Here is a 57,671-nt window from a genome sequence, read left to right on the forward strand (position 1 = left end):
CCATCATTGTTCGTGAACGTATATGTTCCATCTGGATTTGCTGTGATATCCGATTTGGATATGGTAACACTTGCCCCGGCCTCGTTGACCAAAGTAACGTTACCGTCATTGTTATCCACTATCGAAGTTATCGTCTCTTGGATGGATACCGTGGTACCGTCCTCTTTTTCATAAACCCCTATTTCATTTCCAGTGGTCGATGTGCCCGTAATATCGGTAATCGTTTCATTGATATCTGAAATTGTGCCATCGGCCTCGGTCAAGGTCGCGATCCTATTACCTGCAACAAGGTTGCTGATCACCAAGCCATTAGTATCAATAGTTACATCGCTACCATCATTGTTGGTAAATGTATAGGTTCCATCTGGATTCGCTGTGATATCCGATTTGGATATGGTAACACTTGCCCCGGCCTCATTGACCAAAGTGACATTACCGTCATTGTTATCCACTATCGAAGTAATGGTCTCATTAATCGTTACCAAGTCTCCATTTTCATTTTCATAAACACCAATAGCGTTTCCTGTGGGCGAAACCCCAGATAGCGTAGTTTGGGTTTCTATTGGTAGGGTTACACTTGATGTTCCTCCATTTTCCAATGTTAAGACTAACTCGCCAGTAGCAACATCAAAGGTAAAACCCTGTAATTGCTGACTATCTGTAGATGTCAACTCCCAAGTTGTTCCATCCCAGAAATATATTGTTCCTGTATCTGTATTTACATATAGATCTCCCAAATCGGCGCCTGCCGGAGTTGCAACACCTGGTGCAGTAACATCTGTTCCTTGTAGAACTTCACAATTACATTGATCTTCCAATGTTACTGTGGTTTGTGCTATAGAAATGCCTGACAACAGTAAAGCAAATAATACCATCAAGCATTTAATGGATTTACCTAGGGTTGTAGTAGTTTGACTCTTCATACTTTTAATATTCAATTCCACCTTCAAAAATTCGTTGGTCATATAGGTTTTTCTAATTGTGGTTTCCAGATAGTTCCAGTTATTTTTCAACAACACGGATCACTGGTAAACACAATACACAAATATTGATTATAAGTAGTGCTCCTTAAAATAAATGTTGTGTAGAGAGATATTTACACAGTATACGTAGATAAACATGAGGTTAAGGTTTCTTAAAATGAGAGAGAATTATATTTACGCTTTATCGAACAGACATTGATTTTAATGCACTTGTAAGAGTCCATTCATAAAAAACATAATTAAAAAAACACTAAAAATAGAGCTAGAAAAAGCATAAATAAAAATTCAAAAAAGGAAGTCTTATTTGCTCATTTTTAAACCAATTCTGAAAAATTTGTAAGGCTTGTTAATCGTTAAAACACGAAATGTAAATCTATATAATAGAATAAAAAATTAGTAACCTTACTTATTCTTTACACGATAAGTTATTCTTTTATTGGTAATCACAGTGCCTACCAAGGTTGTCAAAATAACTTCATTTGATACTACTGGAGTACATGATACACCCCCAGAATTAGACACTATCACTCTAAAAATATAGCCATTTTTATCTACATTTGGCTTAATAGCTCTCAATACTGTTGACTGGGTTCCAGAATATTCAGAACCATCTGTTAAATTATTGAAACTGACACCACCATTAGTGCTCAACTGCCATTGATAGGTATCTGTGTTATTGGCGGTGACAGAAAAAATACCATCATTTCCCACTATAACACTTTGATCAGTTGGTTGCCCTGTAATATCAACCGTATTAACGTTTATTGTTTGGGTTACATCAGTACTGTTACCACTATCATCTGTAATTCTATATGTTCTTGTAATTATTTCAGGATTAGTACCACCATCGCTTACATCACTTATAAAAGTTACCGTTGGATTTACTGTACAATTATCAGCCTCATCAGTTACAACCGTTATATCTGTAGCTGGTATATCACTCGTACAGTAAACTGTAATTGGGCTTGGATTGCTAGCTGTGGGCGCTACATTATCTATAGTAATAGTAGTTACATCTGTAATGTTTAGTGAAGGGTCACCTGATGTACCCCCATATTCTATTACATAGCCTTGTGGTTGATAGTAACCACCTCCGCCTGCATTTGGTAAATCGTTCCATGATCCATTCGGATTGATATTAGGATGAGTAATATGTGCATAATCTTCACCACCAGAATCATTAGGTTCTCCGGCATTCCAAAAAGCATAGGTAATCTCTGTTCCTGCAGCTGCTCCATTCCAAAAAAGGGTACCTGCCTCTGGTCCTGTCACCCATCTCCACTCACCCTCTAAGGCTGTATCAGTTGCTCCGATCCAACCAGTACCAATTGCTTGTGTTCCAGAAAAATCTGCCTCGTCTTGTGAGGTCAAAGTTGCTAAGTAACCTTGAAGACCATAATATGTGCTTGCATTGGCAGCTGCATTGGCAGCCGTCCATGTAATTCCCAAATTCGAAACATATTCATAATAGTGGCCTGTACTAGGCAAATAATTTGGTACACCAACAGTAATGGAAAATTGCCTTGTACCGGTAGGCACCCCAGAACTTGAGTATTCTACGGCCAAAACTGCAGTTTCAAATTCTGTATAAGTTGCGGGTCCAGAGAGTGTTATTTTACCTTGTGTAGCATCCCATGTAGAAGTAATATTAGGGTGTGTACCAGTAAGCGTCAAAAGATCTTCTCCATTGGCATAACCATTGGAAATTTGTATATAAACAGCATTGGCCGTTGTGTCGTCTGAATCGCTAATACTGATAGTCTCTGCGACAGAAATTGAGTCACCAGAGCAAAATATTTGATCTCCCGTCGCTGTTAAGACTGGAGGTTCATCTCCAACCGGTGCACTTGTACATGTACCATGCAATATAGAAAAGGGTATATTCTGTTTTGCTATTGATGGACCTTGATATTGAACTGATAGGTTCGAACCTCCTCCATTTTCAAAAAATAGAATCTCTATATTATGAAAACCAGTTGTTAAGGTGACGGTTCCTTGTCTTTGCCGTGATCCATGGTTACCATCATTATCCACTATCTCTACTCCATCTATAAATAATTTTGACCCATCATCGGAGGTTGTATAAAAAGTATATGATCCAGCTGTTGTAATATCTATTTTACCCGTATACCGAATTGAAAAACTATCTGTATCACCTGGATCTTCTTGGTTTTGTAATGCATTAACATCAAAGCTAGAAAATTGACCTGTATTTAATGCTCCTGTGGTTGGTATATTATCTACTGATGCACCAGTCGGTACCAAATCATAAAATTCAAAATCTAATTTACCGGGACATTCAGATAGGGTTCCCTCAACCAATACATCGTCTATATAGTAATATTCATTATTTGCCGTATTATAAAACCTTACCCTAATTTCCAGTGTTGAACCGGTTGCAGGCAATGTAATATTATAATTAGGTTGAAGAGGGTCTGAAGGATTGGAATCACCTGAAGCATTTTCAAATTCGGTCCATGCAGCTGCACCATCAATTCTATACTCTCCTATGAAATAGTCCGTTCCTTGTTCAAATTGGCTAGTATCTCCTTGGGTAGCTACATTTAGTCTAAAAGTAACTCCTGTATAATTACTAATATCAATTGTATTTGTACTCCAAATACCTTGTGTTCCTAAATTTGTTGCCTCAATTCTATTGCCTTGAACCCAAACCTTACCCGTAATTGTGGTTGTCCAGTTTGCAGGAGATGCACCAGTACCCGCTCCGTTTTCGGTGCCATTAACATACGTAAAATCTTCAGACCAAATAGTTGTTTGGGCGAATGATCCAATACTATAAATAAAAAAAACAATTAGAATTGCATTACCTATTAAACCATTGCTCATCAATGACCTGCCTACATGACTTAAATATCTATCATTCTGATTCACAACTTCTTAAAAAATATTTATTTTACAATTATAATGATGAATCATCAAAAATTTGTGATTATCGTTGTATAAGCTAACATTCTTGCGGTCAACAACCTTTTAACTGAATAATCAATAAAATTATAGCGCATTTTTATTCTTTTCACCAATGGCTTTACGTAAACCTCCATTGTAGTCTAAATTAAACTAGAATTATAGCTAATTTGTTTTAACTCTATAGGTAATTCGCCTATTTGTAATTACGGTATAAGTAGTTATTACAACTTTTGGTGAAAATTCTGAGGTGGAATTAGCCCTTGTACCGGTTGTAGTCACTAAATCGCCTAAAGCCGTACCTGGCGGTAAAGGAAAGGTGAATTTGTATTTATTGGTAGTATCAGTATTACCATCATCATCTAAATATGAAGAAGTAGAGCCATCTTGATCACTAGCACTACCTTCTACAGCAGTTCCTATATACACCTGCCCTTCACCATAATCTTGTGTTAGGCCTAACTGGTTGTCTCCCACAGATGCAGTACCTTCATTAATATCGGTAAAAAACACTTCTACAGTTGTACCGGGTGCTGTCCAACCTGTGACAACCATAGTATTACCTACTATATATACTCCTCCAATAACAGGAAAATTCTCTAACCCATTAGGACCCGAATCTCCATCTGCCGTGTCATTCAAAGTAACACCATCATTATTCAAATCAATACCCAAAGCATCACCATCTGTTCCATTTGCATAAATTGAATTCTGACTGATTCTATTTGCCGTACCACCAACAATACTTATACCTGAACCACCATTCAAATAAATTTTATTACCAGTGATCTCAGAACCATCTCCTGCCAGCTTAATAGCCATTTGTTGTGGACTACCCGTACAATTCCCTCCATCCTGACCTGATGTGGTCAATGAGTTCTCTGAAATGATAATATTACCCGTACTTGCTTCACCATCAATTGCAGTAGAAGCTGAAGTTTCTATTAAATTTTGTGAAATTTGAATTCCTGAACCTCCAGTAATCAAAATTGCGTCATCACAGGCCGCATTACCATTATTAGCGAAGTGATTGTTTTGAATTATATTCGAGGTGCCAGAGTCTATTAATATGGCATAATCACCTGTATTTGCAATAAAATTACTATCGGCTTCGACTGACCCGCCTAAATTTTCGATACCAATATCCAAAGCATTGGACGTAACGCCTTTAGCATCTACACCAATTAAATTTTGGAAAATTGAAAGTGACCCATTATCTACCCTAATACCCGCATTGGAGTTCGCATATATTGAAAGGTTACGAATAGCTACATTGTTACCTGCTGTTTTAAATACATCACCAGTGTTTTTATATACCTGAATTTCTGGCCTATTGTAGTCTGGTAAAGTAAATACAGAAACCCCTACATTGGCACCACCAGCACCCACAGTTCCAGAATTTGTATCCCCCGAATATGCAGTCTGGGTAAGACCATCTATTACCGTATTATCATCTGTGATTACTGACATAGTATTGGCATTTGAATATGAAATATCAAAGTAACCATTTACAAAATTTGCATCTGCTGTTCTACCGTACGTATCACTTGTAGGTGGTATCATGAAGATCGATATATCCTCACCTGGATTTGGGTCGAAAAGGCCATTGGCCTCAACATCCAGACCAACTTCATCTAAATTGTTAGAATTTAGAACAAACTGCTCCAAAGAACCTTGGCCATTCTCGTTGGTATTTACTATTGTATTAAAATTAAATCCAAAATTAATACCGGTTACACCATTACTAGCTACCGATACTTCAGATATTGACTGTGCATTTGTTAAAATTCCTAATGCAGCATCTAAATTTGCTGCAGGGTTTGCACCACCAACCTCGGTCGTAACTTCATTAATTGTAGTTGCGTCACCAAAACTTCTGAATGTTTGCACAGGAAAACAACTACTGCAATTCAATCCACCTCCTCTGTTTGAACTAACAGTTGAATTCACAACTTTTATCAAGTAATCGCCATCCTCCATACCGGCAAATGAATATTTACCATTTATATCAGTGTTTTTCCTCTCTCGGAATGTACCGTTGCTATCAAATAACTCTACAATCGCGCCAAATATTCCAACCCCATTAGATGTAACTTCATTTCTTCCTACGCCACCTGGATAATTAATATCTTCAAATACAGTACCCGTTATCAAATTAGATGGTACTTTCATTACTACTGCCATATTAATCACATAATCTTGGCCAACATTCACTGTCGCAGTAATTTGAGAATCTCCAGGGGAAATAAATGTTGATATATCATAGGTGTCCAAATCTACTCCAAAAACATTTGTTTGATTATAGTTCGTTGGAGTTGTTGTATTGTCAAAAATGGTTCCGTTATATGCATTATTTCCTGTTTGCCCACCATCACCGGCTAATGTAAAAATTGTATTGGCTTGGTTGGTAATCGTTAAACTTTCTGGATTTGCGCCACTTGACCCTAATGTATCATCACCTTCCCATGACAGAAATGTTGCCTTTGCACCTGACCCTGCAATTGCAAAAAATGCGTCAAGTGTAAATGGAGTACCCGGTGAATTATTCTGGAGACCATCAAAACCTTGGTAAATATTTATATTCACAGCAGGTAAAGAAGGCTCTTCATAATAAATAATTAGTGACCAACCACCCAGAACAGTTGCAGTGCTACAGAAGTTATTCGAGGTATCAATACTTAAGCCGGAAAAATCAAAGTTATTTGTATTAATATTGGGAATACCACTCACTAAACCAGTTACATCACTTACATAACCATAAAAATTTAAATTTGTTCCACTTGCATTAAACGTTGTTTGATATACCGCATTAGCATTTATTGTTTGACCCTCAAATGTCACTTGCTCATCTGTAACATAACTTGAATGTGCCCAATATAAATAAGCTGCACTTATTGTACCCGTAGCAGGAATATCTGAAACCAGCTGATTCGTAGAGGTCGCTTGAATGGCACATGGATTTCCACCATTGCTTTGAGTGCGCAAACTACCACCCGTAGACACGTAGTCATATTTACCATCAAATTGTTTGATTAATGTTAAAGGTACGTTTGCCAAAATTTGCGAATTGATCGTAGCTGTTCCTGTATCCTCAATGTTTACCTGTGCATTTGGGGCATTAACACTAGTAAACTCCACAAAGAAATTCTCGTCTAATTCTGGTATTCCATCGTTTGTTATAGGTACAGAAATTGTTCTTTGATTACCTATAGCTCCATTAAAAGTCAATGTACCCGAAGTTGTGGTATAATCACTACCTGATAAAGCAGTTCCATTAGTTGTAGTGTAATTTACAGTAAATTGAGTATTTACAAATCCTAATAAAAATACATTTGTACCATGTCTTGCACGTGTAGAGGTTACAGTAAATACTGCCGTACCAGCATCTTCATCAACTGAAATATCATCGATAACAAGCCGTGGTCCTTCTTGAGAACATTTAATATCTGCTTGAAAACCAGAGCCATTTACACTACCATCTGAAGTAAATCTAAACGTTAAACAACCCGTACCACCAGCAGATGCTGCAATAGTGGTCGGTATATTATTATTATCATATTGACCGATTAAGGTCGATCCTGTAGAACTACCATCATAGATGTACAAAAAATCGAAACCCGCCTCAATGTCGAAACTTGTAAAATCTACCGTCACATAATCAGTACCGGGTTCTGGGCACAAAGTATGTACTATACTCTCATTGTTCCCGTAATTACCTAATCCACCCGAGTCTAAAAATACTTTACCACATTCATTGGTTGTTGCCCCATCTGTAATACTAATGGAATCATTATCTGTAATAGTTCCTAAAGCGGTATCTGAAATACTCGTACTACTATTTGAAGAGCTTATCATTACAATTCTAAATGTTTCAGGATTTTCAAGATCTATATCATCAAGAATTGGAACCGTAATGGTTTCTGTATCCCCAATAGCACCATTAAAGGTCATTGTTCCGGTAGTGGCACCGTAGTCTGACCCTGAGGATGCTGTTAAATCTTGTGTCTCATAGTTTACTGTATATGATCCAGCAGTGGCAGTCCCACCTGCTGTAGCAGTAAATGTTGCCGTCCCAGCTCCTTCATTTACAGTAACATCACCAATACTTATATTAGGACCAAAATTGGCCGTAAATTGTACATTATCAATCTCAATCCTATCACTATTTCCCCATCTGTTGTCTGTTCCTTCAAATCTAATTTCGGAGGATGTCGAAATTTGATTTGCTGTCAGGTTATATGAAATACTATTATTTGTGTCACTATTTATAGTTGCAATGGTCTGAAATGAATTTGAGCCAGTATCATATAACTGTACCCGTAAACTTTCACCCCCTCTAGAAATTGCATAATAATCCAAAGTAAGGGTTACCGATGAGGCTCCATTCAGGTTTAATGTTCTTCTTATATTTTGACCATCCAAATTTTCAAAAACAAGTCTACCTCCTGAAATACTAATTCTTCCATTACTTGGGTTATTGTCTTCACTATCATCCCAAATCGCAGAAAAGTTTTGAGTTCCGTTATTGTTGGAATATGAGGTATTATTGAAATTATCAAAATAGGTCTGTTGTCCATTAATAAAGGATGAACAAACGACGATAAACAAAAAACTAAATATGTATTTTAAATTCATAAGTTTTAAACCAAAGATTTTTGCGTTAGATCATAATGATGCAAATAGCATAAATCATTAGCTAAAATAATCATAGAGTCGAGTTAGCCCTAAAAATTGTTGTGAAGTAGAGTTATTACTAAGTGAATTCGTATAAAATTGCTGTTTACCGCAAATATATTTACAAATAAATAGGCCCTTTACAATGGTGTTTCATCGATAAAGGTCTAAAAAACATAAGGGTTTCAGCGCGTTAAAAATGTAATTTCAAGGTAAAGAATAAGTGATATAACATCATATAAAACGAAAAAAAGCAACCAATTATATAGTTGCTTTTTTAAATTTCAATTATCAGATTATTCTAGTATAATAAACTCTGATCTTCTATTTACATCGTGTTTTTCAGCACTACATTTTACAATGTCTGAACATTCATTCAAAAGTTTAGTTTCACCGAAACCTTCACTTACAAGTCTATCTGCTGAAATACCTTTTTTAATCATATAATTAATAGTAGACTCTGCCCTTTTTTGTGACAACGAAAGATTGTAAGCAGCAGGTCCTCTGCTATCTGTATGTGAATTGACCTTTAATTTAAGACTAGGATATTTCTCCATAGCAGCTATTACTTTTTCAATTTCGACCTCTGAATCTTTTCTAATATTATACTTATTGAAATCAAAATAAATTGTACTTAATTGTAACAATTTTGCCAAATCATCGCCAAAACCTGCTGTTATTTGGTCTCTCTCAAGGTAAAAATCAATAATTTTCGGTTTACCATCAGAAACCCCTATGTATTCTTCAAACGGGATATAACCCTCCATTAAAGCCCTAACAAAATTACCTTTATTGCAATCTAATTCTAAACTATAGTTACCGTCAGAATCTGTAATTGTTGAGAAAAGTTCATCGTTATTTTCATTAATAACCTTTATTGTTGCCCCTACCAAAACTTCATTTGTAATTTTATCCCTAACTGTACCCGTTACTTTTTGAATACAATCAAATTCTAGAGATCTGGTCTCGGTGAAGCTATAAATATCATCGTACCCTAAACCTCCTTCTCTATTTGAGGCTACATAACCTGTTCTTGATTCTTCATTAAAAATGAACGTAAAATCATCGCTATTACTATTGACCGGTTGGCCAACATTTAATATTTTACCTGTAAAATCTTGCCTCTTGATTTTGGTTGCAAAGACATCTAAGCCACCTAAGCCGGGATGACCATCTGAAGAAAAATACAAAATCTCCTCATTTGTTATATAAGGGAATGTTTCACGTGCTTCTGTATTAATATTAGGTCCTAAGTTTTCTGGTTGCCCAAATGTACCATCGTCGTTTATAGATACCATAAACAAATCTGAGGCACCAACCGTACCAGGCATATCTGAAACAAAGTACAATGTCTTCTCATCTGGACTCAATGCTGGATTCGCAACAGAATAAGAATCGTTATTGAAAGGAAGTTCTTCAACTTCACCCCATACACCCTCATCATTTAATTTTGCCCGTAATATTTTTAACCTAACAATTCCTTTTTCGTCTTTTACCGTTCTCTTCTTTTCAGAATTATTTCGCGTAAAATATAAAGTTTGACCATCTTTGGTAACTACTGATGTTGACTCATGAAATCGAGTATTTACATTTTCACCTAATTTCTTAACGCTATTTAAAGAAGAGCTATCTGCATTTACCTCATATAGATCTAAAAAATCTTTGGCATTCCAAGTATGTCGATATTTTGCAAAATTACCAGTATCCCGATCCGAAGAAAATATTAATCCTTCTTTAAAGAATGAAGGTGCAAAATCTGAGTATGGTGAGTTATATTCGAAAGTTCCAAAATTATATCTATCTGAATTTTCCTTAATTTCTTTCATAAAATCACGCTCCTCAGTGAAGGCGTTTGCACGTCCATCGCCTTTCGTAATTTCTTTGAATTTCGTCATTATTGAACTCGAAGTATCATAATCTCCCAAAGTTTTCAATGTCTGGGCATATTTAAAATAATCTTCAGCAGAAACTTCTTCTGTATATTCCGCTACCAATTTCTTATATGTATCAGCAGCATCTTTATAATCTGCATTATAATAATAAGAATTTCCTAATTTTCTTAGTAAGTCTGCAGACACATAACCCTTATCTAATACTTTTTTATAAATATCAATTGCTGGACTAAATGAATATGCTTCAAATTTCTCATTTCCCTTCTCAATTAACCGTTCTTGAGCATAGGTTAAACCATGAATTAAAAATAAGATTACTAAAATAAACTTTACGCTATGTTTCATATATACGTTTGCCAATTAGAAAAAACGAGGTGATACCAATCTTTGAAAAGATTTAACCAATTCATATCTCAAGAGTACCTCAAATGACCCATCGTTAAATTGTGTTCCTCCTAAATCTGTAGTTTCTCTATCATAAGCTAGACCTATCATGAACTGATCCGAAATTTGAAAACCTGCCATTGCACTAACTGCAGCATCCCATCGGTAAGCAGCGCCGAATGTAAATCTATCATTAAACATAAAATTTGCTGACATATCTACCTGTAAAGGTGCGCCACCAACTACTTTAGTTAGCAATGCTGGTTTAAATTTCAAATTACCATTTAAATCAAATACATAACCAGTTATTAAATAAAAGTTGATTCGTTCTTTTGATAAGAATTGAACGCTCCCAGCTTGCTGCTGAGAATTGTCAAAATGTTCTGTTTGTAAAAGATTTGGAGCAGAAAGACCGGCATAAAACCGTTCTGCATGATAATATAAACCAACTCCCACATTTGGTGAGAATCTATTTTCAATATTATCTGAACTTACTGGTTCAGCATCAAAATTACGCAACTTTGTAAAATCTAGATTTAATAAATTACCCCCAGCCTTTAAACCAAATGATAATTTACCTTCAGCAGATACATCAATGGTATAAGAAATAATTGCATCAAAATAAGTTTCTTGCACAACTCCATCACCAATTTGGTCATTCACTATAGAAACACCATAACCTAATTTGCTATTTCTTATTGGAGATTGAATGTTCAACGTTTGTGTTTTGGGGGCACCTTCTAAACCAACCCATTGTGATCTATACAACGCCGCAATACTTAATTGACCTCTGGACCCTGCATAAGCTGGGTTAACAGTCATTGTATTAAACATGTACTGGGTATATTGCGCATCTTGCTGTGCAACTACGGTTCCACAAATAAGCAATAAAACGCCTAATAGAATTAAAACCTTATTTCTAATATTCATATTTTATAAACTATTATCTACTAATATAAAGGTATTCACTATCTACTATTTTCTCACCTTCTATAGTGGTGTAGTCAAATATATAGAAATATATTCCAGCGGGTAGATAATCATCAACTCCCAAAGTCGACCTACCTCTTGACCTACCGTCAAATACATTGTTTTGATTATTATAATTTTCGCCTTCATAAACAGCAACTCCCCATCTGTTGAAGATTTTTAAAGTACTCCTTTGAATTTTGTCTACGCCTCTTATAAATAAGAATTCATTTCTACCATCACCATTTGGTGTAACCATCTGATTGACTTCAATAACAAATTCATCTGGAGGCGTTATAGGATTATCATTAGTTACAGTTATATCAACTGTTGCCGTATCGCAGTTGCCCAAGGTATCACAGACCGTGTAATCGAAACTATCGTTTCCTTCGAAGCCGTCGTTCGGAGTGTACGTAACCGTATCATCGAAAATATCGTCGGGTGTCCCACCGTCATTAATCGCTACAGTTCCGCTCGATGGTTCTGTCAGTGTCAACGTACCATCGCTCGGGATGCCAAAATCATTATCCAAAATAGCGATATCGATCGGTGTATCTATCGGTGTGGTTACAACATCATCTACAACATCCAAGGCAACTGGCTCACCTACCGTAATGGTAATGGTTGCCGTATCGCAATTGCCCATTGTATCACAGACCGTGTAATCGAAACTTTCTGTTCCTTCGAAGCCGTCGTTCGGAGTGTACGTAACCGTATCATCGGAAATATCGTCGGGTGTTCCACCATCATTAATCGTTACAATTCCGTTAGATGGTTCTGTCAATGTCAACGTACCATCGCTCGGGATTCCAAAATCATTATCCAAAATAGCTACATCTATTGGTGTATCTATCTGTGTGGTGACAACATCATCTATAACATCCAACGCAACTGGCTCCCCTACCGTAATGGTAATGGTTGCCGTATCGCAATTATCCATTGAATCGCATACCGTATAATCGATACTATCGATTCCTTCAAAGACGTCATTCGGAGTATAGGTAACCGTATCGTCGGAAATATCGTCCGGTGTTCCACCATCATTAATCGCTGCAGTTCCGTTCGATGGTTCGGTCAATATCAACGTACCATCGCTCGGGATGCCAAAATCATTATCCAAAATAGCGATATCGATCGGTGTATCTATCGGTGTGGTAACAACATCATTTATAACATCCAAAGCAACTGGCTCACCTACCGTAATGGTAATGGTTGCCGTATCGCAATTATCCATTGAATCACATACCGTGTAATCGATACTGTCGCTTCCTTCGAAGCCGTCATTCGGAGTATAGGTAACCGAATCGTCGGAAATATCGTCAGGTGTTCCACTATCATTAATCGTTACAATTCCGTTAGATGGTTCTGTCAATGTCAACGTACCATCGCTCGGGATTCCAAAATCATTATCTAAAATAGCTACATCTATTGGTGTATCTATCTGTGTGGTGACAACATCATCTATAACATCCAACGCAACTGGCTCCCCTACCGTAATGGTAATGGTTGCCGTATCACAATTACCTAGTGAATCGCAAACCGTATAATCGATACTATCGATTCCTTCAAAGACGTCATTCGGAGTATAGGTAACCGTATCGTCGGAAATATCGTCAGGTGTTCCACCATCATTAATCGCTATAATTCCGTTAGATGGTTCTGTCAATGTCAACGTCCCATCGCTCGGGATGCCAAAATCATTATCCAAAATAGCGATATCGATCGGTGTATCTACCGGTGTGGTAACAACATCATCTACAACATCCAAGGCAACTGGCTCCCCTACCGTAATGGTAATGGTTGCCGTATCGCAATTGCCCATTGTATCACAGACCGTGTAATCGAAACTTTCTGTTCCTTCGAAGCCGTCGTTCGGAGTATAGGTAACCGTGTCGTCGGAAATATCGTCGGGTGTTCCACCGTTATTAATCGCTATAGTTCCGTTCGATGGTTCTGTCAATATCAACGTACCATCGCTCGGGATGCCAAAATCATTATCCAAAATAGCGATATCGATTGGTGTATTTATAAGTGTCGTTACTACATCGTCTATAACATCTAAATCTTCCATATTACCATTGTCTGGATCAAGATAGTCTGGGGTTCCATCATTATCCGTGTCGTCATTGGTAGGGTCGCCATCATTGTTGGCATCCTCGTCAGGAGTATCGATTCCGTCGCCGTCATCGTCAAGATCCCTATAGTTAACATCCTCCGTACCATCGGTATCAGGTAGGTCGTTCGCTGGGTCGTCGATCTCATCGTTTACATCGAAGCCGTCGTTAACATTTGAACCTTCGTAACCATCGTCCAGGCCATCGCCGTCAGAATCGATACCGGTATATGTTTGGTCCGGAATACCGTCGAAATTAAAATCGTTGCCTTCGTTATTATCAGGAACCGAATCGTTGTCACTGTCATCATCAAGGTTATCGACATTGTCGGTGCCATCGGTGTTCACAGGTACAAGTCCTGTTGGGTATGCACTGTTGACACCATCATTGGAAGCATACGTCGCCGCATCATCTACGTTCGGAGCAATATAACCCGAAGTGGTCTGTGCCTCTACGTTATCCGGAATTCCATCGTTGTCGCTGTCGATATCAAGATGGTTCGGTTTACCGTCATTGTCCGAATCCAATGGATCGGTCAATGGGTCATTATCACCATCAATATTCGGATCTTCTACTGTGTCCAAAATACCATCATTATCATCATCAAGGTCGGTACTGTCAGGTACTCCATCTCCATCCGTATCGGGACCTAGAGTATTATCTACATCAAGATAGTCAGGAGTACTATCATTATCCGTGTCGTCATTGGTAGGGTCGCCATCATTGTTGGCATCCTCGTCAGGAGTATCGATTCCGTCACCGTCATCATCAAGGTCACGGTAATTTACATCTCCTGTACCATCGGTGTCGGGTAGATCGTTCGCAGGGTCGTCGATCTCGTCGTTTACGTCGAATCCATCATTAACATCGGAACCTTCGTAACCATCGTCCAGGCCATCGCCGTCAGAATCGATACCGGTATATGTTTGGTCCGGAATACCGTCATAGTTAAAATCGTTGCCCTCGTTACTATCAAGCACAAGATCATCATCGCTATCAAAATCTTGATAATCCGGCTTATTAGGTGGTGGCGTGCCATCAGTATTAACAGGAGTTAACCCTCCGATATAGGCACTATTTACACCATGGTTTGTGATATATGTTGCAGAACTATCTTGATTAGGTGGCACATAGCCCGCAGTAGTCTGGGCTTCAACATTGTCAGGTATACCATCATTATCCGTATCAATATCAAGATGATTAGGTTTTCCGTCACCATCCCTATCGTTTACTGCTACACCTTCACCACTTCCAGGAGAACTTTCATAAATATCATCTAAACCATTACCATCAGAATCTATTCCTGATTTTGGTTTATAGGTATGGAAATTTTGTCCTTCCAAATTATCTAAAATACCATCATTATCCGAATCTAAATCTAAGTAATCTGGTACGCCATCACAATCTGTATCTGTAGGATTAGTTGTATGGTTATGATCGCCATCTAAATTCCTATCCTCTTTAGAATCTAGTATTCCATCACCATCATCATCAATATCAACTGAATCCCAAACCCCATCGCCATCTGTATCAATAGTATACAAACTCGACAAATCAGATTCTAAATTGTTAATACTAGAAAAGGAAAACGTTAATAAAAGTGTTGCCAAAAGAACATAGCCCTTCAACGAAAAAAAATAACGTAAAGTAAAAGTAATTTTACCCATAAGTGTTTAGTGTTTTACTAATCACCATGGCACGGTAGTATAAGGTTCCTTTAAGAAAGTGGGGCTGTCTTAATAAAATCTATGCTAAGATATATTATAAACTATTCAACTCAAATTGTTTTTCGTTCAACCATCAAATTCATAAGATGATTAACTTAAATATTGGTTCAATTACCAAAAAAATGGCGAAATTCATGTTATATGTACGTTCATATTGAATTAAAAGACTATTCAAAAAAATATATTTATTAGTAAAATTTTAAAACCAATCTAAAAAAGCAATGTGTCATTCTGATAAAATAAAACGATGTATTTTGGATTTTCATTAATTAAACTTAAAGGCTAAGAATCCAATTTATCTTACTTTTGCACAAATATTCTACATGACTTTTAAGCAAGAAATAGCGCGAAGAAGAACCTTTGGCATAATATCTCACCCTGATGCCGGAAAGACTACATTAACTGAAAAATTATTACTTTTTGGAGGTGCAATTCAGGAAGCTGGAGCCGTAAAAAACAATAAAATAAAAAAATCGGCTACAAGTGATTTTATGGAGATTGAGAGACAGAGAGGAATATCTGTGGCAACTTCTGTACTTGCCTTTATTTATAAGAATAAAAAAATCAATATACTAGATACCCCTGGCCACAAAGATTTTGCAGAAGATACTTTTAGAACTTTAACAGCTGTTGATAGTGTCATTGTGGTAATTGATGTTGCTAAAGGTGTGGAGGAACAGACCGTTAAATTAGTAGAGGTCTGTAGAATGCGAAAAATTCCTATGTTGGTTTTCATCAATAAAATGGATAGAGAGGGTCAAGACGCCTTTGATCTATTAGATGAATTGGAACAAAAATTAGGCCTTTCGGTTACGCCTTTGAGCTTCCCTATCGGAATGGGATATGATTTTAAGGGCATTTATAACATTTTTGAAAAAAATATCAATCTTTTTAGCGGTGACAGTAAGAAGAACATAGAACAAACCATTGCATTTGATGATGTAACTAACCCTGAATTAGATAAAATAATAGGAAACAAGGCAGCAACTGAATTGAGAGACAATCTAGAATTGGTTTGGGGTGTCTATCCAGAATTTGATAAAGAACTATATTTAAAAGGTGATCAACAACCTGTATTTTTTGGGTCTGCATTGAACAATTTTGGTGTCAGAGAACTTTTAGATTGTTTTATACAAATTGCACCTCCCCCACGCTCTAAACATGCAGAAGAACGTTTGGTAGAAGCAAATGAAAAAGAGATGACCGGTTTTGTATTTAAGATTCATGCTAACATGGATCCAAAACATCGTGATCGTTTAGCATTTATAAAAATTGTATCAGGAACATTTGAGCGAAATAAACCTTATTTGCATGTACGTCAAGGTAAAAATTTAAAATTCTCTAGTCCGAATGCATTTTTCGCCGAAAAGAAAGAAATAGTTGATATTTCATATCCTGGTGATATTGTAGGCCTACATGATACAGGCAATTTTAAAATTGGTGACACCCTTACGGAAGGAGAAATATTACATTATAAAGGCATACCAAGTTTCTCTCCTGAGCATTTTAGATATATCAATAATGCTGATCCGATGAAATCAAAACAATTGAACAAAGGGATTGATCAACTAATGGATGAAGGGGTTGCTCAATTGTTTACTTTAGAATTAAACGGCAGGAAAGTTATTGGAACGGTAGGAGCCTTACAATTTGAGGTTATACAGTACAGACTTGAACATGAATATGGGGCAAAGTGTAGCTATGAAAATTTCAACGTTTACAAAGCTTGCTGGGTAGGTAACGAAAATAGAAAAACTGAAGAATTCAAAGAATTTGAACGTGTAAAACAAAAATTCTTGGCAAAAGACAAAAGAGGACAATTGGTGTTTTTAGCAGATTCTCAATTTTCACTACAAATGACTCAACAAAAATACCCATTAGTAAAACTTCATTTTACTTCTGAGTTTGAATAAAAAAAAGCCCAACTTTTAATAGTTGGGCTTTTTTTAAGCTTCTCCTGTCGGACCAAAATTCATTGGTATCGAAGGTTGTTCATAATCTTTAATTGCACCATGTGCTTTCTCAAACCGTTGAACATTATCATTCAAGGCTTTTAAAAACTTCTTAGCATGTTGAGGAGTCAAAATTATTCTACTCTTCACTTTTGCCTTTGGAGCGCCTGGCATCATACTTATAAAATCCACCACAAACTCTGAAACTGAATGATTAATTATAGCTAGATTAGAATAAATTCCCTCAGCCATTTTTTCATCCAATTCTATATTAATTTGTTTTTGATTCGGATTTTTATTGTCACTCATATTATATCAATTAAAAAAAAACCCTCAAATAAAATTTGAGGGTTATCATCATATTAAAATCTTAAGGCCTCTTTTCTAGCCATTATCTCATCATATTCTTCTTTGGAACCAACGATAATGCTATCGTAGTCTCTCATTCCCGTACCAGCCGGAATCTTATGACCAACAATTACATTCTCTTTAAGACCTTCTAACGTATCAATTTTACCACTTACAGCAGCTTCGTTCAATACCTTAGTCGTTTCTTGGAACGATGCAGCAGAAATAAATGACTTCGTCTGTAAAGATGCTCTTGTGATACCCTGTAAAATTGGGGTTGCAGTAGCAGATACCGCATCACGTGCTTCTACTAAAGTTTTATCACCACGTCTTAACAAAGAATTTTCATCTCTAAGTTCACGAGGAGTAACAATTTGTCCTGGTTTAAGATTCTCAGAATCTCCAGCTTCCATTACCACTTTCTTTCCGAAGATATCATCATTCTCTTTAATGAAATCATCTTTATGAATAAGTTGGTTTTCTAAGAAAATAGTATCACCTGGATCCTGAATTCTCACTTTTCTCATCATTTGTCTTACAACAACTTCAAAGTGCTTATCATTAATCTTAACTCCTTGTAATCTATAAACCTCTTGAACTTCATTAACTAAGTACTGTTGTACAGCTGATGGGCCTTTGATAGATAAGATGTCTTCTGGAGTAATTGAACCATCAGATAAAGGCATTCCTGCTCTAACATAATCGTTCTCTTGAACTAGAATCTGGTTAGAAAGTTTTACAAGATATTTCTTCACTTCACCTAACTTAGATTCAATGATAATTTCTCTATTACCTCTCTTTATTTTACCAAAAGAAACTACACCATCAATCTCAGACACAACCGCTGGATTAGAAGGATTTCTAGCTTCGAATAACTCGGTAACTCTTGGAAGACCACCAGTAATATCACCCGCTTTCGCAGATTTACGTGGTATTTTAACCAAAATTTTACCTTCCTTAATCTTATCACCATCATCTACCATGATGTGTGAACCAACAGGTAAGTTATAAGAACGCAATGTTTCACCTTTTGAATCTTGAATCAATAAAGTTGGAATCAACTTCTTGTTTCTAGATTCTGAAATTACTTTTTCTTGGAAACCTGTTTGCTCATCAATTTCAACTTGGTAAGTTACACCTTGTTCAATATTTTCGTAAGCAATTTTACCTGGGAATTCAGAAACAATAACGCCGTTATATGGATCCCAAGAACAGATTACATCTCCTTTCGTAACCTTAGCTCCGTTCTCCACAAATAACTGTGAACCATAAGGAATATTATTTGTACTTAAGGTAATTCCTGTTTTAGCATCTACTACCTTAATTTCACTTGTTCTTGATATAACAATCTCAGCAGGTTTGCCATCTAATCCTTCACCTGTAACAGTTCTCAAATCTTCAATTTCAGCAACTCCTGAGAATTTAACCTCTAATTTGTTATCTTCTGAAATGTTACCTGCAATACCACCTACGTGGAATGTTCTCAATGTAAGTTGCGTACCTGGCTCTCCAATTGACTGAGCAGCAACAACACCAACAGCTTCACCCCTTTGTACCATTTTATTGGTAGAAAGGTTTCTTCCGTAACATTTAGCACAGATTCCTTTTTCAGCCTCACATGTAAGAGCAGAACGAACTTCTACTTTTTCAATTGGAGAAGCTTCAATCTTCTTCACATCAGCTTCCATTATCTGTTGACCTGAAGTAAGAACTAATTCTTCTGTCATTGGGTTATATACATCATGTAATGATACACGACCTAATATTCTTTCCCCAAGACTTTCAACAATCTCTTCATTTTTCTTAAGCGCCTGTACTTCTACACCTCTTAGTGTTTCACAATCTTCTGTATTTATTATTACATCTTGAGAAACATCTACCAATCTTCTAGTCAAGTAACCTGCATCTGCCGTTTTCAAAGCTGTATCCGCAAGTCCTTTACGAGCACCGTGTGTTGATATAAAGTACTCCAAAATGGATAAACCTTCCTTAAAGTTAGAAAGGATAGGGTTTTCAATAATTTCCCCACCACCTGCAGTAGATTTTTTAGGCTTGGCCATTAAACCACGCATACCTGTTAACTGACGAATTTGCTCTTTAGAACCCCTTGCACCAGAATCAAGCATCATATATACCGAGTTGAATCCTTGTTGGTCTTCACGTATACGCTTCATTGCCAATTCAGTCAATTGTGCGTTTGTAGAAGTCCAAACATCAATTACCTGATTATAACGCTCATTGTTAGTAATTAGACCCATGTTATAATTGGCCTTAATTCCATCAACTTGTACGTTAGCTTCAGCAATCATTTCATGCTTTTCCTTTGGAATAATAATATCTCCTAAACTAAAGGATAATCCGCCTTTAAATGCGAAATCATACCCCATAGTTTTAATCTTATCCAAGAAGTCAGCAGTTGTTGGTACATCAGTTACACTTAAAATACCACCAATAATATCACGAAGTGATTTCTTGTTCAATACATCATTAATGTAACCAGCAGCTTCAGGCACTTCCATGTTAAACAATACCCTTCCAACTGTAGTTGGAATAATCTTGTAAACTAATTCTCCTTCTTCATTAAAATCTTTTGCCCTTACTTTAATACCAGCATTCAAATCAACCATTCCTTCATTGAAAGCTATCTCTACCTCTTCATATGAATAAAATGTAATCCCTTCACCTTTAACAATTAGTTCTGGAGTTGATTTTCTTTCTTTTGTCATGTAATACAGACCCAAAACCATATCCTGAGAAGGTACCGTAATCGGAGAACCGTTAGCAGGGTTCAAAATATTATGTGAAGCCAACATTAATAATTGGCATTCTAGAATTGCTTCTGGTCCTAAAGGAAGGTGAACCGCCATCTGGTCACCATCAAAATCCGCGTTAAACGCAGTACACACTAACGGGTGCAAACGTATAGCTTTACCTTCAATAAGTTTTGGCTGAAACGCTTGAATACCTAAACGGTGTAATGTAGGAGCCCTGTTCAACATTACAGGATGTCCTTTCAAAACATTCTCTAAAATATCCCAAACTACAGGCTCTTTTTTATCTATTATTTTTTTAGCTGATTTTACTGTCTTAACAATTCCTCTTTCAATCAATTTCCTGATTACAAAAGGCTTGTACAATTCAGCTGCCATATCTTTTGGAAGTCCACATTCGAACAACCTCATTTCTGGTCCCACAACAATTACCGAACGTGCTGAATAATCTACACGCTTACCTAATAAGTTTTGACGAAAACGACCTTGCTTACCTTTCAATGAATCAGAAAGAGATTTCAATGGTCTGTTCGATTCTGTCTTAACAGCAGATGCTTTTCTCGTATTATCAAATAAAGAATCTACAGCTTCTTGAAGCATACGTTTTTCATTACGCAAAATTACTTCTGGAGCTTTTATTTCTACTAACCTTTTAAGACGGTTATTTCTTATAATTACCCTTCTATATAGATCATTTAAATCTGAAGTTGCAAAACGACCACCATCTAATGGAACTAATGGACGTAATTCTGGTGGAATAACCGGAATTACTTTCATTATCATCCACTCTGGTTCGTTTTCTCTATTCTCTTGAGATTCTCTAAGAGCTTCAACTACCTGTAAACGCTTTAAAGCTTCAGTTTTACGTTGCTTTGAAGTTTCAGTATTTGCTTTATGTCTTAGTTCAAAAGAAAGTTCTTTTAGATTAATTCTTCCCAATAAATCAATTAAGCATTCTGCTCCCATCTTAGCGATGAATTTATTAGGATCAGAATCCTCCAAATATTGATTCTCTTGAGGAATGTTTTCTAAAATATTCAAGTATTCTTCTTCCGTTAAGAAATCCATTTTTTGAATTTCCTCTCCTTCCGAACCTTTAGCTATACCTGGTTGTATTACTACATAACGTTCGTAGTAAATAATCATATCCAATTTCTTGGATGGTAAACCTAAAAGGTATCCAATCTTATTAGGTAAAGAACGGAAATACCAGATATGAGCTACCGGCACTACCAAATTAATATGCCCTACGCGGTCTCTTCTTACTTTTTTCTCAGTAACCTCTACACCACAACGATCACATACTATACCACGGTAACGAATACGTTTATATTTACCACAAGCACATTCGTAATCCTTTACAGGGCCGAAGATACGCTCACAGAATAAACCATCACGTTCTGGCTTATGAGTTCTATAATTTATTGTTTCAGGCTTTAAAACTTCTCCTCTAGATTCTGCCAAAATTGATTCTGGCGAAGCTAATCCTATTGAAATTTTATCGAACCTTTTTACTGGGTTATTATCTTTTATTCTTGCCATAATAGCGTGCTGATAATGTTTTAATTTGTTTTACTTAATAGTCTTCAATAGTAACTATTGAACTATTCCTCAAGTCTAATATCCAAACCTAATCCCTTAAGTTCGTGCATTAAAACGTTGAAAGATTCTGGTAAACCAGGCTCTGGCATAGTTTCACCTTTAACGATAGATTCATAGGTTTTAGCTCTTCCGATTACATCATCAGATTTAACCGTTAAAATCTCACGTAAAGTTGCAGATGCACCATAGGCCTCAAGTGCCCATACTTCCATCTCCCCAAAACGTTGACCACCAAATTGAGCTTTACCACCCAATGGTTGTTGTGTAATCAATGAATATGGTCCTATAGAACGTGCATGCATCTTATCATCTACCATGTGACCAAGTTTCAACATATAAATCACACCAACTGTCGCTGGTTGATCAAAACGTTGTCCTGTTCCACCATCGAATAAGTATGTATGTCCAAATCTTGGAATACCTGCTTCATCGGTATAGGCATTAATTTGATCCAAAGTCGCACCATCAAAAATTGGTGTTGCAAACTTCTTACCTAATTTTAGACCAGCCCAACCTAACACAGTTTCGTAAATCTGCCCAATGTTCATACGAGATGGAACACCTAATGGGTTTAACACGATATCAACAGGAGTTCCATCTTCTAAGAACGGCATATCTTCATGACGCACTATTCTAGAAACAATACCTTTATTACCGTGTCTACCGGCCATTTTATCACCAACTTTAAGTTTACGCTTTTTAGCTACATAAACTTTAGCAAGCTTCATTATACCAGCAGGCAATTCGTCTCCTACTGAGATTGTAAACTTATCTCTTCTCAAGTTACCTTGTAAATCGTTAAGCTTAATTTTATAATTATGAAGTAAATCAGCAACAAATGTATTTGTGTCGTTATCCGTTGTCCAACTTCCGCCCACTAAATGTGCGAAATCATCAACAGAATTTAACATTTTCATTGTATACTTTTTACCCTTAGGTAAAACTTCTTCTCCTAAATCATTAAGTACACCCTGAGAAGTTTTACCGTTAACAATGGTAAATAATTTTTCAACAAGTACATCTTTTAATTCTTGGAATTTAACTTCATATTCCAATTCAAGTTTAGAAAGCTCTTCTTTATCTTCAGAACGTTTTCTCTTATCCTTAACAGATCTAGAGAACAATTTCTTCTCGATAACAACACCTCTTAAAGAAGGTGAAGCTTTTAAAGATGCATCTTTTACATCACCAGCTTTATCACCAAAAATGGCACGTAATAACTTTTCTTCTGGTGTAGGATCAGATTCACCTTTTGGTGTAATCTTACCTATAAGAATATCGCCAGGCTTAACTTCAGCTCCTATTCTAATCATACCATTTTCATCAAGGTCTTTAGTTGCCTCTTCAGAAACGTTTGGTATATCATGAGTAAGCTCTTCTGCTCCTAATTTTGTATCTCTTACTTCTAAAGAATATTCATCAACGTGAATAGATGTAAAAATATCTTCACGAACAACTTTTTCAGAAATTACGATGGCATCCTCAAAGTTATACCCTTTCCATGGCATAAATGCCACTGTTAAGTTTCTACCTAATGCTAATTCACCTTTCTCAGTTGCATAACCTTCACATAAAACCTGTCCTTTTTTAACTCTATCACCTTTTTGAACAATTGGTTTTAGATTAATATTGGTTCCTTGGTTCGTTTTTCTAAATTTCACCAAGAAATAAGTTTTCTCATCCTCTTCAAAACTGATTAATCTTTCCTCATCAGTTCTATCATACTTGATGGTAACTTTCTGAGCATCTACATACTCAATAACTCCATCTCCTTCGGCATTTATCAATACTCTAGAGTCTGAAGCAACTTGACGTTCCAATCCAGTACCAACAATCGGTGACTGTGGTTTCAATAAAGGTACAGCCTGACGCATCATGTTAGACCCCATCAATGCTCTGTTCGCATCATCGTGTTCCAAGAATGGAATCAAAGATGCAGAAATTGAAGCAATCTGATTTGGTGCTACATCAGTATACTGAATATCTGATGGATTAACCACCGGGAAATCTCCTTCTTCCCTTGCAATAACTTTTTCAGCAGTTATCTTACCTTCTTCATTCATTGGAATGTTTGCTTGCGCAATTTTCATTCCTTCTTCCTCTTCAGCACTTAGATAAGTAAAGCTATTAATATCAACAACAGAATCAGTAACTTTTCTATACGGTGTTTCCAAAAAGCCCATTGGGTTCACCTTCGCAAAAACAGAAAGTGAAGAAATAAGTCCAATATTCGGACCCTCTGGAGTTTCAATCGGACATAAACGGCCGTAGTGAGTATAGTGAACATCACGTACTTCGAAACCAGCACGCTCTCTAGAAAGACCACCTGGCCCTAGTGCCGATAATCTTCTTTTGTGCGTTATCTCTGCCAATGGATTCGTTTGGTCCATAAACTGAGATAATTGATTTGTACCAAAGAAAGAATTAATTACGGAAGACAATGTCTTAGCATTAATTAAATCTATAGGTGTAAACACCTCATTATCACGAACATTCATACGCTCACGTATTGTTCTAGCCATACGAGCTAAACCAACACCGAACTGTGATGACAATTGCTCACCTACAGTTCTAACACGACGATTAGAAAGGTGATCAATATCATCAATCTCTGCTTTTGAGTTTATTAACTCAATTAAGTATTTAATAATAGTTATGATATCTTCTTTGGTCAAGACTTGCTTGTCCATACCAATATCTAACTGCAATTTTTTGTTCATTCTGTATCGACCAACTTCACCTAAATTGTAACGTTGATCAGAAAAGAATAATTTATCGATTATTCCACGAGCCGTTTCCTCATCTGGCGGCTCAGCATTACGTAATTGACGGTAGATATGCTCAACTGCTTCCTTTTCAGAATTGGTTGGATCCTTTTGCAAAGTATTATGAATAATTGCATAATCAGATTGTGCATTATTCTCTTTATGTAAAAGAATTGTTTTTACATCTGCATCAATTATCTCTGCAATATGATCTTTATCAAGAATAGTATCACGGTCAAGAACTATTTCATTACGCTCAATAGAAACAACTTCACCAGTATCCTCATCCACAAAATCTTCATGCCACGTATTCAAAACTCTAGCGGCCAATTTGCGACCAAGTACTTTCTTAAGTCCGGCATTAGAAACCTTAACCTCTTCAGAAAGGTCAAATATCTCTAATATGTCTTTATCACGTTCAAAACCAATAGCCCTGAACAAAGTAGTAACCGGTAATTTTTTCTTTCTATCGATATAAGCATACATTACGCCATTAATATCGGTAGCAAATTCTATCCAAGAACCTTTAAAAGGAATTACCCTAGCAGAATATAATTTTGTTCCGTTTGCATGAAAAGACTGACCAAAGAAAACCCCTGGAGATCTATGCAACTGAGAAACCACAACTCTCTCTGCACCATTGATTACAAAAGTACCACTTGGAGTCATGTAAGGTATCGTACCTAAATACACATCCTGTACTATAGTCTCAAAATCCTCATGTTCCGGATCTGTACAATACAACTTTAAACGTGCTTTTAACGGTACGCTATATGTAAGACCACGCTCGATACATTCTTGAATAGAATATCTCGGTGGATCTATAAAATAATCTAAGAATTCCAATACGAACTGATTTCTTGTATCAGTTATTGGGAAATTTTCCATGAAGGTATTATAAAGACCTTCATTACCTCTTTCATCTGATTTAGTCTCTAGTTGAAAAAAGTCTTGAAAAGATTTAATCTGAATATCCAAGAAATCCGGATAATCCGGTGTATTTCTTGCGGAAGCAAAGCTTATTCTTTCAGTCTGATTTGTGAACATCTACGGACAGTGTTTTGATCGTGAGTACTAAATGGGTGATATACCTCTAAATATACCTAATTCTATAAAAAGGCTTAGGTCTAACCGCAAAAAGCGAAAAGACCTAAACCAAAAATGATATGGTTGTTGCTATTATTTAAGCTCAACTTCTGCTCCAGCTTCTTCCAATGATTTTTTGATACCTTCTGCTTCATCTTTAGAAACAGCTTCTTTAACAGCTTTAGGTGCGCTATCAACAATATCCTTTGCATCTTTCAAACCTAAACCAGTTAATTCTTTAACCAATTTAACTACTGCTAATTTAGAAGCACCTGCTGCTTTCAAAATTACGTCAAATTCAGTTTTTTCTTCAGCCGCTTCACCAGCTTCAGCACCACCACCGGCAGCTACTGCTACTGCTGCTGCTGCAGGCTCAATACCGTATTCATCTTTCAATATACCAGCTAACTCATTTACTTCTTTTACCGTAAGGTTAACTAATTGTTCTGCGAAATCTTTTAAATCTGCCATTTTCTATCGTTTAATAAAATTTTTAAAATATACTTAGTTTATAGTGCGTACTTATCTTTCAGATAATGTCTTAAGGATTCCGGCAAGTTTACCACCGCCAGATTTAAGTCCAGAAATAACATTTTTAGCAGGCGATTGTAATAATCCAATAACCTCACCAATCATTTCTTCTTTAGACTTAATGCTTACCAAAGCATCCAAGTTTTCATCACCTATGTAAATTGCTTCTTGTACAAAAGCTCCCTTCAATAAAGGTTTTTTAGATTTTTTTCTAAAATTCTTTATCAATTTCGCAGGAGCATTGGCAACTTCCGAAAACATTAAAGAGGTATTCCCCTTCAATACTTCAGGTAATTCGCCAAAATCTTTTTCAGAAGCATCCATTGCTTTTGAAAGCAATGTATTCTTAACTACAGCTAATTTAATATTTGCCTTAAAGCAAGCTCTTCTTAAATCAGAAGTTGTACCAGCATCTAAGCCAGAGATATCTGCCAAATAGATTGTTGTGCTATCTGCCAACTGCGTAGTCAAATCTTTTATAACCGTTGCTTTTTCTTCTCTTGTCATACTTATAATTTTTAACTAGCAGTTTGTTAAATTGACTTTGGATCTAATTGCAAACTAGGGCTCATTGTGCTCGACATGAAAATACTTTTCATATAAACACCTTTTGCCGCAGTTGGCTTCATCTTATTCAAAGTATCCAACAACTCCTTCGCATTTTCCGCTATTTTATCTGCAGAGAAAGAAGCTTTACCTATCGCAGCATGTACGATACCAGTTTTATCAACTTTAAAATCTATTTTACCTGCCTTAACTTCAGATACAGCTTTAGCTACATCCATAGTTACAGTACCTGTTTTTGGATTGGGCATTAAACCTCTTGGCCCTAATACACGACCTAAAGGACCTAATTTCCCCATAACGCTTGGCATTGTGATGATAACATCAACATCTGTCCAACCATTTTTAATTTTTTCCAAATACTCATCTAACCCAACATAATCAGCACCCGCTTCTAGAGCCTCTGCTTCTTTGTCTGGGGTTACCAAAGCCAAAACCTTAACATCTTTACCTGTTCCGTGAGGTAGTGTAACTACACCACGAACCATTTGATTCGCCTTTCTTGGATCTACACCCAAACGAACTGCCAAATCAACCGATGCGTCAAATTTTGTATTGGTTATCTCTTTTATTAAAGCTGAAGCTTCCGTAACAGAGTATAATTTATCTTTCTCTATTTTGGAGTGCGCTTCCTTTTGCTTCTTTGTTAACTTTGCCATTTAATTACTTTTAAGATTTTAAAAAGGTTTCTTTCCTGCTACCTTCATACCCATAGAACGAGCAGTACCCGCTATCATACTCATAGCCGATTCTACTGTAAATGCATTAAGGTCAACCATTTTATCTTCGGCTATTGCCTTGATTTGGTCCCAGGTAACACTACCTAATTTTACTCTGTTAGGTTCGCCAGATCCTTTTTTAATCTTAGCCGCTTCCAATAGCTGAATTGCAGCCGGTGGAGTTTTTACAACGAAGTCGAATGACTTATCCTTGTAAACGGTGATAACAACTGGTAATATTTTACCTGGTTTATCCTGTGTACGCGCATTAAACTGCTTACAGAACTCCATTATGTTAACACCAGCAGCACCTAAGGCAGGTCCAACCGGTGGCGATGGATTCGCTGCACCTCCCTTAACTTGTAGCTTAACTACTTTACCTATTTCTTTTGCCATTGTTTAAAATTAAATTGAAAGTGTGTTTACGGAAGCAACACTACTTTAATATATGTATGTAACACTTATTCTTATACTTTCTCAACTTGCATGTAACTAAGCTCTAAAGGTGTCTTTCTACCGAATATCTTCACCATTACCTCAAGCTTACGTTTTTCTTCGTTAATCTTCTCAACAGTACCATTAAAACCGTTAAATGGACCATCAATTACCTTAACAGTTTCTCCAAATACAAATGGAATCGCTACACTATCTGTATTTACAGCAAGCTCATCTACTTTACCTAGCATTCTATTCACTTCATTCTTTCGCAAAGGAACTGGATCACCGCCTTTTGTCTCTCCTAAAAAGCCTATAACATTAGTAATTGAGCGGATAATGTGAACCATTTCACCTCCCAAGTTCGCTTTAATCATAATGTAGCCAGGAAAATAAACTCTTTCTTTGTTTATTTTCTTACCATTTCTGATTTGAACTACCTTTTCAGTAGGTACAAGAACATCTTCTAGATAGTCAGAAAAACCATGACGCTCTACTTCACTTTCAATGTATCCTTTGATTTTATTCTCTTGACCACTGACAGCCCTAACAACGTACCATTTTTTCTCTAATACTTCTGACATAGGACCTACTAGTTTAAAACAGTGTTGAAATATAATTTTATCACTTTACTAAAGACCGTATCTACACCCCAAGTTGCTAAAGCAAAAAGGATAGAAAACACAGCTACAATAACCATCAAATTTGATGATTCTGCACGTGATGGAAGAGTAACATTATTCCTTAACTCTTCAACGGATTCTTTTATATATGTGAACATTTAGATTCTGTTTTACAATTTAAACTAAAAGATATTTCTTCCAAATTATAATGCGCACGGGAGGAGAGACTCGAACTCCCGACACCTGGTTTTGGAGACCAGTGCTCTACCAACTGAGCTACACCCGTATGAATAGTGATATAAACCACCTATTCTTTTATTTGCATGTAAAGGTGTCCCGCTTGAGCAAGACACCCTTAAACACAATTCTCTTTAGATTAAATTAATCTATGATCTTAGTTACCTGACCAGCACCTACCGTTCTACCACCTTCACGGATAGCGAAACGTAGACCTACGCTCAATGCGATTGGCTGAATCAACTCAACTGTAATTGTAAGGTTATCACCTGGCATTACCATTTCAACTCCAGCAGGAAGTGCAATGTTACCAGTAACATCAGTAGTTCTTACGTAGAACTGTGGACGGTAGTTATTGTGAAATGGCGTGTGACGACCACCTTCTTCTTTTTTCAATACATAAACTTCAGCTTCAAATTTAGCATGTGGCTTAACAGAACCTGGCTTACAGATTACCATTCCACGGCTAATTTGCGATTTTTCAATACCTCTTAACAAGATACCTACGTTATCACCAGCCTCACCTCTATCTAATATTTTGCGGAACATTTCAACCCCTGTGATAGTAGAGTTTAATTTTTCAGCACCCATACCAATAATCTCGACAGGATCACCAGTGTTTGCAATACCAGTTTCTATACGACCAGTAGCAACAGTACCACGACCGGTAATAGTAAATACATCTTCAACAGGCATTAAGAAAGGCTTCTCAACATCTCTTACAGGCAATTCGATCCAGCTATCAACAGCTTCCATCAATTCCATTACCGTATCAACCCATTTTTGCTCACCGTTCAATGCACCTAATGCAGAACCAGCGATTACAGGTCCATTATCACCATCATACTCATAAAAAGAAAGCAATTCTCTTACTTCCATTTCAACAAGCTCGATCAATTCCTCATCATCAACCATATCCACTTTATTCATGAATACAACCATTCTAGGAATACCAACCTGGCGACCTAAAAGGATATGCTCACGAGTTTGAGGCATAGGACCATCTGTAGCGGCAACAACTAATATAGCACCATCCATCTGAGCAGCACCCGTAACCATGTTTTTTACGTAATCCGCGTGACCAGGACAGTCAACGTGAGCGTAATGACGGTTAGCTGTAGAGTACTCTACGTGAGAAGTGTTAATAGTAATACCTCTTTCTTTTTCTTCAGGAGCGTTATCGATAGAATCGAAACTTCTCATTTCAGAAAGACCTGCATTTGCCAAAACAGTTGTAATAGCAGCAGTTAATGTAGTTTTACCGTGATCCACGTGTCCAATAGTACCTATATTTAAGTGCGGTTTGGAACGATCGAAAGTTTCCTTTGCCATGTTTAATGAATTTTAATCTTAGTTTATATTAGTGTACAAATTTATACCTTAATTGAGCCAATGACGAGAATTGAACTCGTGACCTCTTCCTTACCAAGGAAACGCTCTACCCCTGAGCTACACCGGCGTAAAGTGTCGAATCTGTCTTTCTTAAAACAGATTCCTGCCTTCGCAGGGATGACATTACTGTCAAATTATAGAGCGGGAGACCGGGTTCGAACCGGCGACATTCAGCTTGGAAGGCTGACGCTCTACCAACTGAGCTACTCCCGCTTATAAAAATTACAATATTTCAATTTAAAGTCCCTAGTTAAAAGTTTTGTGGGGAGAGCAGGATTCGAACCTGCGAAGACGTAGTCAGCAGATTTACAGTCTGCCCTCGTTGGCCGCTTGAGTATCTCCCCTCAAACTAATATTTTCAAGAACTTTAGAGCCGATGGAGGGACTCGAACCCACGACCTGCTGATTACAAATCAGCTGCTCTAGCCAGCTGAGCTACATCGGCTTATTTCACCACATTTCTGTCATAAAAAAGCCCGCTATTTCTAACGGACTGCAAATGTATAGTATTTTTTGTTTATTCAAAACAAATTTTAAAAAATTTTCATCAAGCTTGTACTCTTAATTTCTCCTTTTGTTTTATCAGCCTTCTTTCCAGTGAATTACATGCCGAATCGACCGCCTCTTCAAATGACTTACACTGTTTTTTAACAATAAATTTATCTTTAGGTACATTAATTTTTATCTCAACTATCTTATTCGCCTTAGAACTAGTGTTTTCAACCTTCATATATACATCAGAGCTAATGACCTTAGAATAAAAGGTTTCAATTTTATCAAGCCTGTTTTGTAGAAAATTAATTAATTCACTATCTGCGTTAAAATTTACCGATTGCGTATTTACTTTCATAGTCAGAAAATTAATGGCTAAAGGATTTAGCCTGATTATAATTATAATTTATTACCCCTCGGGTGTGCTTTTGAATGAACTTTTTTCAATTCAGAAATACTATTATGCGTATAAACTTGTGTTGAAGCCAAACTTGAATGTCCTAATAGCTCCTTTACAGCATTTAAATCAGCCCCCTTATTCAAGAGATGCGTAGCAAAGGTATGCCTAAGAATATGTGGACTTGTCTTCACCTTTGAGGAAACTACTCTAAAATACTTGTTTATTAACCTATAAACAAGAGTTTCATACATTTTATTGCCCGATTTCGTAAGGAACACGTAGTTAGCTTCTTTAATTTCATTAAGCCCCAATCTTTTTACAAAATAAGACTTAAACTTGCTCTTTGTTTCTGACAACAGCGGTATAAAGCGTTCTTTATTTCGCTTACCTAAAACTTTGATAGTCATGGTCTCAAAATCTACGTCAGACAACCTTAGTTCTAACAGCTCTGCCCTACGCATACCTGTCGCATACAGCACATGGATTAACAACTCATCTCTAACACCTTCAAAATCATTAGTATACTCTATAATTGAAAGCACATTCTGCATTTCTATTTCCGAAAACGGTATCTCTAGTTTTTTTGATGTTTTTAAGGCTTTATGCTTTATAAGTGGATTTAAATCTAATACTTCTATTTTTTGAAGAAACTTAAAATAAGACTTTAGTGAGGAAATTTTTCTGTTAATAGAACGATTGTTTATTTCTCTTTCAGACAAATTAACAATCCATAAACGAATTAAGCTATAATCTACTTTATCGATATCTGCAATATCATATTGCATTTCACAAAAATGACTGAATTCAATAATATCATTTTCATATGCCTTTACAGTATGCTTAGAATAGTTTTTCTCTAAGGATAGATACGAAATGAATTGTGACAATAACATATTCTAAAGGTATTAAATGACTTGAGGTTAAAGCAAAAAAAATCCCGCAAATTGCGGGATTTTTTATTCTCTATTAAAAAGACTAAATTTCTTCTTGATCTCTAAGACCTTGAATATATTCTGCTTTTTGTATTTGTGCTCTTCGAACAACCGACGGCTTATTAAACTGTTGACGCTTACGTAACTGTCTCATTGTACCTGTCTTATCGAACTTACGTTTGAAACGTTTTAAAGCTCTATCGATGTTTTCTCCTTCTTTTACTGGTATTATTAACATGGGCTAAACCTCCTCTCTTTATGATTAAGGGTGCAAATATAACAACTATATTCATTTAGGCAACCAATAATCGAATTTTTAAATACTAATTTTATTTCTATTAAACCTTAGCAGTTTTATACTCTTTTTTATCTATGACCATCTTAGCGATTATCTCCCTAAGAATTTCCGATGTTCCACCACCTATAGGCCCTAGTCTACTATCTCTAAAGTTACGCGCCATTGGGTAATCTTCTATATAACCATAACCCCCCAAGAACTGCAAACATTCATAAGCAACCTCATCGGCAACTTTAGTAGATTTCAATTTAGAAATCGTAGCCTCTTTAACTACATACTCACCTTTATCTAAACGATATGCGACTGAATAATTATATTCTTTACACATATCAATATCACCATACAAATCTGCCACCCTATGTCGCAGGGCCTGAAATTTATTTATAGATTTACCAAAGGCTTCTCTTTCTGACATATACTTTAATGCGTACTCCAAAACATGCTCTGACCTAGCATGAGCATTTACACCCATTATCAATCGCTCTAAAGAGAAATGCTCCATAATGTAAGAAAAACCCATATGCTCTTCGCCCATAAGGTTTTCAACAGGAATTTTTACATTATCGAAAGCTAGTTCTGCAGTATCAGATGCGCGCCAACCTAATTTATTCAATTTATTAGCGGTAACACCTTCACTTTGTCTATCGACGACGAAAATGCTAATTCCCTTATTTCCTAATTCCGGTGCAGTCTTAGCAGCTACAATCATATAGTCAGCGTAAACACCATTTGTTATAAAAGTTTTAGAACCATTTAAAATATAAAAACCACCTTCTCTAACCGCAGTTGTGCGCATTGCAGCAACATCACTCCCACCAAAAGGTTCTGAGACGCAAAGACATCCTATTTTATCACCATCAACACTTGGTCTTAAATATTTTTCCTTAACAAAAGAATCTGCCTCTTTATTAAGATGTGTCATTGCCAAATAAACATGTGCCCAAATTGCGGCAGCAAAACCACCCGAATTAACTTTTTGTAATTCTTCCAACAGAACTACGGTATAAAAGAGATCAAGACCTAAGCCTCCATCTTCTTCTGGAGTAGCTAGACCGAAATAACCCATATCTCCGAATTTCTTCCATATGAACCTTTCAATAGTACCTGTCTCCTCCCATTTTTCAATATGTGGAACAACTTCTTTTTGTAAAAAATCTTTTAGACTCTCCCTAAATAATTGATGTTCTTCACTGAAGTACATACTTTGCATAGCATTTTTTTTATAGTGACAAATATAAATTAATTCTATCAATTCGCTCTGCGGGAAATTCTTCTATTTTTAATAATTCGTTCAATGATTTGATACTTCCGTTGAGATTACGATAATTTACTATTCGCTCAGCTACCTCTTTTTGAATATATATCAATTTAGACAATTCATAAGCGGTTGCAGTATTAATATTAATCTTGACAATATTAGGCTTACTAATTACCTTAAACTGTTTTAATATACGCTTAGCGACTTCTTCATCTAAATAATAAACTTCGAATAATTGGTCGTCTACCAAAAAACCACCTAATCTCTTTCTGAATTTTATAATTCTCGCTGATAGTTTCTCTCCCACTCCATTAACAACCCTTAATTCCTCAGCCGTGGTTGTATTCAAATCTTTAAAAATAACATTCTCAGTAGTAGGATTTACGTTTTTTTTACTACTCACCTTACTTGGTTTATATTCCTGCTTTGTTGTCCATTCTGGAAATTTAAAAAAAGGAGAAATAACTTGCAATAATGAATCTGAAATGTTGGTTACATCTTGGAATTCTTCAGCCGAATTAACGAATTTATTAGTCTTTCTAAAATGATGTAATTTATCAATCTCATCAGTTGACATACCTAATGTATATCCTTTAAAGTCTGAAATATAATTTGGATTAAAAGGATACACTTTAACTGTATCATTCTTCAACGCAACATTTTTTAACGAATCAATTCTAACCTGAAAGTTACTATCAATATTTAATGGGTATTTCTCATTTATTTGATATGAATCATATACAACATATCCTACTTGAATTATGATGAGGAAAAGTATTAAAAAGAAAATCCCACTTCGTTCTTGTTTGTTGAACTTGAAGTGGGATTTTAAATTTTTCAAAAGATCAGCTATTAATAAACCTCTTTAATAGCTTTTAAATAACGTTCAAAACTCTTCTTAACTTTTGGAAAGAGTATTAGGAGTCCAATCATATTTGGAAAAACTAATGCTAAAATCATGGCATCAGAGAATTTTATCACGGCATCTAAAGTAGCGGCCGCACCAATTACAACAAACATTAAAAACATTACTTTATAAATGATATCAGCAGTTTTACCTCTACCAAATAAATATTTCCAAGATTGTAGTCCGTAATAAGACCAAGATATCATGGTTGAAAAAGCAAATAGAATAATAGCAATAGTCAGAACATATCTAAACCCTGGTATTACCGAATCGTAAGCCATAGACGTTAAATCAACACCACCAACATAAGCTCCTGTTTCATTCAACAAAACAGTACTACCGATTCCATTTCCATAATCAAATGCCCCCGCATCCATATTAAAGAATATAATTACCAAAGCTGTCATAGTACAAATTACCACCGTATCAATAAACGGCTCTAATAATGCAACAATACCTTCACTCGCAGGGTATCTTGTTTTAACAGCTGAATGTGCTATTGCAGCAGAACCAGCACCTGCTTCATTAGAGAAGGCAGCTCTTTGAAAACCTACGATAATCACACCTACAATACCACCTATTGCAGCATCGGGAGCAAAGGCACCAGCGAATATCATACCAAAGGCATCACCTATATATTTGATGTTTGCAAAAATAATGATCAAAGAAGCCAAAACATATATCCCAGCCATGAATGGTACTATCTTTTCAGTAACACTGGCTATTTTTTTAATTCCACCAATAATTACAATTCCAACCAAAACCGCAAGAACTACACCGATGATAACGCCGTTAGCACCACCTTCTAAATTAAACATGGTTGTTAATTGAACAGCTGCTTGATTTGATTGAAACGCATTTCCACCACCAAAAGAAGCTCCTACACACAATACAGCAAAGATTCCAGCAAGAATTTTACCCAAAACCTTCATGTTGTTTTCGCTAAGTCCCTTTGACAAATAGTACATTGGTCCACCATATACTGTACCGTCTGGTCCAACATCTCTATACTTAACTCCTAAAGTACATTCCACAAATTTTGTAGACATTCCTATAATACCACAAACAACCATCCAAAATGTAGCACCAGGACCACCTAATGCGATAGCAACAGCCACACCTGCAATATTACCAAGCCCGACAGTACCAGAAACCGCAGTAGCCAATGCTTGAAAATGACTAACCTCGCCCTCTTCGCTTTCATCTCTTATCGTATCAGGTATATCACCATCTTCGGTCATATGCAACTGAACTTTTTCTAAGCCATATTTTTCTATCTCCTCATATTTTCCACGAACCACATTTATTGCTAAAGGAAATTTGGTGATACCAGGAAATTTAAAATAAATTGTGAAAAAAGTTGCCCCTGCAATTAGCAGAATCAAAACTATAGGTATATTATAACCGGCAATGGGAACAGATGTCAATACTGTTGCTTCCCACCAAGTTGCAAATGGCATAAAAGCATCATTTACTTTTTCATCTAAACCTTTTTCTTGTGCGAAGGTTAATGTGGGTAGTAAAAATGACAAAAAAGTCAGAAGTTTATACTTCATAGTTTTCAGATTTATTTTGGATTAGTTAGTTAATCTAGCAATATCTTAAAAATAATGGATGCAGTCAAATTTATATGCCATAAAGATTTTTAATCTATATGAAACATTTTGTTCAATTTTTTAATTTGTTCAGGCCTACCTAAAACAATTACCTTGCTTTTAGGTTGTAATTGCATATCAGCCTCCGGGTTTATAATATACTTGCCATCTGGCGATATGTATCCAATAATTGTACAGCCGGTTTTTTTTCTTAAATCTAAATCTCTCAATGAATTACATTCTATTTGGTTCGAGAAATCTTCAATTGCGACCTCTTCTAAATTGGTTGTATTCTCACCTTCCATCGAAAGCTTATCCATAAACGTGATAAGGTCTGGCATTACCACCAAAGATGCCATATGGTCTCCCCCGATCTTATCTGGCATTATCACCTTATTTGCACCTGCCAAGAATAACTTCTTTTGAGAATTCACTAAAGATGCCCTACTTATAATGAAGAGGTCTTTTTTCATTTGCCTGGCAGACAGAACAACAAAAAGGTTTGCAGCATCATCTGGTAAGGCAGCAATCAAAAATTGAGCTCTCTCAATACCGGCTTCTAATAATACATCATCATCATTTGCGTCACCTTCAATGAATAAGATTTCATCCTCAAATCTTTCTATAACTTCTTTATCTTTTTCTATAACCACAAATGGTCTTTTATAGGCTTTTAGCCTTTCAGCAGCCTGCATACCATTTCGACCAAAGCCACAGACTATAACATGTTGATTTAAATTCTCAATGGCATTCTTCATTTTCTTCTTTTTTAGCAGTTCAATTGAATTTCTAGAGAGTAGGTATTCTGTAACTATAGATATGGCAAAACCCACTATAAAAACACTGGTAATGATTAGCACTATGGTAAATATCTTACCTTCTGGCCCCATAGGCCTTACTTCTGAAAAACCAACTGTAGTGACCGTAATTATGGTCATATAAAATGCATCTACCCAGGAATAGTCTGCAACAATTCTATACCCGAGCACACCAAATGCCAATACCATAACCATTAGGGCTAGTGCCAAATAAATTTTAGACCTAAATAATTGTATCATAGATTACAAATCAAAAACTGAGTTTCGTTTGGTATAAATTAAATCTTTGATTCTAAGCCAAAAAGCTAAAAAAAGATAAAGCGCAAAACCAAAACCCACAGTAACAAAGGTTAGATAAATAAAGGAGGTTCGAACTACTCGTGCTCTTATTCCTAAACGCTCAGCAATTCTACCACATACCTCAAAACCTCTTTTTTGAAAGTATAACAATAATTTATAGAATACATTCATTGGGCATAAAATTAGACTTTTATATTCATTAAAGATGCACCTACAGCACAATCTAAGCATTTGTCTTTAACACAGTATTTATCATATAATTGAATATATGATTGTGACTCTTTCGCGTCTTTAATCGAGACATGCAATTTTCTGAAATTATCGACTATACTATTATCTTCCTTTTTAATGGACATCATCATTTTAAACAACGACTCATTATTTTCTTTCCCTTGATACCTTTGATAACAGAACTTTAATGGAATAATGGTATTGATCATTAGCAAATCTAAAAATGAATTTGAAATTTTCTTAACACTCTTTTTCGATGTTTTCCCAAAGTTATAGTGAGTCTCCCAAAACTCACTGGTTCCTAAATTGAATATTTTAGAAATGTTTGGCTCATCTTTTTCAATTATTAAATGAAAAAGATTATTGTTCGTAGAATAAATAGCGCTCAATTGTGCCAACCTTATCGTAGGAAAATTAGATGGTCTGAGTCTAAAAAATTCTGGTGTTTTATAAGGCTGGTTTAGTTGATATTTATGTTTTAAATAAGAATACTCCTTTTTCAGTAATTGATAATACGAATCAATCACTTGGTCATCATCTAATAATCTTGCTTGCCCCAATAACAAACTCTCTAGTTCTAAAGGTTTTTGATGAAGCTTTCTAATTATTGAAAAATCAATAGTTTTCCCCAATTCTATAAATACGTCCTTATTAATTTTTGATCCAAAGGTTTTCAATAGCATTAAGAACAAAACCTGCTCCCAATCATTGTTAGTAGACTCAAGTAAATGATTTATGAACACAGATTTTTCCTCTAATCGTTCTACAAATAGTCGGTCTAACCAATTATTTCTCAAAAAATCATCTACATCAATAAATTCCTTTTCGCAATTAATAAATTTATAATTTCTTAAATCAAAAAGTGATTGATACGTTTCTAAAAGCTCTAAAGAAATATATTGTTTTAATGATAGTGTTGGTATTTGTGTTCCATCTTTTCTAAACACCGAAACATCATCATCCCAAACTACATGTAGTACAACATTGTCATATTTACTATCTTCTTGATGATTATGGGCATACCAATCTGAAGATTTTACATGAATCTCTATGTTACCTGCCCATAATTGGCCATTCAATTCAACCTTAGCATTAAAAAAATCTGGACCACTTAAATGATTGTGAACACCAGTCGATTCTACAATAATACTTTCCCCTGAATTGGTTTCAAGTTTGTTAATAGGGTACTTTCTGTACATCCACACAAAATGAAGTAAATCTTCCCTCATTCTATAAAAGTAAAAAACCCGCTATAAAGCGGGTGTATTTTTTAGAGAAATAAATATTAAGCGGTCTCTCCTTCCCAATTCATAAAACCACCTTGCAGGTTATATGAATTCTCAAAACCTATACTCTTCATAATTGCACAAGCTTGACCACTTCTATTACCAGATCTACAATAAACGTAGTAATTTTTGGATTTGTCTAACTTTTCTAATTCCTCAATAAATTCTTGACCCTTATATATGTCTATATTAATAGAATTAGGAATTATTCCCTCTTCCAGTTCCTCTTCTGTTCTAACATCAAGTATAACAGCATTAGAATCTTTTTCTAGCTGCTCTTCCCAATCTTTTTGCGATAAATCTGCCATAGTATAAAAATTATGTTGTAAAAATAATCGATTTTTATTTAACAGGAACCGCTGTAAAATTTTAACAAAAAATTAAATACCTAAAACTAAAAAATCAAAAAAATAAATATACATTTGTATATACAAATATTGTATGTACATGAATGTTGAAAACGTTATTAAAACCAATATTAAAATACCGCTTCACAAGCGTACCATAATTCATTTGTCTTTAATCATGAACAAAATTGACGAACAAGTCTCTACATGTCTAAAACCATTTGAAATATCTATTCAACAATATAACGTACTTAGTATTTTAAGAGGCCAAAAAGGCAACCCTGCTAATCTTTCAACTATAAATGAGCGTATGGTTTCTAAAATGAGTAATACCACTAGGCTAGTGGACAAGCTTATACTAAAAGGTTATGTTAACCGTACTGTATGTAAACAAAACAGAAGAAAAGTAGAAATTCGTATAACAGAGTCAGGATTAAATATTCTAAAAGACCTAGATGGAATACTTTTTGAAACAGAAAAGAAAATTCTTGGAAATTTTAATGAAACTGAATTACACAAATTAAATATCCTATTAAATAAATTTTAAGTAAAAAGATAAATGAAAAAAGTTCTAGACAAATTAAATTGGCGTTACGCCACAAAAGTGTTTAATCCTTCTAAAAATGTAAGTAAAGAAGATTTGAATATTCTATTAGAAGCAGCAAGATTGAGCGCATCATCATACGGTTTGCAACCCTACCATTTCTTCGTTATAGAAGATAATGAAGTAAGATCTAAACTACGAAAGGCTTCTTGGAATCAATCTCAAATAACCGATGCTTCATACCTGTTGGTTCTTGCCAATAAACCAACTTTTGATGACAGTTTAGTAGACAATTATATTGATAATATAATTGAAACACGTGGTGTTTCAAAAAAGGACCTTGAAGGTTACTCACAAATGATGAAGAGCACACTTTTAGGTCTACCAGATGCTCAAAAAAATTCTTGGACTTCTGATCAGACATATATTGCACTTGGGAACCTTATGACCATTGCTGCCGAAATGGAAATTGATACTTGCCCAATGGAAGGTTTCGACAAAGCACAATACAATGAAATACTAGGTCTTAATGATAAAAACCTTAGTGCTTCTGTTGTTTTAGCGGTAGGTTATAGAGCAGATGATGACGAAACTCAAAATTACCCAAAGGTTAGATATTCTAAAGAACAAATTATTACACACATATAAATAATCACATTAACAATTAAAATTAAAAACATGAAAAAAACAATATTAAGTATCGCATTAGTTGCAGTTTTCGGTTTAACAGCATCTGCCTCTGCGCCTAATGAAGATGAAAAGAAACCAGTAAAAGTTAGTGAAAGTACCGTTACTTGGAAAGGATATAAAGTTACTGGGGAGCATAATGGTTCAATAAATTTGAAATCTGGTTTTTTAGAAATGAAAGGCAAGAAATTAATAGGTGGCGAATTCGTTGTAGATATGACATCTCTTACATGTAACGATTTAGAAGCCGGTCAAGGAAAAGAAAAATTAGAAGGTCATTTGAAATCTGCAGATTTCTTCGGTGTAGATGCTAATCCTAACTCTAAATTAGTTTTTACTTCAGTAAAAGCGATGAATGAAAATTCATACACAGCAACTGGAGATTTAACTATAAAAGGAATTACAAAGCCTGTAACTGTTGTAGTTTCTATGTTTGAAAATAAAGCAACAGCTACTATTAAAGTTGATAGAACTAAATATGATATTAAATATGGTTCTGGAAGCTTCTTCGATGACTTAGGAGACAAAGCTATTTATGATGAGTTCGATTTAGTTGTAGATCTAGCGCTATAATTATTATTATTTTAGGTATTACCTAAGTCAAATTCAAACAATTTTAAATCCCTTTGATAAATTTCAAAGGGATTTTTATTTTTGAAGAAGGAAAGTTTGATAGTTTAAAATTCCTTTATATATTTGAACTTCAATGAAAAATTTAATTGCAAATACTTGGTGGTGGAATAACTTACGAATAACAACGTGAGCAAAGCATCATTGTAGTAAAACTATATAAAGGCTTGTCATCACGACAAGCCTTCCTTATTTTATAAAAGTACCTATGGCCTATCAATTTAAAACATATCATAAAAAAATTCTTTCCGACACGTTAACCCCGGTAAGTATTTATTTAAAAATCAGGGACCGTTTTCCAAATAGTATTTTATTGGAGAGTAGTGACTATCACGCAAATGATAATAGCTTTTCCTATATCTGCTGCAACCCTATAGCTTCTATAAAAATTGAGAACGAAACCGTTACCGAAACGTATCCTGATGGTACAATAGAAGAATTGAAAATTGATGAAAAAACTAATATTGTTGAAATTATTGATGCATTTAGCAAGACTTTCAAAGCGGATGACAATGATTTTAAATTCATTAACAACGGTCTTTTTGGATATATGGCTTATGATGCCGTTCGATATTTCGAGGATGTCAATTTAACCGCAAAGGAAGATTCTATTCAGATACCGGATATCTACTACGCCGTGTATCAAAATATTATTGCAATCAATCACTTTAAAAATGAAGCCTATCTATTTGCTCATTGTTACGAGGTAGACAATAATATTCCAGAATTAGAGCAGCTTCTGAACATTCGAAATTTTGCCACCTACAATTTCAAGATAGATGGCGAAAGAGAATCCAATTTAGAAGACGAAGAATTTAGAGAACAAGTTACGTTGGCAAAAAAACATTGCCAACGTGGCGATGTTTTTCAATTGGTCTTAAGTCGTAGATTCTCGCAAGGTTTCAAAGGTGATGAATTCAATGTATACAGAGCTTTACGCTCGGTGAACCCTTCACCATACTTATTCTATTTCGATTATGGCGATTTTAAAATCTTCGGAAGTTCTCCCGAGGCTCAATTAATTGTAAGTGATGGTAAGGCTGAAATACATCCAATTGCAGGTACTTTTAAAAGAACCGGAAATGACGAGCAAGATGCTGAACTAGCTAAAGAATTAAAAGCTGACGACAAAGAAAACAGTGAACATGTAATGTTAGTCGATTTGGCTCGTAACGATTTAAGTCGAAATGGCAACGTTGTTCAAGTCGAGAATTATAGAGAGGTTCAATTTTTCTCACATGTAATACATTTAGTTTCTAAGGTTACTGGAATGAAAAAAAATGATATTTCTACCATGAAAGTAGTGGCAGACACCTTTCCGGCTGGCACATTAAGTGGTGCGCCAAAGCACATGGCAATGCAACTTATTGAAAAATACGAAAAAACAAGTCGCGGATATTATGGTGGTGCAATCGGGTTTATGGACTTTAACGGCAACTTCAACCATGCTATCATGATTAGAACTTTTCTCAGTAAAAACCATGAACTTCATTATCAGGCAGGGGCAGGTATTGTGGCAGCTTCTAACTCAGAAAACGAGCTACAAGAAACCTATAACAAATTAGGCGCTTTAACCAAAGCACTAGAAATAGCGGAGGAAATTTAAAATGAAGAAAATACTAGTTATTGATAATTACGACAGTTTTACGTACAACCTTGTTCATTATTTAGAAGAGTTAGATTGTGAAGTCGTGGTAAAACGAAATGACCAACTAACATTAGAGGAGGTTGATGCTTTTGAAAAAATAGTGCTTTCTCCTGGTCCTGGCATTCCTGATGAAGCTGGTCTATTAAAGCAAATCATTTCAACATATGCGCCCACAAAAAGTATATTCGGCGTTTGCTTAGGCCAACAGGCGATTGCCGAAGTATTTGGTGGTTCACTAATAAATTTAGAAGAAGTTTATCACGGTATTGCAACTAAAATTAAAATCACGGTAAAGGATTCTATTTTTGAAGGGATACCATCTGAAATTGAAGTGGGTAGATATCATTCATGGGTTGTTAATCCTGAACTTCCTGACGTTCTAGAAGTAACCTCAGTTGATGAAAACGGACAGATTATGTCTTTACGCCATAAAACCTATGATGTACGTGCTGTACAGTTTCATCCAGAGTCGGTATTAACGCCACACGGAAAAAAAATGCTAGAGAATTGGGTGAAGAATTAGTATACAGCTCTACGAATTTATTATTATCAAGAAAATGAAAGAAACACTTAATAAACTTATAAATCACGAAATACTTTCTAAAGAAGACGCAAAACGTATTTTGGTCAACATTGCGAAAGGTGATTATAATACCAGTCAAATAGCTGCCTTTTTAACGGTGTACATGATGCGCAGTATTACCATCGAAGAATTAGAGGGGTTTAGAGATGCTTTATTAGATTTATGTTTGGCCATAGATTTATCTGCCTATAACCCAATCGATTTATGCGGTACTGGTGGTGATGGTAAAGACACATTCAACATATCAACCTTGGCTTCTTTTGTAACGGCAGGTGCCGGTGTAAAAGTAACCAAACATGGTAATTATGGAGTTTCATCGAAGTGTGGTAGTAGTAATGTCATGGAGTTTCTTGGCATCAAATTTAGTAATGAAACCGATTTCCTAGAAAAATGTATCGATGAGGCAGGTATATGTGTATTGCATGCACCATTATTTCATCCAGCAATGAAAAACGTGGCACCTATTCGAAAAGACTTAGGGGTGAAGACTTTCTTTAATATGTTGGGTCCTATGGTGAATCCGGCATTTCCTCAAAATCAAATGGTAGGTGTATTTAATTTAGAATTGGCTCGTATGTACGGATATCTTTATCAGAAGACCGATAAAAACTTCACCGTTTTACATGCATTAGATGGATACGACGAAATCTCATTGACCGGAAATACTAAAACCATTTCAAATACCACAGAGGGCATGTTAAAACCTTCAGATTTTGGCGTGAATTCTATAAAGCAATCAGATATTGTTGGTGGTGATTCTATAGAGGATTCTGCTCAAATTTTCTTAAACGTTTTGCAAGGAAAAGGAACAGAGCCACAAAACAACGTAGTTTGTGCTAACGCCGGTATTGCCATTGCAACAGTAGAAGGCTTGACTCCAATTCAAGGTTTTGAAAGAGCCAAAGAATCTTTGTTAAACGGAAAAGGTTTGGCAGCATTGAAAAAAATACAAGAATTAAGCAGGAAATAAAATGGCTAAGTTCGTAATGAACATATCAAACATGGATATACTTTCAAAAATAGTAGCAGACAAACGTAAGGAGGTCGAATTAAAAAAATCGATAATCCCTGTATCACAATATGAGGCATCGGCTTTGTTTGAAAGAAAAACCAACTCCTTGTCAAATGCATTGAGGCAAAATGATATGGGTATAATTTCTGAATTTAAACGAATGTCCCCATCCAAAGCGAGTATTAACCAAAATGCAAATGTTGGCCAGGTAGCAAAGGGGTATGAAAAAGCCGGTGTTTGTGGAATGAGCATACTTACAGATATCAAATATTTTGGTGGTTCTATTGAAGATTTAATTTTAGCGAGGGCGTCGGTTCAACTACCATTACTTCGTAAAGAATTTATTATCAATGAGTATCAAATAATAGAAGCAAAGGCATATGGCGCAGATGTCATCTTATTAATTGCAGCAATTTTAACGAAACAAGAAATCAAAACCTTTTCTGAGCTTGCCAAAAGTTTAGGGTTAGATGTTCTTTTGGAGGTGCATAATGAAGAAGAATTACATAAATCTATTATGCCAAGTTTAGATATGTTAGGGGTTAATAATCGTAACCTAAAAACTTTTGAGGTAAGTCTTGATACTAGTAAGTTATTATCTAAATTGATACCTGATGATTTTGTGAAAGTATCAGAAAGTGGTATTAGTTCTATTGAGGCCATCCAAGAATTAAAAGAATATGGTTACAAAGGATTTCTAATTGGAGAAAATTTCATGAAAACCGATAACCCAGGACAAAGTGCCATAGACTTTATCCAGAATTTAAAATAGAATCATGAAGCTAAAAATCTGTGGCATGAAATTAAATACAGCCGAAGTCGCACAATTGCGACCAGACTATCTTGGCTTTATTTTTTGGAAACATTCGTCCAGATTCTTTGAAGGTGAAATTCCAGAACTCCCTCATTACATTAATAAAATAGGAGTTTTTGTTGATGCCGAATTTGATTATATTATCAAGATGGTTAAAAAATATCAATTACAAGGATTGCAGTTACATGGTCATGAAAGTCCAGAATATTGCGCAGAAATTGCATCAGAATTAAAAAAAACAAATCATAAAGTTGATATCATTAAGGTCTTTTCCATAAAGGAGGAATTTGATTTTGATGTACTAACTACTTATGAGAAAGCATGTGATTATTATCTTTTTGATACCAAAGGAAAATTACCTGGTGGTAACGGGTATACTTTCGACTGGTCTGTTTTAAAAAATTATCCTTCAACCAAACCTTACTTTTTAAGTGGAGGTATTGGGTTAAATAACCTTGATAAAATAAACGAATTCATAAAATTACCTGAATCTAAATACTGCTTTGCAATTGATGTGAACAGTAAATTTGAAGCAGCACCAGGATTAAAAAAAATTGAAGAATTACAACTATTTAAAAAAGCGCTATGAATTATAATGCTGACGAAAAAGGATATTATGGGGAATTTGGCGGTGCCTTTATTCCAGAAATGCTATATCCCAATGTTGAGGAGCTGCGTGCCAACTATCTAAAAATAATGTATGAGGATTCTTTTCAAGAAGAATTTAACCAGCTATTAAAAGATTATGTTGGCAGACCATCTCCATTATATTTTGCCAAACGTCTTTCTGAAAAGCACGGTTGTAAAATTTATTTGAAGCGAGAAGACCTTAACCATACAGGTGCGCATAAGATTAATAATACAATTGGTCAAATACTAATGGCTCAGAAATTAGGCAAGACTAGAATAATTGCAGAAACGGGCGCTGGTCAACATGGGGTTGCAACCGCTACGGTTTGTGCGTTAATGGGCTTAGAATGTATTGTATATATGGGTGAAATCGATATTGCTCGTCAAGCACCAAATGTGGCCCGTATGAAAATGCTAGGCGCAGAGGTTAGACCAGCGAAATCTGGCAGTAGAACGCTAAAAGATGCGACAAATGAAGCAATCAGAGATTGGATCAACAATCCGGTAGATACGCATTATATTATAGGCTCTGCGATTGGGCCACACCCCTACCCTGATATGGTGACGCGGTTTCAATCTGTTATATCCGAAGAAATAAAATGGCAACTAAAAGAAAAAGAAGGACGTGAAAATCCTGATTATGTTGTTGCTTGTATTGGTGGTGGCAGTAATGCCGCAGGCACCTATTATCACTTTTTACATGAACCTGAAGTAGGTATTATTGCTGTGGAAGCAGCAGGTAAAGGCGTAAATTCAGGAGAAAGTGCAGCAACTTCTGCTTTAGGAAAAGTTGGAATTATTCATGGCTGTAAAACAATGCTGATGCAAACACCTGATGGACAAATTACCGAACCCTACTCTATTTCTGCAGGATTAGATTACCCTGGTGTCGGACCTATGCATTCGCATTTATACAAAACAGGTCGTGCAGAATTTTATTCGGCTACCGATGATGAGGCTATGGCTGCAGGGCTAGAATTAACACAATTAGAAGGAATCATACCCGCCATTGAAACGGGACATGCATTTGCCATTTTTGCCCATAAAAAATTCAAGAAAGATGATGTTGTAGTAATTAGTCTTTCTGGAAGAGGTGATAAAGATTTGAACACGTATATCGATTATTTTAAGCTAGCATAAGATGAGCAATAGAATAAAAAGCAAATTACAAGAAGACAAGAAACTTCTTTCCATATATTTTACAGCTGGGTATCCATCTTTAAATGACACTGTTCAGATTATTCAAGATTTGGAGAAGAATGATGTAGATATGATTGAAATAGGTTTACCCTTTAGTGATCCTTTAGCAGACGGCCCTACAATTCAAGAAAGTTCTACCCATGCCTTAAAAAATGGTATGACTACCGAACTACTTTTTGACCAATTAAAAGACATTAGAAAATCTGTTTCTATTCCCTTGATTATTATGGGATATTTCAACCCAATGCTACAATATGGCGTTGAAGCATTTTGTAAAAAATGTCATGAGATAGGTATTGATGGTTTAATTATGCCCGATTTACCTTTAGATGTGTATCAATCGGATTATGAAGCAATATTCAAAAAATATGGGTTGTTAAATATCTTCTTAATTACTCCGCAAACTAGTGATCAGCGTATTCACCAAATCGACAAGGCTTCAGATGGATTTATCTATATGGTTAGCTCGGCAAGTGTAACAGGGTCAAAATCTGGTTTTGGGCAAGAGCAAGAAAATTATTTTGAGCGCGTTGCAGCAATGAATCTAAAAAACACACAGATTGTTGGGTTTGGTATTAAAGACGCGGAAACTTTTAAACAAGCCACTAAAACTGCTAAAGGTGCCATTATTGGTTCAGCTTTTATTAAACATTTGACGGCAAATGGAATTACCAAAATAGCCGATTTCATTAATAAAATACGTTAATTTGAAAGAATTCACAAGCAATTGGAAATTGATACTCCTGTTATGTCTAACCTTGGGGATGGCACCTTTTTTTCCTGAGCCTCACATTTATGGAAAGTTAAAATGGATTATTGGAGGCGCGCACGGAATGGGATTTATGGATTGGTTTGATGTGTTATTACATGGGTTTCCATTTGTACTACTTATTCGTTTAATTGTCCTGAAATTATTCAAATTAAAAATTAGCAAATAGTCTTATTTTTTTAAGTACTCACTACCATTTTAGGTGATGATTGGGGATTATTCAATTACGGTTTTAATTACCTTATTGATTAAAATATAACATCAAGACACAATATACTAATCATGTCTGCAGGGTATATGTGACATTAAAAATAATTCGACAATCATATTATGAGCCTTAACATATGTACTACTCCATTTAAAATAGATTTCACAGCATTTTCATTACTTTTAAAGAATATATATACAAGAACATTCATGAAAAAATTTATTTCTTACCTACTATACTTATCTCTTTGTTTTAGTTATTCACAAGACTCTGTTCTAATAAAATCTAAGGTAGCCAATGCTATAACCGAATTGAGCGATTTTGTTGCGATACCTAATGATGCATTGAATGCAGATGATATAGATTCTAATCTTTTTTGGCTTAGAAAAAAGTTTACAGAACGAGGATTCAATAGTTCTATTTTAGATACTGAAGGTCTTCCCTTATTCTTTGCAGCATTACCTATGGATGATAGCAAGCCTACTATTTTATTTTATATGCATTTAGATGGACAATCTGTAGACCCATCAAAATGGGACCAACCTGATCCATACAAAGTAGTTTTAAAATCTAAAACTGAGGATGGCTGGAAAACGGAATCATTTTCTGATTTATCTGATGATATTAATTATGATTGGCGCCTTTTTGGTAGATCAACCTCAGATGACAAAGGCCCTATCGTAATGTTCTTAAATGCAATTGATATTCTTAGAAAAGAAAATGTAGACATCCCATATAATGTAAAAGTCATTTTAGATAGTGAAGAGGAAAAAAGCAGCGCCCCATTACCAAAAGCGGTACGCACCTATAAAGATTTGCTTAAAGCAGATTTCTTAGTCATTAATGACGGACCTGTTCATGTTTCAGGAAAACCAACTATCGTTTATGGCTGTAGAGGTATAACTACACTCTCACTGACTACTTACGGCCCCATTAAACCTCAACATAGTGGTCATTATGGTAATTATGCACCAAACCCTGGGTTTCAATTAGCTCAACTACTTGCCACTATGAAAGATGCTGAAGGGAAAGTTCTAATAGAGGGTTATTATGACGGAATTACCTTAGACGAGGCAACTCTTGAGATATTGAGGAGCGTACCCGATAATGCAGAAGAAATCAATTCTAATTTAGCCATTTCAACTCCTGAAAAAGTAGGTAGTTTTTATCAAGAAGCGCTACAATACCCTTCTTTAAATATAAGAGGATTAGGTTCTGCATGGATTGGCGATCAAGCAAGAACAATAGTGCCTGCTACAGCTACTGCGGAATTAGATTTGAGATTAGTACCTGAATCTGATGGCAACCATCTAAAAGCTTTAGTAAAAGATCATATTAAAAAACAAGGGTATCATGTGATGAGCAGTGTTCCTACCAAAGAAGAGCGTTTAAAGTATGACCATATTGTTACAGTTCAAGAAGGATCTGTTACCGATGCTTTTAGAACGGACTTGAATAACCCATTTGGAAAATCAATAGTAAAAATTTTGGAAAACAAATTTGGTGAAAAACCGGTTCAAATAAGAATTATGGGTGGTACTGTGCCTATTTCTCCATTTATTAATGAATTAAAAATACCTGCGTTTATTGTTCCTATGGTAAACCCTGACAACAATCAACATAGCCCGAATGAGAATTTAAAGATTGGTCAGATTGCTTACGGTATTGAAACTTTTTATTCCCTGTTGAGCACGAAGATGTAATATTTTGTCATATCAACTATTTTCTACAGTCTTTTAATTAAAGCCTGCTTTTAATGAATGTAAATCAACAAAATTAACGGCATAATAATTGACTTTACTTTAGTATGATATTTAAAAATCACCTCAGCCTATTTTTTCTTTACCTTTTTTTATAGCACCTAATTTTGACTTATTAGGCACAATGCCAAATAAAAATATACAACCAAGTAAATAATTACAATGTTTGAGTGTTTACAGCATGGTGAACAATATACTATTGAAATTACATCGTTGGGTTATTTTGGTAAACGGCAAAACATTTATATTATAAATGACCTGGGACTAATTACCGCAAACTTAAATAGTTCATCAAAGGTTTTAACAACATACGATATTGAAGAACTGATTCGTTTTGAGCTACAATTAAGGGATCTTCAAATTGGTGGATGTTCAACCGTGGATAAGTTTGTACTTAGCAATTTCAACGAAACATTTGTGACTAATGATGGTACTTACAGTTGGCAAGGCTACAAACAACTTCTTGCATTATTCGAATAGAAATAAAAAAAAGAGCCGCCCTAAATTAAGTCGGCTCTATGAATTATATTAAAAACTTAAGATTAAGCCGAGTTTCTACTCGCATTAATATTACCATATAAAGAACGAGTAACAATTTTCTCATACAACTCTTTAAATTCTGTGCCTTCGCCAATTCTTTGAAGTGCATATTGTTGTATCACTAATAATGGTAAAACTATATTCTCTCTAATTTTAATAGACTCTCTAGAAATTGCTTCTTTTTCCATCAAAATCTCCATACCAGATAATTTCAATAACATTGCTTTTGAAAGTATATACTCTGCATGAAGAATTTCCCAAAATGCGCCATACTCTTCGTTCTCTTTCATATAGCTAGTCAATTCAAAATAGCATTTTGAAAGACTCATCATACTATTCATCATTAGAGCTTGAAAGAATGGTACTTCCTCATAAAGCTTTTGCGCTTCCTCAAATCTGCCATTATCTTCTAAAGACTTTAATGCTGTACCAATTCCATAATAGCCTGGTACGTTTTGCTTTAACTGGCTCCAAGATCCTACGAATGAAATAGCCCGCAAATCAGACAACTCTAATTTAGCCTTATTACCACGTTTACCTGGTCTACTACCAATATTTGCCTTGGTATAGTACTTCAACGTACTCATATTCTCTAAATAAGGCATAAACTTATCATGATGTTTTAATTCATCATATTTCTTAAAGCTTAATTCAGATAGCTCTTCTACTAACTTTCTATCAGTTTCAGAAATTGAAATTTCCTTTCCTAAAATGGTATTAGATAATCCTGCTGTCAATAATTGCTCACTATTATAAATAAATTGCTCTTTTGTACCGTAAGTACTTGTAATAGTTTGCCCCTGAATGGTAAGTTGTATTTCGTTATTCGCAACTTCTTTTGTCTGTGCTGCATAAAAACGGTGTGTTTTGCCACCACCTCTTGCCGGTGGACCTCCCCTACCATCAAAGAAAATAGCTGCAATATCATTTTCATCACATACAGCAGAAAGCTCTTCTTTTGTTTTTAAAATAGACCAATTCGCTTTTAAATAACCACCATCTTTAGTACCATCAGAGAAGCCTAACATTATCGTTTGCTTATTATTTCTACTTTGTACATGCGACCTATACTCTGGCAAGTTGAACATAAATCGCATAGTTTCCTGTGCACTGTCCATACCATTCATAGTTTCAAATAACGGAACTATATCAAACGTTATTTTCTTATCTGCCCAACCACACCATCTAAAAAGGGCATATACAAACAAAATAGAGAAAACGTCTTCAGAATTACTAATGATATATCTATTACAACCTTCCTCACCATTCTTATCTTGTATAGTTTGTAATTGAAGAATGTTCTTAATAGTATCCTTTACAATTTCCTCTTCATAATCATTTGGTTCTAATTGGAAATTTTCATGCAGTAAAATATCAATTAGGCGCTCTTCAGATAATTCACTAAGTTCTTCCTTAATAAATTCTTTCTTTTTAAGAACCTCTACCATAACCTTAGTATGCATACTATGGTCTTGGCGAATATCTATAGTAGCAAAATGAACTTTAAAAATTTTCACTTTGTCAATAAAACGTTCTAAATCTTTTAAATAAAGTCCTTGATATTTTTCAATCAAGATTAGTCTAATTTCCTCAAGGGGAATTATCAAATCTTTATATCCAATATCTTTTAAACTATCGAACATTGCGATATACAGATTGGATCGCAATTTCTGTAATGGCTCTTGTACATCCTTAAAAGTAAGTTTATGCAAAAGACTCTTTAGCTCATTGTAATAACATTTCATTAATGTTAAACGAAGCTCGTTCATTACATCTCTAGTAATATCTGCTGTTACAAACGGATTCCCATCACGGTCACCACCTGGCCAAAATCCTAATTTCACAATATCATGATTCTCAAATTCCTTTGATCCCACACTACCTTTTATATAGGCATACATATCACCAATTGCATCGTAATATACATTTCGCAATGTATAAATGATGTTCTTAGCTTCGTCTAATGGCGTCGGTTTGGTCGCATTAATTAACGAGGTAAGTCCCAATTGCTGTAATCCAACATCTATCTCATCAATTTTATCTTCAAGAATCAATGTTCTAAGATTGGTGATAATATCTAATACTGCAGGAGTGTAGAATTGTGTAGGGTGAGCCGTAAGTACAATTCTAGCACTGAAGGTGCTTAATTTATCCCAAATAGTATCCCAAGAATTATTCTTTTCAACCAATTGAAAATATTCTCTTAATGACAATGAACTAGAATGCTTATGTAATTTCGGGAATGCTGCATCTTCAACACTATCATAAAGTACCACTTGGCGCTCTACATATTGTATAATACGAAACATAAAATCAATTTGTTCTTTTTCTGATTCTATCTCCACAAAATTTTCGAAAAAATTTTCTAATATTTCTTTTGGATTAAGGCCATTACTCAAACCTTTTTCTGATTGGTTCAGTAATAACGGTATCAACATACCTACATTCTCAATATTCTTGTAAGGTAAATTGAGGAATAGACTATTATAGACATTAAATTTATTTTGGACAGACTTTTTAAACTCTGCCAACCTTTCTTGTTGTTGCATATTTCAAAAACTTTTGGCCATACCATTATGGCAAACTTTATAAATTTCGAATATAAATATCGCTATTCCAAGAGAATTTAGAGAATCATTACACTGAAATATCATTTTACTAGAAGTAAACCACAAAATAGTATGTATTGACAACAAATATTCCTAAATACAGACAAAGCTATCTACATTTATAGTGTAATCAAGCAAATAAAATTTTCATTTTCATATAGTGTTCTCGTAAAAGAGTCTTGTTCTAAACGCAGGACTCTTTTTAGTTTTAAGAAATTCTAGCCACACCCTACTTAGAAAAACTCTTTATACTGAAGCACCCTAAAATCTAACGTATTGAATTCGGTGTTTTCGCGCTTCATTCTCTTATAACTTTCGAGACTACCTACTGCTCTATTTGCAGCGCCAGAAGGCGCTATTAACGAAACGGTTTTTATTTTGTTCTTTGTAATAGGATGTATAAATTGATGTATTCGAGGAACGGTGTTTGAAATATTCTCCAATAAAACATCATGTTCTATTAAATGTTTCCTGAAAAAATATTCAGGTCCGTTTTTACTATTACCTCCTGTGAAAAGAAGCGTTTTCACTTTAGGATACTTTTCTAAATAATCGAGTACATTACGTAACTTAGTATTTTGCATACCAATATCTGATGCATCAATTGTCTTACGCTCAGCCGATGCTACAATATCACAAACACCAATATGTCTTTGCTTTAAAAATGATTTACGTTGTTCAATGGCTTCATGGGTAGATTCAAACTTTAACTCCAAATTAAATATTCTATCTAGTATCGGCCATAATTGACCATCTCTACTACCGTAGCAAAAATTAACATCACCTTCTTTTAAATCACCCGTTGTAAATCGCGGTGGCGGTAAGGTACCAACAATAAGTTTCTCTGTATTGTGGTCAATAAAGGGTTCATAAGGATGAGTATGGAGAAACACTTTTTGCATCAACATTTAATCTCTTGAGTTCATTTTCTCAACTATTCATTCCTAAATTACTAACTTTAAATGAAATCAAAGAAAACGAGTTATGGGTAAAGGAGACAGAAAGTCAAAAAAGGGAAAAATATCAAATAATTCTTATGGTGCAAGAAGACCTCGAAAAATTAAAAAAAGACCAACGATTGAGGAAAAAATAAAAGTTAATAAAAAAAAGTAACCTTATTCGTCTATTCTAAAATTCAGACCTACTTGATTTTCTTCGTCCAAGGTAATCTCATAGGTATAGAAACCTATTGGTAATGAATCAGTAAATACTTCCGTAGGAAAATAATTTAAACTAGTAGAATCTGTTAGTATGGTAAGCGCAGCCGTTGGATAAGCCTTTTCAAACTCGATATATTCAGAAAATTTACCAGCTTCGATATTTTCATACACCGTGTCATTTTTAGCTACACGAACTTCACTAAAAAATAGACTCGTACTGTTCTGAATACGAATATTTACCATGCTCACATTATCATCCCTATCAGTACAAGAAAAGAATAAACCTATGCAAAAAATAGAAAGTAGTAATACCCGTTTCATATGCGCTATTTAAGTTTAACTAATAACGTAAAACCGTAGATAATATTTTATCTAATGAATACAGGTTCGTTTTGCTTTATGGTATGCTCTTGACTGAATTCGTAATCATCTAAATTGAAACATTTGATATCTTCTAAGGTTTTCGCGTTAGAATCTAATATAAAACGAACCATAGAGCCTCTTGCTTTTTTTGCAAAAAAACTGATGATTTTTAATTTATCATTCTTCCAGTCTTTAAATATGGGCGTAATAATTTCAGCTTTTAAATTCTTTGGCTGTAGCGCACTATAGTATTCATTACTTGCCAAATTAACAAGCAACTCGCCCTCTTCCATTTCATTGTTCAAATATTCGGTAAGTCTGTTTCCCCAATATTCATAGAGATTTTTATTTCTACCTACTTTCAACGAGGTGCCCATTTCTAAACGGTAAGGCTGCATTAAATCGAGCGGTCTTAAGATACCATACTGACCAGATAGAATTCTAAGCGTTTTTTGCAGACGTTTTATTTTATCATCGGATAATGTATACGCATCTATACCTTGATACACATCGCCATTAAAAGCATAGATTGCCTGTCTAGAATTCTTGGGTGTAAACGGAGTTTCAAAATCTTGATTACGTTGCCAATTCAACTGTGCCAAATTATCTGAAATGGACATAAGTTCAGACAAAACTTTAGGTTTTTTCTTAGCCAAAAGCTTGTTCAACTTCTCGGCATCATCTATAAACTCTGCCGACGTATATTCAGTAGTTGGAAGTTCACTTTCGTAATTCAATGATTTAGCCGGTGAAATAACAATTTTCATAGTGCACTTTTTAAGTATACCCAAAAATAAAAAGGAATTGTAGGAAGACCTACTAAAGATAAAAAAGAGTTTAAATAGCGTTATCGAAGAATCTTATTCTGTACTGCTCTTACTGTAATTACGCCATTTCTCTATTGCATTTGTCATATCTTCTGGCACGACTGAATCAAAACTCATGTGCTCTCCTGTAACAGGATGTATAAAACCCAAGGTTTTAGCATGCAAGGCCTGTCTTGGCAATAATTTAAATGTATTATCTACAAATTGCTTGTACTTCGTAAACGTAGTACCCTTTAAGATTCGATTACCACCATATCGTTCGTCATTAAACAATGTGTGACCAATATATTTCATATGTACACGAATTTGATGTGTTCTACCTGTTTCTAATTTACAAGAAACTAAGGTTACATACCCCAATCGTTCAAGTACTTTAAAATGTGTAACTGCTTCCTTTCCTTCTTCACCTTCGGGAAAAACATGCATTTGCAATCGATTCTTAGGATTTCGACCTACATGACCAACAACAGTACCTTCATCTTCCTCAATATTACCCCAAACCAAAGCGATATATTCACGTTCAGATGTCTTGTCAAAAAATTGTTTTGCCAAATGGGTCATGGCTGCTTCAGTCTTGGCTACTACCAATAACCCAGAAGTATCCTTATCTATTCTGTGAACCAAACCAGGTCTTTCATTACTATTTGCCGGTAAATTATCTGAATGAAAAATAAGCGCATTTATCAAGGTGCCAGAATAGTTACCATGACCTGGGTGAACTACCATACCTGCTGGCTTATTGACAACTAATAACACATCGTCCTCATAGATAATATCTAATGGAATATCTTCGGGAACCAACAAAAATTCATGTGGCGGGTGCTCAAACAATACCTTTACCTCATCACCTGCCTTAACCTTATAATTCGATTTTACAATTTCGTCATTAACCCAAACATGGCCGTCTTTAGCAGATTGTTGAATTTTGTTTCTGGTAGCATTTTCAATGAAATTCATTAAAAATTTATCTACTCTTAAAGGTTCTTGTCCTTTAGATGCTACAAAGCGGTAATGTTCAAAAAGTTCACCATCTTCATTCTCTGGTTGCTCTATATTCTCCATTTATTGTTCTGATTCAGCTTTTATGATGGCACGTTCAGTTATGGCACCATTACCACAAATCAATTCTATCTTTGATGTTTTAGGTAGTTTATCTCCCGGCTTTATATACTTTCCTTTAAATTTTAATTGATACACCATGTCTTTTCCCAATTCGTCTACGTAGGTTACACGTTCCACATCTAAACCTACCGCTTTCAACATTGAAGAAGCATTACGTTTAGTGACTTGAATTATTTTTGGCACGGTTACTTTTTTATATCCTGAAGGATTGACCGTTAAATATATTTTTCTATTTGTCTTTACTTTAGCTCCGGCTTCAGGATCTTGAGTTATAATAGAAAATCTTGGGTAATCTGGATTATAATTTGCAGAATCTAATACTTCATACCTAAGCCCTGCTTCTTCTATTGATTTTCGCATTTCCATCACCGACTTTTTAGAAAAGTCTGGCACTTCAACAAATTCACCATGATTTGTAGTGCTGTTAAGATATCTCAACACAAGAAAAACCGTTACTACCAAGACCAACAACGCAAGACCTAATTGAATTAAAAATGTCTTACTTTTTAAAAAATTAAAAAAATTCCTCATACTTATTATTTGACCCAACAAATATAGTAAATGCCCTCTTACCATTTAACTGCTTCGCTCTATAGTTATATCAATACCAAAATCTCTAATGTTTATATTAATGCACTTGGTTTTCTTTTTTATTTTATGTCAATACTTCATCTTTGTTCTAACTTTTGATTTAGACCTTACAAATGAAAAAAAATATTGCAATTATAATGGGCGGTTATTCTAGTGAATATAAAATATCACTTAAAAGTGGTAACGTGGTCTATAATTATTTGAATAAAGACAAATTCAACCTTTTTAGAATTCATATTTTCAAAAACAAATGGGTTTATGTAGATGATTCTGACAAGGAGGTTATGATTGACCGTAATGATTTTTCTATTCCCTTGAATGGAACCTCAATAAAATTCGATTGCGTTTTTAATGCAATACATGGTTCGCCTGGTGAGGACGGACTCATGCAAGCTTATTTTGAATTATTAGGACTTA

At 35.2% G+C, this 57,671-nt stretch carries 47 protein-coding genes and 5 tRNA genes (1 of these 52 running past the window's edge); 15 read left to right on the forward strand and 37 right to left on the reverse strand.

Annotated features, from left to right (window positions below; translation table 11 throughout):
* The 6 genes from BMY56_RS17450 to BMY56_RS17475 form a co-directional block, all read right to left on the reverse strand.
* Positions 1-965 (reverse strand): hypothetical protein (locus BMY56_RS17450; RefSeq protein ID WP_143057844.1); only part of this gene is annotated, 965 nt, incomplete at its 3' end.
* A 420-nt stretch (positions 966-1,385) separates the two neighbouring features.
* A complete protein-coding gene (locus tag BMY56_RS17455) occupies positions 1,386-3,875 on the reverse strand; it encodes a PA14 domain-containing protein (protein WP_177170995.1) in 2,490 nt (829 codons plus the stop codon).
* Between the two features lie 198 nt (positions 3,876-4,073).
* Positions 4,074-8,543: a beta strand repeat-containing protein gene (locus tag BMY56_RS17460; RefSeq protein ID WP_091627294.1), complete on the reverse strand. Its 4,470-nt coding sequence runs from the start codon at positions 8,541-8,543 to the stop codon at positions 4,074-4,076.
* A 335-nt stretch (positions 8,544-8,878) separates the two neighbouring features.
* On the reverse strand, positions 8,879-10,819 hold the full coding sequence (locus BMY56_RS17465; RefSeq protein ID WP_091627295.1) for an OmpA family protein: 1,941 nt from the start codon (positions 10,817-10,819) through the stop codon (positions 8,879-8,881).
* A gap of 15 nt (positions 10,820-10,834) precedes the next feature.
* The gene (locus BMY56_RS17470; RefSeq protein ID WP_091627298.1) at positions 10,835-11,788 is read right to left on the reverse strand and encodes a PorP/SprF family type IX secretion system membrane protein; all 954 of its coding nucleotides are present in this window, start codon (positions 11,786-11,788) and stop codon (positions 10,835-10,837) included.
* A 13-nt stretch (positions 11,789-11,801) separates the two neighbouring features.
* Positions 11,802-15,608, reverse strand: a complete 3,807-nt coding sequence (locus BMY56_RS17475; protein WP_091627301.1) for an Ig-like domain-containing protein — start codon at positions 15,606-15,608, stop codon at positions 11,802-11,804.
* Positions 15,609-15,991: 383 nt separating this feature from the next.
* Here BMY56_RS17475 and BMY56_RS17480 point away from each other — a divergent pair, with 383 nt between their 5' ends.
* Positions 15,992-17,581 carry a peptide chain release factor 3 gene (locus BMY56_RS17480; RefSeq protein ID WP_091627303.1) on the forward strand — a complete coding sequence of 530 codons (1,590 nt, stop codon included), beginning with the start codon at positions 15,992-15,994 and terminating at the stop codon, positions 17,579-17,581.
* Between the two features lie 33 nt (positions 17,582-17,614).
* Here BMY56_RS17480 and BMY56_RS17485 read toward each other — a convergent pair whose 3' ends face one another.
* The 25 genes from BMY56_RS17485 to BMY56_RS17605 all read right to left on the reverse strand — a co-directional run bounded on the left by BMY56_RS17485 (position 17,615) and on the right by BMY56_RS17605 (position 39,518).
* Positions 17,615-17,929 (reverse strand): DUF3467 domain-containing protein, encoded by a 315-nt coding sequence (locus BMY56_RS17485; protein ID WP_091627306.1) that lies wholly within the window; start codon positions 17,927-17,929, stop codon positions 17,615-17,617.
* Positions 17,930-17,982: 53 nt separating this feature from the next.
* Positions 17,983-22,281, reverse strand: coding sequence for a DNA-directed RNA polymerase subunit beta' (rpoC, locus tag BMY56_RS17490; RefSeq protein WP_091627308.1), 4,299 nt, complete (start codon positions 22,279-22,281; stop codon positions 17,983-17,985).
* 62 nt (positions 22,282-22,343) lie between these two features.
* Positions 22,344-26,153, reverse strand: coding sequence for a DNA-directed RNA polymerase subunit beta (rpoB, locus tag BMY56_RS17495; protein WP_091627311.1), 3,810 nt, complete (start codon positions 26,151-26,153; stop codon positions 22,344-22,346).
* A 132-nt stretch (positions 26,154-26,285) separates the two neighbouring features.
* Complete coding sequence (gene rplL / locus BMY56_RS17500; RefSeq protein WP_091627314.1) at positions 26,286-26,663, reverse strand: 50S ribosomal protein L7/L12; 378 nt, start codon at positions 26,661-26,663, stop codon at positions 26,286-26,288.
* Between the two features lie 51 nt (positions 26,664-26,714).
* Positions 26,715-27,230, reverse strand: coding sequence for a 50S ribosomal protein L10 (rplJ, locus tag BMY56_RS17505; RefSeq protein ID WP_091627316.1), 516 nt, complete (start codon positions 27,228-27,230; stop codon positions 26,715-26,717).
* Positions 27,231-27,256: 26 nt separating this feature from the next.
* On the reverse strand, positions 27,257-27,946 hold the full coding sequence (gene rplA, locus BMY56_RS17510) for a 50S ribosomal protein L1 (RefSeq protein WP_091627319.1): 690 nt from the start codon (positions 27,944-27,946) through the stop codon (positions 27,257-27,259).
* A gap of 18 nt (positions 27,947-27,964) precedes the next feature.
* Positions 27,965-28,402 (reverse strand): 50S ribosomal protein L11, encoded by a 438-nt coding sequence (gene rplK / locus BMY56_RS17515; protein ID WP_027067854.1) that lies wholly within the window; start codon positions 28,400-28,402, stop codon positions 27,965-27,967.
* Between the two features lie 71 nt (positions 28,403-28,473).
* Entirely contained in the window at positions 28,474-29,025 is a 552-nt protein-coding gene (gene nusG / locus BMY56_RS17520; protein ID WP_089262964.1) for a transcription termination/antitermination protein NusG, read from the reverse strand.
* A gap of 8 nt (positions 29,026-29,033) precedes the next feature.
* Entirely contained in the window at positions 29,034-29,222 is a 189-nt protein-coding gene (gene secE, locus BMY56_RS17525; RefSeq protein WP_091627321.1) for a preprotein translocase subunit SecE, read from the reverse strand.
* Between the two features lie 55 nt (positions 29,223-29,277).
* Positions 29,278-29,350: transfer RNA gene (locus tag BMY56_RS17530), tRNA-Trp, on the reverse strand.
* A 95-nt stretch (positions 29,351-29,445) separates the two neighbouring features.
* Positions 29,446-30,633 (reverse strand): elongation factor Tu, encoded by a 1,188-nt coding sequence (gene tuf / locus BMY56_RS17535; protein ID WP_091627324.1) that lies wholly within the window; start codon positions 30,631-30,633, stop codon positions 29,446-29,448.
* Between the two features lie 55 nt (positions 30,634-30,688).
* Positions 30,689-30,760, reverse strand: a tRNA-Thr gene (locus tag BMY56_RS17540).
* Between the two features lie 73 nt (positions 30,761-30,833).
* Positions 30,834-30,906, reverse strand: a tRNA-Gly gene (locus tag BMY56_RS17545).
* 49 nt (positions 30,907-30,955) lie between these two features.
* A tRNA-Tyr gene (locus tag BMY56_RS17550) sits at positions 30,956-31,037 on the reverse strand.
* Between the two features lie 27 nt (positions 31,038-31,064).
* Positions 31,065-31,138, reverse strand: a tRNA-Thr gene (locus tag BMY56_RS17555).
* A 102-nt stretch (positions 31,139-31,240) separates the two neighbouring features.
* Positions 31,241-31,543, reverse strand: a complete 303-nt coding sequence (hpf, locus tag BMY56_RS17560) for a ribosome hibernation-promoting factor, HPF/YfiA family (RefSeq protein ID WP_091627327.1) — start codon at positions 31,541-31,543, stop codon at positions 31,241-31,243.
* A 41-nt stretch (positions 31,544-31,584) separates the two neighbouring features.
* Positions 31,585-32,478, reverse strand: coding sequence for a tyrosine-type recombinase/integrase (locus tag BMY56_RS17565; protein WP_091627329.1), 894 nt, complete (start codon positions 32,476-32,478; stop codon positions 31,585-31,587).
* Positions 32,479-32,560: 82 nt separating this feature from the next.
* A complete protein-coding gene (gene rpsU, locus BMY56_RS17570; RefSeq protein WP_027067859.1) occupies positions 32,561-32,755 on the reverse strand; it encodes a 30S ribosomal protein S21 in 195 nt (64 codons plus the stop codon).
* Positions 32,756-32,855: 100 nt separating this feature from the next.
* Positions 32,856-34,025 carry an acyl-CoA dehydrogenase family protein gene (locus BMY56_RS17575; RefSeq protein ID WP_091627483.1) on the reverse strand — a complete coding sequence of 390 codons (1,170 nt, stop codon included), beginning with the start codon at positions 34,023-34,025 and terminating at the stop codon, positions 32,856-32,858.
* Positions 34,026-34,035: 10 nt separating this feature from the next.
* A complete protein-coding gene (locus BMY56_RS17580; protein ID WP_245737282.1) occupies positions 34,036-34,725 on the reverse strand; it encodes a ComEA family DNA-binding protein in 690 nt (229 codons plus the stop codon).
* Positions 34,726-34,925: 200 nt separating this feature from the next.
* Entirely contained in the window at positions 34,926-36,536 is a 1,611-nt protein-coding gene (locus tag BMY56_RS17585) for an alanine/glycine:cation symporter family protein (protein WP_091627335.1), read from the reverse strand.
* Between the two features lie 89 nt (positions 36,537-36,625).
* On the reverse strand, positions 36,626-37,633 hold the full coding sequence (locus BMY56_RS17590) for a potassium channel family protein (protein WP_091627338.1): 1,008 nt from the start codon (positions 37,631-37,633) through the stop codon (positions 36,626-36,628).
* A 3-nt stretch (positions 37,634-37,636) separates the two neighbouring features.
* Positions 37,637-37,864 (reverse strand): PspC domain-containing protein, encoded by a 228-nt coding sequence (locus BMY56_RS17595; RefSeq protein WP_027067864.1) that lies wholly within the window; start codon positions 37,862-37,864, stop codon positions 37,637-37,639.
* A gap of 11 nt (positions 37,865-37,875) precedes the next feature.
* A complete protein-coding gene (locus tag BMY56_RS17600) occupies positions 37,876-39,153 on the reverse strand; it encodes a DUF2851 family protein (RefSeq protein WP_091627341.1) in 1,278 nt (425 codons plus the stop codon).
* Between the two features lie 56 nt (positions 39,154-39,209).
* Complete coding sequence (locus BMY56_RS17605; RefSeq protein ID WP_091627343.1) at positions 39,210-39,518, reverse strand: rhodanese-like domain-containing protein; 309 nt, start codon at positions 39,516-39,518, stop codon at positions 39,210-39,212.
* A 139-nt stretch (positions 39,519-39,657) separates the two neighbouring features.
* On the opposite strand from BMY56_RS17605, the gene BMY56_RS17610 reads away from it, so the two are divergent.
* The 12 genes from BMY56_RS17610 (at position 39,658) to BMY56_RS17670 (ending at position 50,522) form a co-directional block, all read left to right on the forward strand.
* Positions 39,658-40,104, forward strand: a complete 447-nt coding sequence (locus BMY56_RS17610) for a MarR family winged helix-turn-helix transcriptional regulator (protein ID WP_091627346.1) — start codon at positions 39,658-39,660, stop codon at positions 40,102-40,104.
* A gap of 12 nt (positions 40,105-40,116) precedes the next feature.
* The gene (locus BMY56_RS17615; protein WP_091627348.1) at positions 40,117-40,749 is read left to right on the forward strand and encodes an NAD(P)H-dependent oxidoreductase; all 633 of its coding nucleotides are present in this window, start codon (positions 40,117-40,119) and stop codon (positions 40,747-40,749) included.
* Between the two features lie 30 nt (positions 40,750-40,779).
* Positions 40,780-41,361, forward strand: a complete 582-nt coding sequence (locus BMY56_RS17620; RefSeq protein ID WP_177170996.1) for a YceI family protein — start codon at positions 40,780-40,782, stop codon at positions 41,359-41,361.
* Between the two features lie 265 nt (positions 41,362-41,626).
* Positions 41,627-43,024 (forward strand): anthranilate synthase component I family protein, encoded by a 1,398-nt coding sequence (locus BMY56_RS17625; RefSeq protein WP_091627354.1) that lies wholly within the window; start codon positions 41,627-41,629, stop codon positions 43,022-43,024.
* 1 nt (position 43,025) lies between these two features.
* Entirely contained in the window at positions 43,026-43,589 is a 564-nt protein-coding gene (locus BMY56_RS17630; RefSeq protein ID WP_091627356.1) for an anthranilate synthase component II, read from the forward strand.
* Between the two features lie 34 nt (positions 43,590-43,623).
* The gene (trpD, locus tag BMY56_RS17635; protein WP_091627359.1) at positions 43,624-44,619 is read left to right on the forward strand and encodes an anthranilate phosphoribosyltransferase; all 996 of its coding nucleotides are present in this window, start codon (positions 43,624-43,626) and stop codon (positions 44,617-44,619) included.
* Positions 44,620-44,650: 31 nt separating this feature from the next.
* A complete protein-coding gene (gene trpC / locus BMY56_RS17640) occupies positions 44,651-45,433 on the forward strand; it encodes an indole-3-glycerol phosphate synthase TrpC (RefSeq protein ID WP_091627486.1) in 783 nt (260 codons plus the stop codon).
* Positions 45,434-45,437: 4 nt separating this feature from the next.
* The gene (locus BMY56_RS17645) at positions 45,438-46,064 is read left to right on the forward strand and encodes a phosphoribosylanthranilate isomerase (RefSeq protein ID WP_091627362.1); all 627 of its coding nucleotides are present in this window, start codon (positions 45,438-45,440) and stop codon (positions 46,062-46,064) included.
* On the forward strand, positions 46,061-47,245 hold the full coding sequence (gene trpB / locus BMY56_RS17650) for a tryptophan synthase subunit beta (RefSeq protein ID WP_091627365.1): 1,185 nt from the start codon (positions 46,061-46,063) through the stop codon (positions 47,243-47,245). Before BMY56_RS17645 ends, trpB begins: the two co-directional genes overlap by 4 nt.
* A gap of 1 nt (position 47,246) precedes the next feature.
* Positions 47,247-48,011, forward strand: coding sequence for a tryptophan synthase subunit alpha (trpA, locus tag BMY56_RS17655; protein WP_091627367.1), 765 nt, complete (start codon positions 47,247-47,249; stop codon positions 48,009-48,011).
* Positions 48,012-48,491: 480 nt separating this feature from the next.
* Positions 48,492-49,985 (forward strand): M20/M25/M40 family metallo-hydrolase, encoded by a 1,494-nt coding sequence (locus BMY56_RS17665; protein WP_091627373.1) that lies wholly within the window; start codon positions 48,492-48,494, stop codon positions 49,983-49,985.
* A gap of 219 nt (positions 49,986-50,204) precedes the next feature.
* On the forward strand, positions 50,205-50,522 hold the full coding sequence (locus BMY56_RS17670; RefSeq protein ID WP_091627376.1) for a hypothetical protein: 318 nt from the start codon (positions 50,205-50,207) through the stop codon (positions 50,520-50,522).
* A gap of 62 nt (positions 50,523-50,584) precedes the next feature.
* On the opposite strand, the gene BMY56_RS17675 is transcribed toward BMY56_RS17670, so the two are convergent.
* Positions 50,585-53,131 carry a phosphoenolpyruvate carboxylase gene (locus BMY56_RS17675; protein WP_091627378.1) on the reverse strand — a complete coding sequence of 849 codons (2,547 nt, stop codon included), beginning with the start codon at positions 53,129-53,131 and terminating at the stop codon, positions 50,585-50,587.
* 293 nt (positions 53,132-53,424) lie between these two features.
* A complete protein-coding gene (locus BMY56_RS17680) occupies positions 53,425-54,093 on the reverse strand; it encodes a uracil-DNA glycosylase family protein (RefSeq protein ID WP_245737284.1) in 669 nt (222 codons plus the stop codon).
* A gap of 82 nt (positions 54,094-54,175) precedes the next feature.
* On the opposite strand from BMY56_RS17680, the gene BMY56_RS17685 reads away from it, so the two are divergent.
* Positions 54,176-54,304, forward strand: a complete 129-nt coding sequence (locus tag BMY56_RS17685) for a 30S ribosomal protein THX (RefSeq protein WP_091627384.1) — start codon at positions 54,176-54,178, stop codon at positions 54,302-54,304.
* Between the two features lie 2 nt (positions 54,305-54,306).
* Here BMY56_RS17685 and BMY56_RS17690 read toward each other — a convergent pair whose 3' ends face one another.
* The 4 genes from BMY56_RS17690 to BMY56_RS17705 form a co-directional block, all read right to left on the reverse strand.
* Positions 54,307-54,672, reverse strand: coding sequence for a hypothetical protein (locus tag BMY56_RS17690; RefSeq protein WP_091627387.1), 366 nt, complete (start codon positions 54,670-54,672; stop codon positions 54,307-54,309).
* A 47-nt stretch (positions 54,673-54,719) separates the two neighbouring features.
* A complete protein-coding gene (yaaA, locus tag BMY56_RS17695; protein WP_091627390.1) occupies positions 54,720-55,481 on the reverse strand; it encodes a peroxide stress protein YaaA in 762 nt (253 codons plus the stop codon).
* A gap of 93 nt (positions 55,482-55,574) precedes the next feature.
* A complete protein-coding gene (locus BMY56_RS17700) occupies positions 55,575-56,603 on the reverse strand; it encodes an RluA family pseudouridine synthase (RefSeq protein ID WP_091627392.1) in 1,029 nt (342 codons plus the stop codon).
* Complete coding sequence (locus BMY56_RS17705; protein WP_091627488.1) at positions 56,604-57,194, reverse strand: PASTA domain-containing protein; 591 nt, start codon at positions 57,192-57,194, stop codon at positions 56,604-56,606.
* Between the two features lie 173 nt (positions 57,195-57,367).
* Here BMY56_RS17705 and BMY56_RS17710 point away from each other — a divergent pair, with 173 nt between their 5' ends.
* A protein-coding gene (locus BMY56_RS17710) for a D-alanine--D-alanine ligase (RefSeq protein WP_091627395.1) crosses the window boundary here: on the forward strand, positions 57,368-57,671 show its start. It continues 671 nt past the right edge of the window; 304 of the gene's 975 nt are visible here — the first part of the coding sequence; its start codon is at positions 57,368-57,370; the stop codon falls past the right edge of the window.

Origin of the sequence: Maribacter orientalis (assembly GCF_900109345.1) — a bacterium.
GTDB classification, from domain to species: domain Bacteria; phylum Bacteroidota; class Bacteroidia; order Flavobacteriales; family Flavobacteriaceae; genus Maribacter; species Maribacter orientalis.

Excerpts from the sequence above, each read along its gene's own strand:
- BMY56_RS17460 (WP_091627294.1), bottom strand. The coding sequence starts at position 8,543 with ATGAATTTAAAATACATATTTAGTTTTTTGTTTATCGTCGTTTGTTCA.
- BMY56_RS17465 (WP_091627295.1), bottom strand. The coding sequence starts at position 10,819 with ATGAAACATAGCGTAAAGTTTATTTTAGTAATCTTATTTTTAATTCAT.
- BMY56_RS17470 (WP_091627298.1), bottom strand. The coding sequence starts at position 11,788 with ATGAATATTAGAAATAAGGTTTTAATTCTATTAGGCGTTTTATTGCTT.
- BMY56_RS17475 (WP_091627301.1), bottom strand. The coding sequence starts at position 15,608 with ATGGGTAAAATTACTTTTACTTTACGTTATTTTTTTTCGTTGAAGGGC.
- BMY56_RS17480 (WP_091627303.1), top strand. The coding sequence starts at position 15,992 with ATGACTTTTAAGCAAGAAATAGCGCGAAGAAGAACCTTTGGCATAATA.
- BMY56_RS17485 (WP_091627306.1), bottom strand. The coding sequence starts at position 17,929 with ATGAGTGACAATAAAAATCCGAATCAAAAACAAATTAATATAGAATTG.
- rpoC (WP_091627308.1), bottom strand. The coding sequence starts at position 22,281 with ATGGCAAGAATAAAAGATAATAACCCAGTAAAAAGGTTCGATAAAATT.
- rpoB (WP_091627311.1), bottom strand. The coding sequence starts at position 26,153 with ATGTTCACAAATCAGACTGAAAGAATAAGCTTTGCTTCCGCAAGAAAT.
- rplL (WP_091627314.1), bottom strand. The coding sequence starts at position 26,663 with ATGGCAGATTTAAAAGATTTCGCAGAACAATTAGTTAACCTTACGGTA.
- rplJ (WP_091627316.1), bottom strand. The coding sequence starts at position 27,230 with ATGACAAGAGAAGAAAAAGCAACGGTTATAAAAGATTTGACTACGCAG.
- rplA (WP_091627319.1), bottom strand. The coding sequence starts at position 27,946 with ATGGCAAAGTTAACAAAGAAGCAAAAGGAAGCGCACTCCAAAATAGAG.
- rplK (WP_027067854.1), bottom strand. The coding sequence starts at position 28,402 with ATGGCAAAAGAAATAGGTAAAGTAGTTAAGCTACAAGTTAAGGGAGGT.
- nusG (WP_089262964.1), bottom strand. The coding sequence starts at position 29,025 with ATGTCAGAAGTATTAGAGAAAAAATGGTACGTTGTTAGGGCTGTCAGT.
- secE (WP_091627321.1), bottom strand. The coding sequence starts at position 29,222 with ATGTTCACATATATAAAAGAATCCGTTGAAGAGTTAAGGAATAATGTT.
- tuf (WP_091627324.1), bottom strand. The coding sequence starts at position 30,633 with ATGGCAAAGGAAACTTTCGATCGTTCCAAACCGCACTTAAATATAGGT.
- hpf (WP_091627327.1), bottom strand. The coding sequence starts at position 31,543 with ATGAAAGTAAATACGCAATCGGTAAATTTTAACGCAGATAGTGAATTA.
- BMY56_RS17565 (WP_091627329.1), bottom strand. The coding sequence starts at position 32,478 with ATGTTATTGTCACAATTCATTTCGTATCTATCCTTAGAGAAAAACTAT.
- rpsU (WP_027067859.1), bottom strand. The coding sequence starts at position 32,755 with ATGTTAATAATACCAGTAAAAGAAGGAGAAAACATCGATAGAGCTTTA.
- BMY56_RS17575 (WP_091627483.1), bottom strand. The coding sequence starts at position 34,025 with ATGCAAAGTATGTACTTCAGTGAAGAACATCAATTATTTAGGGAGAGT.
- BMY56_RS17585 (WP_091627335.1), bottom strand. The coding sequence starts at position 36,536 with ATGAAGTATAAACTTCTGACTTTTTTGTCATTTTTACTACCCACATTA.
- BMY56_RS17590 (WP_091627338.1), bottom strand. The coding sequence starts at position 37,633 with ATGATACAATTATTTAGGTCTAAAATTTATTTGGCACTAGCCCTAATG.
- BMY56_RS17595 (WP_027067864.1), bottom strand. The coding sequence starts at position 37,864 with ATGAATGTATTCTATAAATTATTGTTATACTTTCAAAAAAGAGGTTTT.
- BMY56_RS17600 (WP_091627341.1), bottom strand. The coding sequence starts at position 39,153 with ATGAGGGAAGATTTACTTCATTTTGTGTGGATGTACAGAAAGTACCCT.
- BMY56_RS17605 (WP_091627343.1), bottom strand. The coding sequence starts at position 39,518 with ATGGCAGATTTATCGCAAAAAGATTGGGAAGAGCAGCTAGAAAAAGAT.
- BMY56_RS17610 (WP_091627346.1), top strand. The coding sequence starts at position 39,658 with ATGAATGTTGAAAACGTTATTAAAACCAATATTAAAATACCGCTTCAC.
- BMY56_RS17615 (WP_091627348.1), top strand. The coding sequence starts at position 40,117 with ATGAAAAAAGTTCTAGACAAATTAAATTGGCGTTACGCCACAAAAGTG.
- BMY56_RS17620 (WP_177170996.1), top strand. The coding sequence starts at position 40,780 with ATGAAAAAAACAATATTAAGTATCGCATTAGTTGCAGTTTTCGGTTTA.
- BMY56_RS17625 (WP_091627354.1), top strand. The coding sequence starts at position 41,627 with ATGGCCTATCAATTTAAAACATATCATAAAAAAATTCTTTCCGACACG.
- BMY56_RS17630 (WP_091627356.1), top strand. The coding sequence starts at position 43,026 with ATGAAGAAAATACTAGTTATTGATAATTACGACAGTTTTACGTACAAC.
- trpD (WP_091627359.1), top strand. The coding sequence starts at position 43,624 with ATGAAAGAAACACTTAATAAACTTATAAATCACGAAATACTTTCTAAA.
- trpC (WP_091627486.1), top strand. The coding sequence starts at position 44,651 with ATGGATATACTTTCAAAAATAGTAGCAGACAAACGTAAGGAGGTCGAA.
- BMY56_RS17645 (WP_091627362.1), top strand. The coding sequence starts at position 45,438 with ATGAAGCTAAAAATCTGTGGCATGAAATTAAATACAGCCGAAGTCGCA.
- trpB (WP_091627365.1), top strand. The coding sequence starts at position 46,061 with ATGAATTATAATGCTGACGAAAAAGGATATTATGGGGAATTTGGCGGT.
- trpA (WP_091627367.1), top strand. The coding sequence starts at position 47,247 with ATGAGCAATAGAATAAAAAGCAAATTACAAGAAGACAAGAAACTTCTT.
- BMY56_RS17665 (WP_091627373.1), top strand. The coding sequence starts at position 48,492 with ATGAAAAAATTTATTTCTTACCTACTATACTTATCTCTTTGTTTTAGT.
- BMY56_RS17670 (WP_091627376.1), top strand. The coding sequence starts at position 50,205 with ATGTTTGAGTGTTTACAGCATGGTGAACAATATACTATTGAAATTACA.
- BMY56_RS17675 (WP_091627378.1), bottom strand. The coding sequence starts at position 53,131 with ATGCAACAACAAGAAAGGTTGGCAGAGTTTAAAAAGTCTGTCCAAAAT.
- BMY56_RS17680 (WP_245737284.1), bottom strand. The coding sequence starts at position 54,093 with ATGCAAAAAGTGTTTCTCCATACTCATCCTTATGAACCCTTTATTGAC.
- BMY56_RS17685 (WP_091627384.1), top strand. The coding sequence starts at position 54,176 with ATGGGTAAAGGAGACAGAAAGTCAAAAAAGGGAAAAATATCAAATAAT.
- BMY56_RS17690 (WP_091627387.1), bottom strand. The coding sequence starts at position 54,672 with ATGAAACGGGTATTACTACTTTCTATTTTTTGCATAGGTTTATTCTTT.
- yaaA (WP_091627390.1), bottom strand. The coding sequence starts at position 55,481 with ATGAAAATTGTTATTTCACCGGCTAAATCATTGAATTACGAAAGTGAA.
- BMY56_RS17700 (WP_091627392.1), bottom strand. The coding sequence starts at position 56,603 with ATGGAGAATATAGAGCAACCAGAGAATGAAGATGGTGAACTTTTTGAA.
- BMY56_RS17705 (WP_091627488.1), bottom strand. The coding sequence starts at position 57,194 with ATGAGGAATTTTTTTAATTTTTTAAAAAGTAAGACATTTTTAATTCAA.